This is a genomic window from Zobellella iuensis (assembly GCF_016746085.1).
GTDB classification, from domain to species: domain Bacteria; phylum Pseudomonadota; class Gammaproteobacteria; order Enterobacterales; family Aeromonadaceae; genus Oceanimonas; species Oceanimonas iuensis.
Genome location: NZ_JAERTZ010000025.1, coordinates 56,779 through 112,055, shown reverse-complemented (window position 1 = coordinate 112,055; position 55,277 = coordinate 56,779). Strand labels below are relative to the sequence as shown.

At 63.3% G+C, this 55,277-nt stretch carries 54 protein-coding genes, 3 tRNA genes and 3 riboswitches (2 of these 60 only partly in view); of the genes, 36 read left to right on the top strand and 21 right to left on the bottom strand.

Annotation, left to right across the window (positions count from 1 at the left end):
* Positions 1–484, bottom strand: the 5' portion of a protein-coding gene (locus tag JKV55_RS11375; protein ID WP_202085354.1) for an HPP family protein. The gene continues 92 nt to the left of window position 1, outside the view; the window shows 484 of its 576 coding nt (coding positions 1–484); its start codon is at positions 482–484; its stop codon lies beyond the left edge, outside the window.
* A 137-nt stretch (positions 485–621) separates the two neighbouring features.
* On the opposite strand from JKV55_RS11375, the gene JKV55_RS11370 reads away from it, so the two are divergent.
* Positions 622–831 carry a hypothetical protein gene (locus JKV55_RS11370; RefSeq protein WP_202085352.1) on the top strand — a complete coding sequence of 70 codons (210 nt, stop codon included), beginning with the start codon at positions 622–624 and terminating at the stop codon, positions 829–831.
* Positions 832–882: 51 nt separating this feature from the next.
* Positions 883–973 (top strand) — tRNA-Ser (locus tag JKV55_RS11365).
* A gap of 159 nt (positions 974–1,132) precedes the next feature.
* Here the strand turns inward: JKV55_RS11365 and JKV55_RS11360 are convergent.
* The 5 genes from JKV55_RS11360 to JKV55_RS11340 form a co-directional block, all read right to left on the bottom strand.
* A complete protein-coding gene (locus tag JKV55_RS11360) occupies positions 1,133–3,721 on the bottom strand; it encodes a TRAP transporter permease (RefSeq protein WP_202085350.1) in 2,589 nt (862 codons plus the stop codon).
* Positions 3,722–3,855: 134 nt separating this feature from the next.
* A complete protein-coding gene (locus JKV55_RS11355) occupies positions 3,856–4,839 on the bottom strand; it encodes a TAXI family TRAP transporter solute-binding subunit (RefSeq protein WP_202085348.1) in 984 nt (327 codons plus the stop codon).
* 201 nt (positions 4,840–5,040) lie between these two features.
* Positions 5,041–6,177 (bottom strand): MalY/PatB family protein, encoded by a 1,137-nt coding sequence (locus tag JKV55_RS11350; protein ID WP_202085346.1) that lies wholly within the window; start codon positions 6,175–6,177, stop codon positions 5,041–5,043.
* A 60-nt stretch (positions 6,178–6,237) separates the two neighbouring features.
* Complete coding sequence (locus JKV55_RS11345) at positions 6,238–7,137, bottom strand: LysR family transcriptional regulator (protein ID WP_202085341.1); 900 nt, start codon at positions 7,135–7,137, stop codon at positions 6,238–6,240.
* Between the two features lie 99 nt (positions 7,138–7,236).
* Positions 7,237–8,004: a YciK family oxidoreductase gene (locus JKV55_RS11340; protein WP_202085339.1), complete on the bottom strand. Its 768-nt coding sequence runs from the start codon at positions 8,002–8,004 to the stop codon at positions 7,237–7,239.
* Between the two features lie 150 nt (positions 8,005–8,154).
* Here JKV55_RS11340 and sohB point away from each other — a divergent pair, with 150 nt between their 5' ends.
* Complete coding sequence (gene sohB, locus JKV55_RS11335; protein WP_202086842.1) at positions 8,155–9,174, top strand: protease SohB; 1,020 nt, start codon at positions 8,155–8,157, stop codon at positions 9,172–9,174.
* 62 nt (positions 9,175–9,236) lie between these two features.
* On the opposite strand, the gene astB is transcribed toward sohB, so the two are convergent.
* The gene (astB, locus tag JKV55_RS11330) at positions 9,237–10,574 is read right to left on the bottom strand and encodes an N-succinylarginine dihydrolase (protein ID WP_202085337.1); all 1,338 of its coding nucleotides are present in this window, start codon (positions 10,572–10,574) and stop codon (positions 9,237–9,239) included.
* Positions 10,575–10,909: 335 nt separating this feature from the next.
* Between astB and topA the strand changes: the two genes are divergently transcribed.
* Complete coding sequence (gene topA, locus JKV55_RS11325; protein ID WP_202085335.1) at positions 10,910–13,534, top strand: type I DNA topoisomerase; 2,625 nt, start codon at positions 10,910–10,912, stop codon at positions 13,532–13,534.
* 132 nt (positions 13,535–13,666) lie between these two features.
* Positions 13,667–13,831, top strand: coding sequence for a hypothetical protein (locus JKV55_RS11320; protein WP_202085333.1), 165 nt, complete (start codon positions 13,667–13,669; stop codon positions 13,829–13,831).
* Positions 13,832–13,843: 12 nt separating this feature from the next.
* Here JKV55_RS11320 and JKV55_RS11315 read toward each other — a convergent pair whose 3' ends face one another.
* The 3 genes from JKV55_RS11315 to ggt all read right to left on the bottom strand — a co-directional run bounded on the left by JKV55_RS11315 (position 13,844) and on the right by ggt (position 17,617).
* Complete coding sequence (locus JKV55_RS11315; protein ID WP_202085332.1) at positions 13,844–14,179, bottom strand: MGMT family protein; 336 nt, start codon at positions 14,177–14,179, stop codon at positions 13,844–13,846.
* Between the two features lie 3 nt (positions 14,180–14,182).
* A complete protein-coding gene (locus JKV55_RS11310; RefSeq protein WP_202085330.1) occupies positions 14,183–15,736 on the bottom strand; it encodes a methyl-accepting chemotaxis protein in 1,554 nt (517 codons plus the stop codon).
* A gap of 159 nt (positions 15,737–15,895) precedes the next feature.
* Positions 15,896–17,617 carry a gamma-glutamyltransferase gene (ggt, locus tag JKV55_RS11305; RefSeq protein ID WP_202085328.1) on the bottom strand — a complete coding sequence of 574 codons (1,722 nt, stop codon included), beginning with the start codon at positions 17,615–17,617 and terminating at the stop codon, positions 15,896–15,898.
* Positions 17,618–17,809: 192 nt separating this feature from the next.
* On the opposite strand from ggt, the gene JKV55_RS11300 reads away from it, so the two are divergent.
* Positions 17,810–17,885: transfer RNA gene (locus tag JKV55_RS11300), tRNA-Gly, on the top strand.
* A gap of 11 nt (positions 17,886–17,896) precedes the next feature.
* Positions 17,897–17,970 (top strand) — tRNA-Cys (locus JKV55_RS11295).
* Between the two features lie 4 nt (positions 17,971–17,974).
* On the opposite strand, the gene JKV55_RS11290 is transcribed toward JKV55_RS11295, so the two are convergent.
* A complete protein-coding gene (locus tag JKV55_RS11290; protein WP_202085327.1) occupies positions 17,975–18,787 on the bottom strand; it encodes a DUF1853 family protein in 813 nt (270 codons plus the stop codon).
* 51 nt (positions 18,788–18,838) lie between these two features.
* On the opposite strand from JKV55_RS11290, the gene JKV55_RS11285 reads away from it, so the two are divergent.
* From JKV55_RS11285 to JKV55_RS11275, 3 genes are all read left to right on the top strand, one after another.
* Positions 18,839–19,597, top strand: a complete 759-nt coding sequence (locus JKV55_RS11285; RefSeq protein ID WP_202085325.1) for a Nif3-like dinuclear metal center hexameric protein — start codon at positions 18,839–18,841, stop codon at positions 19,595–19,597.
* 225 nt (positions 19,598–19,822) lie between these two features.
* Entirely contained in the window at positions 19,823–21,199 is a 1,377-nt protein-coding gene (locus JKV55_RS11280) for a sigma-54-dependent transcriptional regulator (protein ID WP_202085317.1), read from the top strand.
* Complete coding sequence (locus tag JKV55_RS11275; protein ID WP_202085315.1) at positions 21,196–21,570, top strand: Hpt domain-containing protein; 375 nt, start codon at positions 21,196–21,198, stop codon at positions 21,568–21,570. The genes JKV55_RS11280 and JKV55_RS11275 overlap by 4 nt, the downstream gene beginning before the upstream one ends.
* 192 nt (positions 21,571–21,762) lie before the next feature.
* On the opposite strand, the gene JKV55_RS11270 is transcribed toward JKV55_RS11275, so the two are convergent.
* Complete coding sequence (locus tag JKV55_RS11270; RefSeq protein WP_202085313.1) at positions 21,763–22,416, bottom strand: response regulator; 654 nt, start codon at positions 22,414–22,416, stop codon at positions 21,763–21,765.
* Positions 22,417–22,589: 173 nt separating this feature from the next.
* A riboswitch (molybdenum cofactor riboswitch) is annotated at positions 22,590–22,728 on the top strand.
* Here JKV55_RS11270 and moaA point away from each other — a divergent pair.
* From moaA to JKV55_RS11205, 13 genes are all read left to right on the top strand, one after another.
* Positions 22,716–23,696, top strand: a complete 981-nt coding sequence (gene moaA / locus JKV55_RS11265; RefSeq protein WP_202085312.1) for a GTP 3',8-cyclase MoaA — start codon at positions 22,716–22,718, stop codon at positions 23,694–23,696. (Overlaps the previous riboswitch by 13 nt.)
* 220 nt (positions 23,697–23,916) lie before the next feature.
* Positions 23,917–24,417, top strand: coding sequence for a ferredoxin-type protein NapF (gene napF, locus JKV55_RS11260; protein WP_202085311.1), 501 nt, complete (start codon positions 23,917–23,919; stop codon positions 24,415–24,417).
* Entirely contained in the window at positions 24,414–24,686 is a 273-nt protein-coding gene (locus JKV55_RS11255) for a chaperone NapD (RefSeq protein WP_202085310.1), read from the top strand. Before napF ends, JKV55_RS11255 begins: the two co-directional genes overlap by 4 nt.
* Complete coding sequence (gene napA / locus JKV55_RS11250) at positions 24,683–27,172, top strand: nitrate reductase catalytic subunit NapA (protein WP_202085309.1); 2,490 nt, start codon at positions 24,683–24,685, stop codon at positions 27,170–27,172. Before JKV55_RS11255 ends, napA begins: the two co-directional genes overlap by 4 nt.
* A 3-nt stretch (positions 27,173–27,175) precedes the next feature.
* The gene (napG, locus tag JKV55_RS11245; protein WP_439654906.1) at positions 27,176–27,919 is read left to right on the top strand and encodes a ferredoxin-type protein NapG; all 744 of its coding nucleotides are present in this window, start codon (positions 27,176–27,178) and stop codon (positions 27,917–27,919) included.
* Positions 27,919–28,782, top strand: a complete 864-nt coding sequence (gene napH, locus JKV55_RS11240; RefSeq protein WP_202085299.1) for a quinol dehydrogenase ferredoxin subunit NapH — start codon at positions 27,919–27,921, stop codon at positions 28,780–28,782. Before napG ends, napH begins: the two co-directional genes overlap by 1 nt.
* Positions 28,782–29,246: a nitrate reductase cytochrome c-type subunit gene (locus tag JKV55_RS11235; RefSeq protein ID WP_439654911.1), complete on the top strand. Its 465-nt coding sequence runs from the start codon at positions 28,782–28,784 to the stop codon at positions 29,244–29,246. The genes napH and JKV55_RS11235 overlap by 1 nt, the downstream gene beginning before the upstream one ends.
* A 9-nt stretch (positions 29,247–29,255) precedes the next feature.
* Entirely contained in the window at positions 29,256–29,849 is a 594-nt protein-coding gene (locus JKV55_RS11230) for a cytochrome c3 family protein (protein WP_202085290.1), read from the top strand.
* Positions 29,850–29,984: 135 nt separating this feature from the next.
* Positions 29,985–30,494 carry a molybdenum cofactor biosynthesis protein B gene (gene moaB / locus JKV55_RS11225; protein WP_202085288.1) on the top strand — a complete coding sequence of 170 codons (510 nt, stop codon included), beginning with the start codon at positions 29,985–29,987 and terminating at the stop codon, positions 30,492–30,494.
* A gap of 4 nt (positions 30,495–30,498) precedes the next feature.
* Complete coding sequence (moaC, locus tag JKV55_RS11220) at positions 30,499–30,975, top strand: cyclic pyranopterin monophosphate synthase MoaC (protein WP_202085286.1); 477 nt, start codon at positions 30,499–30,501, stop codon at positions 30,973–30,975.
* A complete protein-coding gene (gene moaD / locus JKV55_RS11215; protein WP_202085284.1) occupies positions 30,972–31,217 on the top strand; it encodes a molybdopterin synthase sulfur carrier subunit in 246 nt (81 codons plus the stop codon). Before moaC ends, moaD begins: the two co-directional genes overlap by 4 nt.
* A gap of 1 nt (position 31,218) precedes the next feature.
* Complete coding sequence (moaE, locus tag JKV55_RS11210; protein ID WP_202085282.1) at positions 31,219–31,662, top strand: molybdopterin synthase catalytic subunit MoaE; 444 nt, start codon at positions 31,219–31,221, stop codon at positions 31,660–31,662.
* 150 nt (positions 31,663–31,812) lie between these two features.
* A complete protein-coding gene (locus JKV55_RS11205) occupies positions 31,813–32,658 on the top strand; it encodes an alpha/beta fold hydrolase (protein ID WP_202085280.1) in 846 nt (281 codons plus the stop codon).
* Here the strand turns inward: JKV55_RS11205 and JKV55_RS11200 are convergent.
* The 3 genes from JKV55_RS11200 to JKV55_RS11190 are packed head-to-tail and all read right to left on the bottom strand — an operon-like array spanning position 32,655 to position 35,617.
* A complete protein-coding gene (locus JKV55_RS11200; RefSeq protein WP_202085279.1) occupies positions 32,655–32,915 on the bottom strand; it encodes a DUF1289 domain-containing protein in 261 nt (86 codons plus the stop codon). The genes JKV55_RS11205 and JKV55_RS11200 overlap by 4 nt on opposite strands.
* Before the next feature lie 53 nt (positions 32,916–32,968).
* Positions 32,969–34,243 carry an NAD(P)/FAD-dependent oxidoreductase gene (locus JKV55_RS11195; protein ID WP_202085278.1) on the bottom strand — a complete coding sequence of 425 codons (1,275 nt, stop codon included), beginning with the start codon at positions 34,241–34,243 and terminating at the stop codon, positions 32,969–32,971.
* A gap of 15 nt (positions 34,244–34,258) precedes the next feature.
* On the bottom strand, positions 34,259–35,617 hold the full coding sequence (locus JKV55_RS11190) for a glutamine synthetase family protein (protein WP_202085277.1): 1,359 nt from the start codon (positions 35,615–35,617) through the stop codon (positions 34,259–34,261).
* A 217-nt stretch (positions 35,618–35,834) separates the two neighbouring features.
* Here JKV55_RS11190 and JKV55_RS11185 point away from each other — a divergent pair, with 217 nt between their 5' ends.
* From JKV55_RS11185 to JKV55_RS11155, 7 genes are read left to right on the top strand one after another with little or no spacing between them, the layout of a single operon-like run.
* Complete coding sequence (locus JKV55_RS11185; RefSeq protein ID WP_439654905.1) at positions 35,835–37,193, top strand: glutamine synthetase family protein; 1,359 nt, start codon at positions 35,835–35,837, stop codon at positions 37,191–37,193.
* An 18-nt stretch (positions 37,194–37,211) separates the two neighbouring features.
* Positions 37,212–38,579: an aspartate aminotransferase family protein gene (locus JKV55_RS11180; protein WP_202085276.1), complete on the top strand. Its 1,368-nt coding sequence runs from the start codon at positions 37,212–37,214 to the stop codon at positions 38,577–38,579.
* A 14-nt stretch (positions 38,580–38,593) separates the two neighbouring features.
* Complete coding sequence (locus tag JKV55_RS11175; protein ID WP_202085275.1) at positions 38,594–39,706, top strand: extracellular solute-binding protein; 1,113 nt, start codon at positions 38,594–38,596, stop codon at positions 39,704–39,706.
* Between the two features lie 49 nt (positions 39,707–39,755).
* Positions 39,756–40,877: a putrescine ABC transporter ATP-binding subunit PotG gene (potG, locus tag JKV55_RS11170; RefSeq protein ID WP_202085274.1), complete on the top strand. Its 1,122-nt coding sequence runs from the start codon at positions 39,756–39,758 to the stop codon at positions 40,875–40,877.
* 7 nt (positions 40,878–40,884) lie between these two features.
* Positions 40,885–41,781: a putrescine ABC transporter permease PotH gene (gene potH / locus JKV55_RS11165; RefSeq protein ID WP_202085273.1), complete on the top strand. Its 897-nt coding sequence runs from the start codon at positions 40,885–40,887 to the stop codon at positions 41,779–41,781.
* A 2-nt stretch (positions 41,782–41,783) separates the two neighbouring features.
* Complete coding sequence (gene potI, locus JKV55_RS11160; RefSeq protein WP_202085271.1) at positions 41,784–42,632, top strand: putrescine ABC transporter permease PotI; 849 nt, start codon at positions 41,784–41,786, stop codon at positions 42,630–42,632.
* Between the two features lie 10 nt (positions 42,633–42,642).
* Positions 42,643–43,182: a cupin domain-containing protein gene (locus JKV55_RS11155; protein WP_202085269.1), complete on the top strand. Its 540-nt coding sequence runs from the start codon at positions 42,643–42,645 to the stop codon at positions 43,180–43,182.
* 340 nt (positions 43,183–43,522) lie between these two features.
* Here JKV55_RS11155 and JKV55_RS11150 read toward each other — a convergent pair whose 3' ends face one another.
* Complete coding sequence (locus tag JKV55_RS11150; RefSeq protein ID WP_202085267.1) at positions 43,523–44,065, bottom strand: cupin domain-containing protein; 543 nt, start codon at positions 44,063–44,065, stop codon at positions 43,523–43,525.
* A 144-nt stretch (positions 44,066–44,209) separates the two neighbouring features.
* Between JKV55_RS11150 and ald the strand changes: the two genes are divergently transcribed.
* From ald to JKV55_RS11130, 4 genes are read left to right on the top strand one after another with little or no spacing between them, the layout of a single operon-like run.
* Complete coding sequence (ald, locus tag JKV55_RS11145; protein ID WP_202085265.1) at positions 44,210–45,331, top strand: alanine dehydrogenase; 1,122 nt, start codon at positions 44,210–44,212, stop codon at positions 45,329–45,331.
* An 11-nt stretch (positions 45,332–45,342) separates the two neighbouring features.
* Positions 45,343–46,068: a glutamine amidotransferase-related protein gene (locus JKV55_RS11140; protein ID WP_202085263.1), complete on the top strand. Its 726-nt coding sequence runs from the start codon at positions 45,343–45,345 to the stop codon at positions 46,066–46,068.
* 10 nt (positions 46,069–46,078) lie between these two features.
* Positions 46,079–46,765, top strand: coding sequence for a glutathione S-transferase family protein (locus JKV55_RS20245; RefSeq protein WP_369409643.1), 687 nt, complete (start codon positions 46,079–46,081; stop codon positions 46,763–46,765).
* A 22-nt stretch (positions 46,766–46,787) separates the two neighbouring features.
* Complete coding sequence (locus JKV55_RS11130) at positions 46,788–48,071, top strand: MgtC/SapB family protein (protein ID WP_202085261.1); 1,284 nt, start codon at positions 46,788–46,790, stop codon at positions 48,069–48,071.
* A 153-nt stretch (positions 48,072–48,224) separates the two neighbouring features.
* On the opposite strand, the gene lysC is transcribed toward JKV55_RS11130, so the two are convergent.
* Positions 48,225–49,562: a lysine-sensitive aspartokinase 3 gene (lysC, locus tag JKV55_RS11125; RefSeq protein ID WP_202085259.1), complete on the bottom strand. Its 1,338-nt coding sequence runs from the start codon at positions 49,560–49,562 to the stop codon at positions 48,225–48,227.
* A 66-nt stretch (positions 49,563–49,628) separates the two neighbouring features.
* A riboswitch (Lysine riboswitch) is annotated at positions 49,629–49,800 on the bottom strand.
* A gap of 66 nt (positions 49,801–49,866) precedes the next feature.
* Positions 49,867–51,195, bottom strand: a complete 1,329-nt coding sequence (argA, locus tag JKV55_RS11120; protein WP_202085256.1) for an amino-acid N-acetyltransferase — start codon at positions 51,193–51,195, stop codon at positions 49,867–49,869.
* Between the two features lie 10 nt (positions 51,196–51,205).
* On the opposite strand from argA, the gene JKV55_RS11115 reads away from it, so the two are divergent.
* Complete coding sequence (locus tag JKV55_RS11115) at positions 51,206–51,406, top strand: hypothetical protein (protein ID WP_202085253.1); 201 nt, start codon at positions 51,206–51,208, stop codon at positions 51,404–51,406.
* A 151-nt stretch (positions 51,407–51,557) separates the two neighbouring features.
* Positions 51,558–53,003 (top strand): sodium:proton antiporter NhaD, encoded by a 1,446-nt coding sequence (gene nhaD / locus JKV55_RS11110; protein ID WP_202085250.1) that lies wholly within the window; start codon positions 51,558–51,560, stop codon positions 53,001–53,003.
* A 41-nt stretch (positions 53,004–53,044) separates the two neighbouring features.
* Here nhaD and JKV55_RS11105 read toward each other — a convergent pair whose 3' ends face one another.
* The 3 genes from JKV55_RS11105 to JKV55_RS11095 all read right to left on the bottom strand — a co-directional run.
* Positions 53,045–53,602: a TMEM165/GDT1 family protein gene (locus tag JKV55_RS11105; protein WP_202085246.1), complete on the bottom strand. Its 558-nt coding sequence runs from the start codon at positions 53,600–53,602 to the stop codon at positions 53,045–53,047.
* Between the two features lie 22 nt (positions 53,603–53,624).
* Positions 53,625–53,789: riboswitch (yybP-ykoY riboswitch) on the bottom strand.
* A gap of 37 nt (positions 53,790–53,826) precedes the next feature.
* Positions 53,827–54,144: a translation initiation factor gene (locus JKV55_RS11100; RefSeq protein WP_202085243.1), complete on the bottom strand. Its 318-nt coding sequence runs from the start codon at positions 54,142–54,144 to the stop codon at positions 53,827–53,829.
* On the bottom strand, positions 54,141–55,277 hold the 3' portion of the coding sequence (locus JKV55_RS11095) for an ROK family transcriptional regulator (protein WP_202085240.1). 78 nt of this gene lie beyond the right edge of the window; only the last 1,137 of its 1,215 coding nucleotides appear in the window; its start codon lies off the right edge, out of view — the gene reads right to left on this strand; it ends in the stop codon at positions 54,141–54,143. The genes JKV55_RS11100 and JKV55_RS11095 overlap by 4 nt, the downstream gene beginning before the upstream one ends.

Here is a 55,277-nt window from a genome sequence, read left to right as displayed (position 1 = left end):
CGGAGGCTGTCTTGGGGGCAAAGGGATAGCGGCGGTGGGTAAAGGCCTTATGATAGAGGCTGGCAAAGGCCACCATGAACAGGGTGCCGGCCAGGGTGGGCAGGATGAAGTCCATCGGCGGCAGGTGGGCCCCGGAGAGATAGATCAGTATGGGGTTGGCGCCGGCGGGGGGGTGCAGGGTGTCGGTCAGCACCATCAGGGTAATGCCGAGGCCAAAGCAGGTCGCCAGCCCCAGTATGGGATCCGGCAGAAATTCGAGGCCGAGCACAGCCAGGCTGGTGGTCAGCAGATGCCCGAGGATCACATGCCTGGGCCGGGACAGGGGAGCCGAAGGCAGCAATAACAGCAAGACCAGGGTGGCACCGAGTGGTGCGCTCAGCACCATAAAATGAGCCCAGCTCTTCAGGTAGCTCAGGCAGATCACCGCAACAAAGGCGGCCAGGCCGGCGAGGGTGGCGTCGCGCAGCCGGTGTTTAAAATGCATGCAGACCTCGGTGGCCGTAAACGACTGGAATGGCATCGTCCGGATAGGACAGAGGGTTAAATTGTATTTAAAATGTATAAAAAATAAAGGGCAATCTGGTCGTGCAGCCTTCGATAACTCAACAGCAGGGAGGGGTTATGAACGAGCATGAATCCTTACGTAAAGCGCTGGCCTGGCTGCTGGAGCATCCCGAGCTGGATCAGCATCTGATCGCTGAAGCGAGCCGTCATTTCGATTTATCGCCGCTGGACGAGGAATTTCTGATCCAGTATTTTCTCAGTGGCAGCCATGGCATGGCCCGGACGTCATCAAAAAACACCCGGGATGATGATTTAGACAGCAATTGAATCCATGACTATTTACAGCCGCCGTGGGGGCAAGTATGATGCGCGCTGTCCGGAGGGGTGGCAGAGTGGTTGAATGCACCGGTCTTGAAAACCGGCGTAGGTTAATAGCCTACCGTGGGTTCAAATCCCACCTCCTCCGCCAGATTGAAAACGCCGCTAGAGCATCGCTTTAGCGGCGTTTTTGCTTTTCCGCAACCATGGTCAGGCACAGGGGCAAGCGTACCCGCAGGCTGGGGGCATAGGCCCGAGCGGACGCCCGGTGGACGTACAGGGTGGACCTATGATGGCGGTGCCTTCTGCGCTAGCTGGCCGGCTGGCTCCCGTCCAGGGTACGTCTCCTACGCTGCAGCCAGGCGACCAGGCCGGCCAGGGCCAGGGCGGGAATGAACATCCATTCCTGGGATGGCCGCTCCGCCGGGCGCTGCAGCGCCACTATCTCCAGCTCGAAATCCACGCCCAGCCGCTCGGCCTGGCTGCCGAAGTCCACCCGCTCTATGATGGCCTTGTCGCCCTCCACCCGGACTGCCGCGATACCGGTGCTGGCCAGACGTTCCTCGGCGCCTGCACGGCGGGCATCGAAGCCGAGCTCGACCGTCCGGCTGACCGGCTCGCCAAACAGGTTGGTGCCGCCCAGCTGCAGTATGATGGACTCGGTAGGCCTGAGGTCCGCCACCACCTCCCGCCATTCGCTGCCATCATATTCCGCCATCGGCGGAAACATCCGATCCCAGAAAAAGCCGGGACGGAACAGGGTGAAGGCCACCAGCAGCAGTGCCAGGGTCTCCCACCAGCGGCTCCTGACCAGCCAGAAGCCCTGGGTGGCGGCGGCGAACAGCAGCATGGCCGTCAGCGCGCTGAAGATGGTCAGCAGCAGTCGCCACCAGCTGTCAATCCCTAACAGCAGCAGCTGGGTATTGAAGATAAACATGAAGGGCAGTATGGCGGTACGTATATCGTAGGCGAAGCCCTGCAGGCCGGTCTTGATCGGGTCCGATTTGGCGATGGCGGCGGCGGCGAAGGCGGCCAGCCCCACCGGCGGGGTGTCGTCCGCCAGGATGCCGAAGTAAAACACGAACAGGTGTACCGCAATCAGGGGCACTATCAGTCCGTGCTGGGCACCCAGGTTGACGATAACCGGCGCCATCAGGGTAGACACTACTATGTAGTTGGCGGTGGTGGGCAGGCCCATGCCGAGCAGCAGGCTGATAATGGCGGTGAAGATCAGCATCAGCAGCAGGTTGCCGCCGGAAATGAATTCGACAAACTCGGTCATCACCAGGCCGATACCGGTGAGGGTGACGGTGCCCACCACTATACCGGCGGCAGCCGTAGCCACACCGATGCCGATCATGTTGCGCGAACCGGTGACCATGCCGTGGAAGAGGTCCTCAAGTCCTTCCCGGCCCAGCTTGTTCCAGGCCGGCTGCCGGCGGAAAAACGCCTTGAGCGGCTTGTGGGTCACCACTATCGCCATCATGAACAGGGTGGCCCAGAAGGCGGACAGCCCCGGCGAGAGCCGTTCGACCGTCAGGCACCAGACCAGTACCACTATCGGCAGCAGATAATACATGCCGGCCCTGAAGGTCGGGCCCGGCTCCGGCATATGGATATCGGGGTTCTCCGGATCGTCGATGGCCAGATCCGGCAAACGGGCGGCAATGGCGACCAGGCCGATGTAGGCGAACAGCGCCAGTCCGCTCAGTACCCAGCTGGCGACGTCACCGAACAGGGTCTTGGTCCAGCCGATGCCGTAGTAGACGATGGCCGACAGCAGCATGAAACCGATGAGCACGGTGAAGAAGCCGGCCAACCGTTGCAGCAGGGTCGCCTTGCGGCGCTGTTGCAGCGGTGTCATGCCGGCCTTTACCGCTTCCAGATGGACGATGTAGATCAGGGCGGCATAGGAAATCAGTGCCGGCAGTATGGCCGCCTTGATCACCTCGATGTAGGAAATGCCGACGTACTCCACCATCAGGAAAGCGGCGGCCCCCATGATCGGCGGCGTGAGCTGGCCGTTGGTGGAGGCGGCCACCTCCACCGCGCCGGCCTTGCTGGCGGGAAAGCCGACCCGTTTCATCAGGGGAATGGTAAAGGTGCCGGTGGTCACCACGTTGGCGATGGAAGAGCCCGACACCAGCCCGGACAGGCCGGAAGACACCACCGCCGCCTTGGCCGGGCCGCCACGCATATGGCCGAGCAGGGAGAAAGCGACCTTGATGAAGTAGTTGCCGGCCCCGGCCCGCTCCAGCAGGGAGCCGAACAGCACGAACATAAACACAAAGGAGGTGGAGACCCCGATGGCCACCCCGAACACCCCTTCGGTGGTCAGCCACTGATGGGTGATGATGCGGTTGAGGCTGGCGCCGCGATGGGCGATGACGTCCGGCATATGGGGGCCGGCAAAGGTATAAAAGAGGAAGACCGCCGCCACCACCATCAAGGGCGGGCCCAGGGCGCGGCGGGTGGCTTCCAGCAGCAGCAGCATGCCAACACAACCGACCACCAGATCCTGGGTGGTGGGCAGCCCGGGGCGGGTCGACAGCTCCCGGTAGAACAGGAACAGATAGGCGGCGGCAAAGGCACCCAGCAGGGCCAGCAGCCAGTCCTGCAGCGGAATACGATCCCGGGGCGAGCGTTTCAGCGCCGGGTAGGCGGTAAAGGCCAGGAAGACGGCGAAGGCCAGGTGGATGGCCCTGGCTTCGGTATCGTTGAGAATGGCGAAGTTCAGCATGAACGGCAGCGGCGACACGTACCACAGCTGGAACAGGGTCCAGGCGAAGGGCACCAGCAGCAGCACCCAGTGACCGAACCCCGACGGATGGCGGGCGCCGGTATCGGCGGCCAGCATGTCTTCGAGTTCTTGCCGGGTCTTATCTTGAGGTTGGGACATGAACGGCTTCTCCGATACCTGCCATGCTACCCCGTCCCGCACGGGAAAAAGGCGGCTCCCCATACCGGGTAGCCGCCCTGGTAGCATGGCTTAACGGCAGGGAGAGGCTCCCTGCCCGATGAGCACGGGCGGCGTTATTCCACCAGGCCCGCTTCCTTGAAGTACTTGCTGGCGCCATCGTGCAGGGGCGCGGTCAGGCCGTCCTTCACCATCTGCTCTTTCTGCAGGTTGCCGAAAGCGGGATGCAGTCGTATGAACTGATCGAAGTTTTCGAATACCGCCTTGGTCAGCTCATAGACCACGTTCTCCGGCACCTTGGCGCTGCTCACCAGGTTGGCGCCGACCCCGAAGGTCTGCACGTCTTCGTCGGCGCCGGTGTATTCGCCGCCGGGTATGGTGATATAGCGGTAGTAGGCGTTGTCGGCCACCAGCTGGTCGATCACCTCGCCGGTTACGCTGACCAGGTTGGCCTCGCAGGCGGTGGTGGCTTCCTTGATGGAGCCGTTGGGGTGGCCCACCACATAGACGAAGGCGTCGATACGGTTGTCGCACAGGGCCTGGCCGTGCTCGGCCGGGCGCAGCTCGGACACCAGGCGGAAGTCACCGTGGCTCCAGCCATAGGCCTTGAGCAGGATTTCCATGGTGTCGCGCTGGCCGGAGCCGGGGTTGCCGATATTGACCCGCTTGCCCTTGAGATCCTCGAAGGTGTTAATGTTGGCGTCCTTGCGTGCCACTATGGTCAGGGCCTCGCCATGCAGGGCGAAGACGGCACGCAGATCCTCGAACTTGCCCTGATCGGCGAAGGAGCCTTCGCCGTGGTAGGCCTGGTACTCCAGATCCGACTGGGCTATCCCCACCTCCAGCTCGCCGGAACGCAGGGAGTTGAGGTTATAGGGGGAACCGCCGGTGCTCTCCACCGAACAGCGCACCCCGTGTTCGGCCCGGCCCTGGTTGACCAGCCGGCAGATGGCACCACCGGTGGGATAATAGACACCGGTCACACCGCCCGTCCCAATGGTGATAAAGGTTTGTTCGGTTGCCACGGCGCCGGACAGGCCGGCGCTCAGGCTGAAACCAACGACGGCAGCGGCGCTACCCATGGTTTTTTTTATCGACATAGTTCCTTTTCCTTGTCTTGGGGTAAACAGTCGGCCAAATCATACTTGACCCGTAAGCTGTTCAAAGATAGCAAAAAAATCATGGAGATGGGGGCGAATAGCGTCTGTTGGCGCACAAAAATGGATTCAAGTGGATTATTTTTTCAATGGCGGGGAGGCCAGCCCGCTGCTTGCGGACCGGCCCGGGGGACGCGAGCCTGTTCAGCGACTGGTGATGGCGGCGATCATTCGGTGCAGGGCTTCATCCAGCATGGCGTGGGGGCAGCCGAAGTTGAGGCGGACGAAATCGCTGCCGCCGAACTGGCCGCCGGGAGAGAGGCCGACACCGGCCTGTTCGAAAAAGCCGATGGGATCTTCCAGCGCCAGGGCGCCGATATCGATCCAGGCCAGGTAGGTCGCCTCCGGCGCCAGCACCTTGACACCCGGCACCCGGCCGAGCCGCTCCACCAGCAGGTCCCGGTTCCGGCGCAGGTAGGCCAACTGGGCCTGCAGCCAGTCATCGCCATCCCGGTAGGCGGCTTCGGCGGCGACAAAACCGAGCAGGTTGACGTCGGCCATGATGCCGCGGGCGGCCCGCACCAGGCGGGTACGCAGCTCGGGGTTGGGCACTATGGCGAAGGAGCAGCACAGGCCGGCGATATTGAAGGTCTTGCTCGGCGCCATCAGGATGATGCTGCGGTTGGCGGCGTCGTCGTCCAGGGCGGCATAGGGAATATGGGGTTTGCCTTCGTCCAGCAGCAGATCGCAGTGGATCTCGTCGGAGCACACCACCAGATCGTGCCGTTTGGCGATGTCGTTGATGGCCAGCAGCTCGTCCCGGGTATAGATGGTCCCGCCCGGATTATGCGGGTTGCAGAACAGCAGCAGCTCGCTGTGCTGGGCCTGCTGCTCGAGCTCGTCCAGATCCAACAGCCAGCGGCCGTCTTGTTCCACCATGCCGACATGGGCGGCCTTGCGGCCATGGAAACCGGGCGCATGCAGGAAGGGGTAGTAAATCGGTTTGGGCGTCAGGATGGCACTGCCGGGCTCGCTGAAGGTCTGGCAGGCCAGGTTCAGCGCCGGTACCACGCCCGGCATGTACACCAGCCAGTCGGCTTCGATGCGCCAGTTGTAGCGCTCCTGCATGCGTTGAATGATCAGCTCGGTCAACTGTGGACTCGGGCGGCTATAGCCGAAGATGCCATGTTCCACCCGCTCACTCAGCGCTTCGATCACCGCCGGCGGTGCCTTGAATTCGGTATCGGCCACCCACATCGGCAGAATATCGGTGCCTTCATACTTCAGCCATTTCAGCGCACGGGTGGGGCGTCGGTCTATCCACTGATCAAAATCAAACATGGGGGTTCCTTATCGGGTGTGGGCGGTCAGCATAAGGAAGCAACAGCGGGCTGGCAAGACTCATGGCATGATGGCGGTGGTTTCATGATCGCCATAATGGTGCCGGGTCAGGGTCAGCAACAGGCTGGCCGCCGGGCCCGGGGGCGTGGCGCGGGGCAGCACCAGGTGGGTAAAGCGCTTGCGCAGTGCCTGGTTGGCCATGGGCAGCCGTTGCAGCGAACCGTTGTCGACCAGGGGAGCCACCACATCCAGCGGCAGCCAGGCAAAGCCGACGCCCCGGCGCAGCAGTGACAGGGCGTCGTGCAGGTGGTTGATGATCCAGCGTTGCTCTGCCCGCGCCCAGCCTTCCTCCTGCTCGCTGCCATCGGCCAGCACCAGTTCCAGCTCGGGCTCGAGCTCATGGGGGCTGATCTCCGAGAGTCGGGCCAGTGAATGAGTGGGGGCACATACCGGGACATAGGTGGTGGTGGCCAGGGGCAGGCTGGTGACGCCCGGGAAAGCGCGGCAGGCAAACACCAGATCGGCGGCCTGCTTGGCCACCACGGCCCGGCAGCCGGCGGGTTGTGCCTCGACCAGATGGATCTGGCAGCCGCGTGCCCGCGGCGCGAAGTCGGACAGGGCCTGATACAGCGGTTGGCGGGGCAGGGAGGCTTCCACCACGATACGCAGTATCGGCTCCCAGCCGCTGGCCAGCACGTCGGCCAGCAGCTCCAGGTCTTCCATGTCCTGGGTCAGCTTGCGCGAACGGCGCAGGAACACTTCGCCTTCCGGTGTCAGGAAGGCTTTGCGGCCTTTGACTTCCAGCAGTGACAGGCCCAGCCCCTGTTGCAGCTTGGCCACGGCATGATTGAGGGAGGACTGGCTCTTGTTGAGTTTTTCCGCGGCCTGGGCATAGCCGCCACAGTCGACCACCGCCTGAAAAATCCGCCACTGCTCTACCGTGCTTTTGGGACGAAACATGGCTGCTTGGTACATCCTTGTAGCAAGGGCCGGCAAGGGACGGCCCTCTGATTGATAGTAACAAGATTAGTTGTAGCCGATGTTGCACGGGCTGTCAGTTTATTGCTTCGCCCTGGTACGAGCCTTGTCCGGCTGGGCATCGAGCGACTGACCATTGATGTTCAGGCTGTCGTTGCCCATCAGGTACAGGTACAGCGGCATGATGTCCGCCGGTGTGCGCAGGGTCGCCGGATCTTCGCCAGGGTAGGCCCGGGCGCGCATGCCGGTGCGGGTCGCCCCCGGGTTGATACAGTTGGCCCGTACCCCGGTGTTCTCGAGCTCGTCGGCCAGCACTTCCATCATGCCTTCGGTGGCAAACTTGGATACCGCGTAGCCGCCCCAGTAAGCCCGGCCCTGCTTGCCCACGCCGGAGCTGGTGTAGATCAGCGAGGCCGGAGCGCTTTGCTTGAGCAAGGGCAGCAACGCCTGGGTCATCAGGAACTGGGATTTGACGTTGACCTGCATCAGTTTGTCCCATTCATCCTCGCCGATCATTTCGAAGGGGCCCAGCACCCCCAGCAGACCCGCATTGAACAGCACGCCGTCGAGACGACCGAACTGCTGCTTGATGGTTTCGGCCATGTCCAGGTAGTGCTGCCTGGTGGCACCCTGCAGGTCCAGAGGGATGATGGCCGGCTCGGGACTGCCCTGGGCCAGCAGTTCGTCGTATACCGCCTCCAGCTTCTTCACTGTTTTACCCAGCAGTATCACGGTAGCGCCGTGGCCGCCGTAGCAGAGCGCCGCCTGGCGGCCAATACCGTCACCGGCGCCGGTGACCAGGATCACCTTGCCATTGAGTAATTCGGGGGATGCATGATAGTCGAGCATGTGCCTCTTTCTCTAAGCGGAGTTCAAAGTGGCCAGATCAAACCAGACTCTGGTCGAGGATACCAGTGTTTGAAAGCAAAAAAGGCGATTGGTGTTCTCGCATCCGGCTTTTACAATAAGTGTCAAACTACGCCCTAAGGAGATGGCATGCTGGAGTTTTTATACGAATACGGCTTGTTTGCCGCCAAGAGCCTGACCTGGGTTCTGGCCATCGGATTGCTGGTGGCGCTGGTGGCCGGGCTGGCCACCAGGCAGAAACAAAGCGGCGACCAGCTGGAGGTCGAGGATCTCAGTGCCGGCCTGCGCCGGCAGCAGCAACGCTTGCAGCTGGCCACGGCGGCGAATGACGCCGAACGCAAGGCATTGAAACAGCAGTTCAAACAGACCGACAAGGCGGATAAAAAAGCCGGTGACCAGCGCAACCGGCTCTATGTACTGGAGTTCAAGGGCAGCATGGATGCGCACGAGGTCGGTGGCCTCAGCAAGGAGGTGTCCGCCCTGCTGCAACTGGCCCGAGCCGGCGATGAAGTCCTGTTGTGCCTGGAGTCGGGCGGTGGCCTGGTGCATGGCTACGGTCTGGCGGCGGCGGAGCTGGGCCGGCTCAAGGCCCATGGGTTGTCGTTGACGGTGGCGGTGGACAAGGTGGCGGCCAGCGGCGGTTACATGATGGCCTGTGTGGCCGAGCGCATCATCGCCGCGCCCTTTGCCATCGTCGGCTCCATCGGGGTGGTGGCCCAGTTGCCCAACTTCAACAAATTCTTGAAAAAGAAAGACATCGACATCGAGCTGCATACCGCGGGGGAGTACAAGCGGACCCTGACCCTGTTCGGGGAAAACGACGACCACGGCCGCGCCAAGTTCCGGGAGGAGCTGGAAGTCATTCACCAGCGCTTCAAGGCTTTTATCGCCCAGAACCGGCCGGCGCTGGTCCTGGACAAGGTCGCTACCGGCGAGCACTGGCTGGCTATCGATGCCCAAGAACTGGGCCTGGTGGATGAGCTGATGACCAGCAGCGAGTACCTGCTGGGGCAGAGCGCGGAAAAGCGCATCATCCGCTTGCGCCACAAGCCAAAGCTCAGCCTGAAGGACAAACTGGGCAAGGCGGCGGAAGCCGGCGTGAGCCGGGCCTTGATGAAACTCTATGAGGCGGGCCAGCGGCCCTTTGGCTGATTAAAAACGGGGATTGGGGATCCGGGATTATTATTACTTCAGTCCCCAGTCCCCGTTTTTAACTACCGCTGGAAGGGATAGACGGAGCCCAGTTGCAGTATCTGGGTCAGTTCGTCCAGGGCACTGCGGGACTCCTGCAGCAGGGCCGGATCGCGCAGGTCGTTCAGGCTCAGGGTATCGCGATAGTGTCGGTCCACCCATTGGTTGAGGCGACCAAACAGGGTGTCGTTCATCAGGCAGGCCTGGTTGGCCGCGGCCTGTTCCGTTGCCGTCATCGCCACCCGCAGCCGCAGGCAGGCCGGACCGCCGCCGTTGCGCATGCTCTGCTTCACATCCATGTAGTGCACTTCCCGGATCGGGGTGTTCAGGGTGAGCAACCGGTCCAGATAGGCCTTGACGCTGGGCGTTTCGGCACACTCGGAAGGCGCGATAATCGCCATGTGCCCGGGCTTGAGGGTCACTATCTGGGTATTGAACAGGTAGCTCTTCACCGCATCCAGCACCGGTACCTCATGGGTGGGCACTTCGATGAAGTGCAGCTCGGTAGCGGGCAGCTTGCGGCGGATCTCCTCCAGCGCCGCGGCGGTGTTGAGGAAGGCTTCCTGATGATAGAACAGCACGTTCTGGTTGCCGACGGCGATCACGTCGTTGTGGAATACGCCCTGATCGATCACTTCCGGGTTTTGCTGAATAAAGATGGCGCTATCGTTGTCCAGCTCGTGCAGCCGGGCGACGGCGCGGGAGGCTTCCAGGGTCTGCCGCGCCGGGTAGCGGCGCGGTGCCGGGGCACTCAGATCGAAGGCACTGCGACCGTAGACGAACAGCTCCACCCCGGCCTGGCCGTAGTCGGCACAGAGCCGGGTATGGTTGGCGGCGCCCTCATCACCGAAATAGTCGTTGGTGGGCAGCGCCTGGTGGTGACGGAAATAACGCTCGTCGGCAAACACCCGGCCGAGGATGCGTCCGGTCACTTCATGCTCGATGGAGCGGTGAAACTTGTTGGTCAGGTTGGCGGGAGTGAAGTGGATACGGCCGTCCGCGGTGTCGGCGCTGGGGGACACGGTGGCGGCATTGGCGGTCCACATGCTGGAGGCGGAGCAGCAGGCGGCCAGCAGCACCGGGTCTTCGCGGAACGCCTTTTCCAGCACCTGGGCATCGGTGCCGGTAAAGCCCAGCCGGCGCAGGGTATGGATATCGGGACGCTCCTGGGGGGCCAGTACCCCCTGAACCAGACCCAGATCGGTCAGCGCCTTCATTTTTTTCAGACCTTGCTTGGCTGCCTCTTTGGGGCTGGAAACATCCTGGGCGTTGCTTTGAGAGGCCACATTGCCGTAAGACAGGCCGGCGTAGTTGTGAGTGGGGCCGACCAGACCGTCAAAATTAGCTTCAAACTGTACCATTATATTGTCCTTTTAAATGGTGAAAAGGGCCAAGAAAATCCTGTGGGTTGCTATTATATGTGGATTTATTTGGAAGATGTAACCCATTTTTAACAACAGATTTCACCGAAACAATAACAATGCATAAAAAGCGGTCGAACAGGCAGCGGGCTAAAAAAAGCAGTTGATTCCGGCAGGCATGAGGGTGTTAATAAATAAATATAAATTCACCGAACTTTTTTCCGGCCCAGGCCCGGCAAGTTTGCTTTTTACGGCTTTTTCACTTATACAGCCGTCATCACCTTGCCGCCGGATTCCCCGAACGGGGCCAGACTTTAAGGATCTATACGCGCTTTATGAGCAAATCGCTGGTTATCGTCGAATCGCCCGCCAAGGCAAAGACCATCAACAAATATCTGGGTAAGGACTTTATCGTCAAATCCAGTGTCGGCCATGTGCGTGACCTGCCTACCGCCGGCTCCTCTACCGCGAAAAAAGCCGGTGGCCGCAAGGCCGACACCAAGCAGCTGAGCCCGGAAGAAAAAGCCCGGCTCAAGCAGCAAAAAGAACACCAGGCGCTGATTGCGCGCATGGGGGTGGATCCGGAGCAGGGCTGGAAGGCGGATTACCAGGTGTTGCCCGGCAAGGAAAAGGTGGTGTCCGAGCTGCAAAGCCTCGCCGAAAAGGCCGAGACCGTCTACCTGGCAACGGATTTGGACAGGGAAGGGGAGGCCATCGCCTGGCATCTTAAGGAGCTGATCGGCGGTGATGACGACCGTTTCAAGCGGGTGGTGTTCAACGAAATCACCAAGACCGCCATTCAGGAGGCGTTCAGCCGTCCGGCCGAGCTCAACCTGAACCGGGTCAATGCCCAGCAGGCCCGCCGCTTCCTGGATCGGGTGGTGGGCTACATGGTATCGCCGCTGCTGTGGAAAAAAGTGGCCCGGGGCCTGTCCGCCGGCCGGGTGCAGTCGGTGGCGGTGCGGCTCATCGTGGAAAAAGAACGTGAAATCAAGGCGTTCGTGCCGGAAGAATACTGGGATATCCAGGCCGCCTTGAGCAACGAGCAGCAGCTGGCGCTGGTCATGATGGTGGCAAAATACCGGGGCAAGGAGTTCCGGCCGGTCAACGAAGGGCAAGCCATGGCGGCGGTGGACGCGCTCCGGGCCAGCCGCTTCGAGGTGGTGTCGCGGGAAGACAAACCGACCCAGAGCAAGCCGCCGGCGCCCTTCATTACCTCCACCCTGCAGCAGGCGGCCAGTACCCGGCTGAGCTTCGGGGTCAAGCGCACCATGATGCTGGCCCAGCGGCTGTACGAAGCGGGCTACATCACCTATATGCGGACCGACTCCACCAACCTGAGCCAGGAGGCGGTCAACGGGGTCCGCGACTTTATCCAGGAGCAGTACGGCCCGTCCTACCTGCCCGAGACCCCCAATGTTTACGGCGCCAAGGCCAACGCCCAGGAGGCCCACGAGGCGATCCGGCCCTCGGACGTGGCCCTGGCGGCGGACCGGCTCGACGGTATGGAAGCCGATGCCAAGCGGCTCTATGACCTTATCTGGCGCCAGTTTGTGGCCTGCCAGATGGTCCCGGCCCAGTACGACAGCAGCACCATCACGGTGCAGGCCGGCGATTATGAACTCAAGGCGCGGGGCCGTATCCTGCGTTTCGCCGGCTGGACCAAGGTGCTGGCGCCCCAGAGCCGCAAGGGTGAAGACACCGAACTGCCGGCGGTACAGGCGGGCGAAGTGCTCAACCTCGACCGGCTTGAGCCCAAACAGCATTTCACCAAGCCACCGGCCCGCTTCACCGAAGCGGCGCTGGTACGGGAGCTGGAAAAACGCGGTATCGGCCGGCCGTCCACCTACGCGTCCATCATCTCCACCATTCAGGACCGGGGGTACGTCAAGGTGGAAAGCCGGCGTTTCTTTGCGGAGAAAATGGGCGAAATCGTCGCCGACCGGTTGCAGGAAAGTTTCGCCGAGCTGATGAACTACGATTTCACCGCCCAGATGGAAAGCAAGCTGGATGAAATCGCCGGCGGCAGCCTGAACTGGACCCAGGTGCTGGATGCCTTCTATGCCGAGTTCAGCGACGAGCTGGAAAAGGCCGAACGGCCCTCGGAAGAGGGCGGCATGCGCGCCAACCAGATGGTGCTGACCGATATCGATTGCCCGGCCTGTGGCCGCAAGATGGGCATCCGTACCGCCACCACCGGGGTCTTCCTCGGCTGTTCCGGTTACGCCCTGCCTCCCAAGGAGCGCTGCAAGCAGACCATCAACCTGATCCCGGGTGATGACTTCGTACTGGCCAACGATGACGAGGCGGAAACCGACGCCCTGCGCGCCAAGCACCGTTGTGCCAAGTGCGGCACCGCCATGGATGCCTATCTTATCGATGACAAGCGCAAGCTGCACGTGTGCGGCCAGAACCCGGACTGTGACGGCTATGAACTGGAAGAAGGCCAGTTCAAGCTCAAGGGCTATGAAGGCCCGGTGATCGACTGCGACCGTTGCGGTGCCGAGATGCAGCTGAAGAATGGCCGCTTCGGCAAGTACATGGCCTGCACCAACGAAGCCTGCGGCAACACCCGCAAGATCCTGAAAAGCGGTGAAGTGGCGCCGCCGAAGGAAGATCCGGTGCACCTGCCGGAGCTGCCGTGCAGCCAGTCCGATGCCTATTTCGTGCTGCGCGACGGTGCCGCCGGGGTATTCCTGGCCGCCAGCAACTTCCCCAAATCCCGGGAAACCCGGGCCCCCTTGGTGGAAGAGCTGGTGCGCTTCAAGGATCGGCTGCCGGCCAAGTTCCTGTATCTGGCTGAGGCCCCGACCCAGGATCCGGAAGGCAACAAGGCTGTCGTGCGCTTCAGCCGCAAAAACAAGGAACAATATGTGATGACCGAGGTCAATAAAAAAGCCACCGGCTGGACCGCTCATTATACTGATGGTAAATGGCGGCAAAGCCAGAAGGGAAAATAACAACGGCCAAACCGCAATAACGCGACCGGGCAGGCATGTCCGGTCAGCCATTCAAAATAACAGCACGAGTACGGCGCAATGAATCAGGGACGTTAAACGACCACAGGCCGGGCCTGTTTAAGGGGAGTGAATATGGATATTCATGAGATAAGACCGGGCATGATTTGCCACACCGCAGACGGCTCGGGTTATGTGCTGGAAGTCGACGTCAATAACCAGCTGGTCCTGTTGCAGCGGGAGGATGAAACCATCCCCTTTCAGGTGCATATCAGCGAGCTACTGGAGGAAACCGACTGAGTCGTACCACCGTCAGCGCTCCATCCATATCAGCATGGCAGCCAGATCCGGCTGCCACTGGTGCTGCTTCATCGATACCCTGTCCCCCTTCACCAGTATCCCCTCCTGCTGCAGGCGGTGACGCTGTTCATGCCAGCCTTCACTGCCTTTGGGCAGGCTGATCCGGCCCGAGGCCGCCACCACCCGGTGCCAGGGCAGGGCCCCGGTATCCTGGGTCCGCAGGATACGGCCCACCAGCCGCGCCCGGCCCGGCAACCCGGCCAGGTCCGCCAGCTGACCGTAACTGACCACCTTTCCCCGCGGAACCAGGGCCAGCAGGGTCAGTACGGCGTTAGCGTGGGGCGACACGGCTCAGGAGAAGGTACGGGTCATGTCATTGAGCCCCTGGGAGCGCTCCAGCAGCTGTTTGCTCGACGCCTCTACATGGGCAATCTTGCCCAGGTTGGCGGACGAAGCTTCGGAAATCTGATGGACATTGCGGCTGATCTCTTCGGCTACCAGCTGCTGCTGTCCGGCGGCGGCCGATATCTGCACCGTGATCCCCACGATATCGTCGATTTCGCCGACCACCCGGCCCAGGCTTAAGCTGCCGGCTTCGGCCGCATCCACACACTCCTGGCTGTGCTCCATGTTGGCGTCCATCATGGAGCGCCACTTGGCGAGGGTTTGCTGGATCTGATTGATGCTGGTCTGGATCTGCTCGGTGGCACCATGGGTGCGGGTCGACAGGGCCCGGACTTCCTCCGCCACCACCGCAAAGCCCCGGCCATGCTCGCCGGCACGGGCGGCTTCAATGGCGGCATTCAAGGCCAGCAGGTTGGTCTGATCGGCAATACCCTGGATCTCGTTCATCAGGGTACCGATGCGATCCGACTCCTGGGTGAGGGCAAAAGTGGCTTCGGCGGCGTGTTCGGCTTCTCGCGCCAGCGCGATGATCTTCTGCTTGGTCTGCTCCAGCTGACTCTGGGTCTGCTGGCACTGGTGCTGGGCTTCCGCCGCGTTGGCGGCGGCCCGCTGGGTATTCTGGGTGATTTCGGTGGCGGTGGCCGACATTTCATCGATGGCGGCGGCGATCTGGTGGGTATCGCTGTCTTGCCGGCTCAGATCGTCCCGGGCCCCGGTCATGGCCTGCATCAGCGAGCCGGCCAGGGATTTGAGCGAACCGGTGGCATCATCGACCCGGCCCAGTATGGTCCGGGTGCGGGCCTGCCACATTTTAAGGTGATAATCGGCGATGGAATGGGGTTCATCACCGGAATACACCAGCCGTGAAAGACTGTCGTAGTCCCTGCCCAGGCTGCGGAGATAGTGACGGGTTCCGAACAGCGGTTTGCGATAGCAGACGGCGAGCCAGGCTATCGGCAGCAGGCTCCACAGCAACTGCCCGGCGCCACCATTGAAAAAGGCCCCGGCCAGCAGCGCCAGCAAACCGGCCATCGATAGCCAGGGCATGGCCAGCTTCAGCACGGAAAACGAACCGCTCTTGCTTTGCTCTTGTTTCAGCAACTGGCGATAGGCCTTGCTGGCCCGGTCACGGGTCCGGTCATCGAGCCGGGTGCGTACCGACTGGTATCCTACTATCTTGCCCTGCTGATAGATGGGAGTGACATAGGCATCTACCCAGTAATAACGGCCGTCTTTACAGCGATTCTTGACAGCTCCACGCCAGGCCTGGCCGGCTTTGACACGATCCCACAGATCCTGAAACGCCGCCTTGGGCATGTCCGGGTGACGCACGATATTGTGGTTTTTGCCGACCAGCTCTTCGGGCTGGTAGCCGGCAACACGACAGAAGACCTCGTTGGCATAGGTAATGACGCCGCGCAGATCGGTAGTGGAAACCAGTTGCTCCTGGTCGCTGTAGGTGATTTCCTCATCAATAACGTTCTGGTTTCTTCTGTTCATCTGGTTTTTAGTTTCTGTTATCTGGTTATTGTTTATCGACCCCGGCCAGTCAAACTTGAGCAGGGCCCGGCCCAGGGCGTCAATATACGCGACTGAGCGAATAATTCACACGTCGGTATCCACTTATGTGACTGATATTTAACATTCGGGACAACACCGTCAGTCGGCGGCCAGGGCGATCCCTTCCCGCCTGGGGTCGGCACTGGCGCTCACCCGTCCCTGCTGCAACATGATGCCATGCAGGCCGGAATTGAGCTCGGTCAGGCGGGTCTCGAAGCCCAGTTGTTCCAACTCCGCCTGCAGGGCCTGGTTGCGCCCGCCCGGCTCCAGTTCCAGTACATTGCCCCGGTGCAGGAGATGCGGCTGGTGCAGCGCCTCCTGAATGTCCATGCCCCAGTCGAGCACATTGACCAGTGCGTGCAGGACATAGCCGATGATGCTGCTGCCCCCCGGTGAGCCGATGACCAGCAGGGGCTTGTCCCGATAGAGAACTATGGTCGGGGCCATGGAAGAGCGGGGGCGTTTGCCCGGCTCCAGCCGGTTGGCCACCGGTGCCCCCTGATGTTCGGGGCTGAAGGCAAAGTCGGTCAGCTCGTTGTTGAGCAGAAAGCCCTGCACCATCAGCCGGGAGCCGAAACCGTGCTCTATGGTGGAGGTCATTGCCAGGGCGTTTCCTTCCCGGTCGACGATGCTGATATGGGTGGTGGCGGCAAATTCGGGGGAGCTGTCCGGGGCCAGGTGGCCGAGCCGGGGCGCAGGTATGCCGGGCGTGACCTGTTCCAGGGCTTGGGAGCGCTCGCCAATCAGGCGGGCTCTCCCGGCCAGGTATGCCGGTTCGAGCAGCTCGGTGACCGGCACCGGCACAAAATCGCTGTCGGCGATATAGTGGTTTCGGTCGGCGAAGGCCAGGCGCGAGGCGTCGGCTATCCAGCGCCAGCCCAGAGGGGAGTTGGGGCCTAACGAGGCCAACTCCAGGTGGGAGAGGATACCCAGTATCTGCCCCAGGGCCAGGGTGCCGGAGCTGGGCGGGCCCATGCCGCAGACCTGATACTGCCGGTAGGGGGCGCACAGTGCCGGCCGTTCCTTCACCCGGTAACCGGTTAGATCCGCGAGGCTGAGATAGCCCGGCGGGCTGGCATGTTGCACCTTGTCCACCATGGCGGCGGCGATTTTCCCCTGGTAGAAGGCCGAGGGGCCCTCGAGGCTGAGCCGGGTCAGCAGGGCCGCCAGCAGGGGGTTGGTCTTGGCGCTGCCGGGCTGCAGCGGGCGGCCGGTATCGTCGAAAAAATAGGCGCGGGCGTCGGGATCCCGTGACAGTTGCGCCTTGTCCTCCGCCACCAGCCGGGCCAGGCGCGGCGATACGGTGAAACCGTTGAGGGCCAGGTTGATGGCCGGGGCGAACAGCTCCCGCCAGGGCAGGCGGCCAAAACGCTGATGGGCCTGCCACATCAGCATCACAGTGCCGGGCGTGGCCACCGAGCGGCCGCCGACCACCGCATCGAGGAACTCGAGCGGTCGGCCCTGTTCGTCCAGGAAGAGATCGGGCGGGGCGGCGAAGGGGGCGGTTTCCCGTCCGTCCAGGGTGAGCAGGCGGCCCGGCTCCTGCTGCCAGTACACCAGGAAGGCGCCCCCGCCGAGGCCCGAGGACTGGGGCTCGACCAGGGCCAGTACCGTCTGTGCCGCTATCATGGCATCCACCGCGGTGCCGCCCCGGCGCAGCATGTCCCGGGCGGCCTGGCTGGCATAGGGATTGGCGGTGACCACCATGGCCTTGTCTGCCGTCGCCAGGGGATTGCTCCGCCAGCCGGTGGCTGCTTCCGGTGCCGGGGTATCGGCAAAAGTGGGGGGGAGCCAGAACAGTACAAGCAACAGCAGGGGCATGGGCGGCCTCCGTGGAAGGGGATGCCAGCAAGCTTAGCCGGGGTTGGCGCCGGTCGCCAAAGGCATGGCTGCCAAAAAATGTTCAACTCGCTGAAAATTAAAGCAAATGGGCCGCAATAGGGAAAAATGGCTTGTATTGTCCGCCGGCCTGCCTATAATGCGCATCCATCGGCCGCAGCGCGGCTCGATAAAGCGGGAATAGCTCAGTTGGTAGAGCACAACCTTGCCAAGGTTGGGGTCGCGAGTTCGAGTCTCGTTTCCCGCTCCACATTCTGCAAAGGCGCGTTAGCAAAGCGGTTATGCAGCGGATTGCAAATCCGTTTAGTCCGGTTCGACTCCGGAACGCGCCTCCATGTTTCAAGCGTCTCTGCCTTGGCTGTCCAGCCACTCCTTGTCTACCCTGATGTACCAGGCACCATCCTTGCTTTTGTAATTCTGTTTGGCCCCCAGCTGCTCGCAATAGCGACCTCCCGTCAGCCAGCCCAACTTTTGCTGTGGCTCGAACGAGGCGTCCGGCCACTCGGTTCCCCATCGTCCGCGCTCTCCCTGTTCGCATAAAAAATGTTTGCAGGCGGAGGGATAATAGAGGCGTCCTTTCAGGATCAGGCGCCTTGTCTCGGGCAACAGTCCCTGGCGGGAGAGTCGCTCCCGAATTTGCGGATGCTGGCTGAGCCGAAGCTGGTGGTGGAGCATATGCTCAAGTTTGTGTCGCAGCTTGTCGCGAGGATTCACGCCCCTGGCATTGTCGAATGCCGAGCGCGGATCCGTGACCAGATAAAACTTTACCGCCAACTCCCAGTGTTCGATACGCTGTAACTGCTTGTCCCGCACAATAAAATCGAAGGCGCCCAGGGTGGTGCCGGCAACCACCTGCTGCCAGTTATACGCCAGCAGCTGAAAGCGGGAATGATCCAGCAGGAAAAAGTGCCAGAGTGCCTCGAAATACTGCCCCAGGCGGCGGTAAGGCCGGCAGTGGGCATGCAGCACCGCCGGTGCCGCATCAAGCTCGAACAAGCGTTCTTGGTATTCCCCGAGCAGAGCCCGGTACCAGCAGTTATCGGGAGACTGGGGGATGGCATGCAGCAGATTGGGGCTGGCCAGGGCCCAGGCCAGATCCCGTACCACGGGATCGGTCAGACGGCTCAACAGGTGACCGAGGGAATAGCTCATAAGTGACACCTTTTGTTTTACAATGAGCCAAACGTACGCGATGGAGCCAGCATGAACAACCTGGAACTCGAACGGCTGCTAAACCGGCAGCTCAATGTGGAAGCTATCAAGGATTATTGTCCGAACGGCCTGCAAGTGGAAGGCAAAAGCGAGGTTTGCCATATTGTTACCGGTGTGACCGCCAGCCAGGCGCTGGTCGACCATGCCGTTGCCCTGGGGGCGGATGCGCTCCTGGTACATCACGGCTACTTCTGGAAAGGAGAAAACGAGCGGATAAGGGGCATGAAACGGCGACGGCTCAAGACCTTGCTCTGTCATGATATCAATCTCTACGCCTATCATTTGCCCCTCGATATTGCCCCCGGAGTGGGTAATAACGCTCAGTTGGCGTCGCTGCTGGGTATTCGCACCACGGGGCCGCTGGAGCCGGGCAATGCGCTGTCCGTCGCGATGCAGGGAGTGTTGGATGATCCCTTAAGCGGGGTACAGCTCGCCGAACGGTTGCAACAGCGATTGGAACGGCCTGTGTTGCATGTGGGGGAGGCCGGTCCTGCCCTGATCCATCGGGTCGGTTTCTGTACCGGCGGTGGCCAGGGGTTTATCGAGCTGGCGGCCGAGCAGGGCGTGGATGCCTTTATCAGCGGTGAGGTCTCGGAACAAACCGTGCACGTGGCCCGGGAGTTGGGACTGCATTTCTTTGCGGCCGGCCATCATGCCACCGAGCGTTACGGCATCAAGGCGCTGGGGGAATGGCTGGCGGCGGAGCACGGGCTCAGGGTCAGCTTTGCAGACATCGACAATCCGGCCTGAACGGGCAAAAAAAAGACCAGGGTACATGAATACCCTGGTTTCGCAGCAGCCACACAGGCATAAACTGTCGTCGTTCCTAACAACAAAATGAGCAGTGGTAAGGGTGACAAATGAGTCACACTGGATGTTGAGTTCATGTTAACATGAAGTTAATTTGCTGCAAGTATTTTTTCATGGTCAGCATTAAAAAGACCAGCCGGACGGTTTAAAAGTGAGAGATAGAAGATGGTAGATGAAAGACTGAATGTCTTGTTGGTAGAGGATACGCCTTCCCTGGCGGCGCTTTATCAGGCCTATCTGCAGGATGAACCCCTGTCGCTGACGGTAGTCAGTAACGGCCGGCAGGCGCTGGAACACATTCGCCAGCAGCCACCGGACATTCTGTTGCTTGACCTGATTTTACCGGACATGCCCGGTATGGAAATCCTGCAATGGCTGCACCGGGAGCACCCGGAGGTGACCACCATAGTGATGACCGCCCACGGTTCGGTCGATGTGGCGGTGGACGCCATGCGCCTGGGCGCCCACGATTTCATCAACAAGCCGGTGGAGGCGGAGCGGCTCAAAGTGACGCTGCACAACACCATGAAGTTCCGCCATCTCAATCAGCTGGTGGACAGGTTCCGGCATGAGATAGAGCAGAAGCGCTTCCAGGGTTTTATCGGCGAGAGCCTGCCGATGCAGAAGGTATACCGGCTGATCGAGAACGCGGCTCCCAGCAGCGCCACCGTCTTTATCACCGGCGAAAGCGGCACCGGCAAGGAGGTCTGCGCCGAAGCCATCCATCAGTTGAGCGGCCGGGCCGAGGGACCTTTTATCGCCCTCAACTGCGCCGCCATTCCCAAGGATTTGATGGAGAGCGAGCTGTTCGGCCATATCAAGGGCGCCTTTACCGGCGCCCTGCAGGACAGGGACGGCGCCGTGATCCGGGCCGATGGCGGCACCCTGTTTATGGATGAAATCTGCGAAATGGATCTGGAGCTGCAGAGCAAGTTGCTGCGCTTTCTGCAGACCGGGCTGATTCAGCCGGTAGGCAGCTCCAGGCAGATCAAGGTGGATGTGCGCATCGTCTGCGCCACCAACCGGGATCCCCTGGTCGAGGTGGAGCAGGGGCGGTTCCGGGAAGATCTCTACTATCGCCTGCACGTGATCCCGGTGCACCTGCCGCCGCTGCGGGAGCGGGGAACGGACGTGCTCAGCATCGCCACCGCCTTGGTACGGCAGGCTTCCCGCGAAGAAGGCAAGTCCTTCGTCGGTTTGTCCGAGGCCACCAAGGATCGGCTGCAGGCCTACCACTGGCCGGGCAATGTTCGCCAGTTGCAGAACGTGATCCGCAACGCCGTGGTGCTGCACCACGGCGAGTGGATAGAGCTGGACATGTTGCCGGCACCGCTGGACAAGCCGCTTTCCCACAGTGCCGCCCAGCATGTGCTTGCCGATGCCGCTTCGCCACGGGTCATTCCGCTGGCGATGCTGGAGCGGCAGGCGATCGAAAGCGCCATCAACCATTGCCAGGGCAATGTTTCCCGCGCCGCCGCCCTGCTGGAGGTGAGCCCTTCCACCATCTATCGCAAGCTGCAAAGTTGGGGGAGGGAAGCATGACCGACTGGCTGAAGCTGCAGGCACGGTTGCCACTGCTTGACTCGCATCAGCTGCGGCGGCTTGAGCAGGATCTGGGCGCCGACGTGCTGGCCCGGCTGCTGGCGCTGTTTGTGGAAGATGGCCGCCAACAGGGTGCTATCCTCAGTCGGGCCTTTGCCGAACGGGATTATGGGCGGATGGCGGACTGTTGTCATAGCCTGAAGTCGGCTTGTGGCAGCTATGGCGCCCTGCGTTGTCATTTCCTGAGCGAAAAACTGGAGCAGTCCTGTCGCGCGCGGGACACGGACAAGGTGGCCGAGCAGATGCTGGCGTGGCAGCAGAGCCTGGATGCCACCTTGAGTGAGCTCGAGGCCCGGCTCGGTCGTGGTTGACAGGCAAAAAAATGGTCAACCCAATGGGTTGACCGAACTTCAGCGGGAGCTGAAGAGAGCACGGGATAAAAACGACTGTAATAGTATATGAAATTATCGTGCCAACTTTTCAACTCCGCGTATTGTCAGGCTTTTCGGCCCTGGCGGGTGTTTTTTGAACGATGCAGGGTGCGATTTTTTGCAATTTGAGAGTCAATTTTTTTGCGGTTTGCTACTCTGGGGCTCTCTGCCGTTAAGATAGATCAGGGCAGCCTCCAGCCTGGACTGTACGTCCAGCTTGCGCATCAGCGCCTTCATATGCACTTTTACCGTCCCCTCGGCGATGTTGAGGTTGTCGGCGATCTGCTTGTTGCTGAAGCCTTCCGCCAGCAGGGCCAGGATCTGGCGCTCCCGGTAGGTCAGGCCGGCCAGGTGCTCGGCCGACGCATGGCGCGGGGCTTCCTGCAGTTTTTCACTGACCGGCTTGTCACCGAGCAGGGCCTGCTTCAGGGCCGGGATCAGCGATTCGGGCTCGATGTCTTTCAGCAGGTAGCCATCGGCGCCCAGATCGAGCAGGCGCTGGGCATCGTCCTGGCTGTCGGAGACCGTCAGGATCACCACCTTGCCCTGGTAACCCTGTTGCCTCAGCGCCAGCAGCACGTCCGAACCCTGCTCCTCACCCAGGTTCAGATCGAGCAGGATCAGATCCGGGTTGATTTGTGCGGCCAGGCGCTGGGCCTCGGCACCGTTGTCGGCTTCGGCCACCACGTTGAAAGGACCGGCAGCGGTGATCCAGGTTTTGATCCCTTTGCGCATCAGCGGGTGGTCATCGACCAGTAACAGGGTGGCGGGTTGGGCTTGTGTCATGGCGTCGTTGCTTCTGTGAAATGAGAGAGTCGGTATGGTAATCGATCACCAGCATATGCAAAGCATACCGACAGGGCAATAGTGGCATTCGGTAAGCAATTTTACCCTTGTCACAAATTTTTCTTGATCTGAAGCTATGTTTTTACCTAAGGTGGTGGGTAGAAAACAGGATGAACTTAACGAACTCCGAGTCGGGTACACCTAAGTTGGCCCAAGGCCAATAGGGTTGCCAGACCGTTCAGCCGCGGCTGTAAGGGTAGTGATAGAAATGTCCCTGCCTCCCTCTTGGAAAGGTGTTTATGTTTGAATTACAGGATGCGTTCGCGCGCAAGTTCCACTATCTGCGGTTGTCGGTCACCGACGTCTGCAACTTCAAGTGCCAGTACTGCCTGCCCGACGGCTATAGGCCCGATGGCCGCAAGTCCTTTCTGACGTTGGACGAAATCCGCCGCCTGACCCGCGTCTTTGCCGCCATGGGCACCAACAAGGTGCGCATTACCGGGGGCGAGCCTTCCCTGCGCAAGGACTTTACCGCCATCATCGAAACCGTGGCCGCCACTCCCGGCATACGCAAGGTGGCCATGACCACCAACGGTTATCGCATGGCCCGCCAGGTGGCCGACTGGCGCCGTGCCGGGCTGTCCGCCATCAACGTCAGCGTCGACAGCCTGGACCCGCGCATGTTCCACCAGATCACCGGGGAGAACCGCTTCCAGGAAGTGATGGCGGGCATCGACGCCGCCTTCGCCGCCGGCTTCGAACAGGTCAAGGTCAATACGGTGCTGATGCGCGGCCTGAACGATGGCGAGCTGGGGCGTTTCCTGGGCTGGATCAAGGACAACCCCATCCAGTTGCGTTTTATCGAGCTGATGCAGACCGGCGAGATGGACGAGCTGTTCAGCCGCCACCATGTGCGCGGCGCCCTTATCAAGGAGCAGTTGCTGCGTGCCGGTTGGCAGCAGAAGGTGCGGGCCCACAACGACGGCCCGGCCGAGGTGTTCTGGCACCCGGACTATGTGGGCGAAATCGGCCTTATCATGCCCTACGCCAAGGATTTCTGTGCCAGCTGCAACCGGCTGCGGGTGTCCTCGCTCGGCAAGCTGCACCTGTGCCTGTTCGGTGATTACGGGGTTGAGCTTCGGGATCTGCTGGCCGAAGACGGCCAGCACGCGGCCCTGCAGCTGCGTTTACGCGAAGCCCTGGCCGATAAAAAAGCCACCCACTTTCTCCATCAGGGGCAGACCGGCATGACCCCTCATCTGGCCTCCATCGGCGGCTGAACTTCTTTCCCAGACCCCTTCCCGCAGGAGAAAGCCCCGTTTTCTCCTGCGGCGGTAGTATCCGGTTGATCCAGATCAATACTCCCTCCTTTGTACCCACTAGGTGGTATTCCTCCGCTTGCTCCCCCGCTAATACCATATAACCAATAGGTGATAAGCATCAGGCACACATCATCTTAACGTCTATGCTACACAGAAAGTTATGGCACAACGGGGGCTTATGACATCGGGACCGGACTTATCACGGCGGCGTTGGCTCAAGGGCGGATTGACCCCGGCCAGGCCGGAGAATCCGCTGCCTTGGTCGCGAGACTGGCTGAGCTTTACCGACGGCTGCGGCCGTTGCGGCGATTGTCTGCGGGCTTGCCCGGAACGGATCATCATCGCGGGCGATGGCGGCTTTCCGGTGCTGGACTTCGGCCGGGGCGAATGCACCTTCTGCGGCCGCTGTGCCGATGTTTGCCCCGAACCGCTCTTCGCTCCCCGTCAGGAGGCGCCCTGGCACCAGTTGGCCGAGTTCGGCCCGGCCTGCCTGGCCATCCGGGGCGTGCACTGCCGCAGTTGTGAAGACAGTTGCGAGCCGCAGGCCATTCGTTTCCGGCCGCAATTGGGCGCCGTGGCCCGTCCCGAGCTGGACGCGGAGCGTTGCTCCGGCTGTGGTGCCTGTGTCGCCGGCTGTCCGGCGGCCGCCATCAAGATTTTGAGTCAGGAGCAAGCATGAGCAAAGCGAATGAATGGCACATCGCCAGCCTGGTGGTCTATTGCCGTCCCGAACTGATGGGGACGGCGCTGGAAGCCATCAGCGCCATGGACGGGGTGGAGGTGCCGGTGTCGGGAGAGCAGGGAAAACTGGTGGTGGCGATCGAAGGCCCCACCCAGAAATCGGTGGTCAGCCGTATCGACCAGATAGCGCTGTTGGAGGGCATCTTGTCGACCACCCTTATTTATCATGAATTTGCTGAACTGGAAGCAGGTGAGGAGCAACAATGAAGCTGAGTCGTCGCGCCTTTATGAAGGCCAATGCGGTCGCCGCCGCCGCCACCGCCGCCGGACTGGCCGTGCCGGCCGGTGCCACCAATCTGATCACCAGCCGGGAGCAGACCGCCATCAAGTGGGACAAGGCCCCCTGCCGTTTCTGCGGCACCGGTTGCTCGGTGCTGGTGGGTTCCCAGGACGGGCGGGTGGTGGCCACCCAGGGGGATCCGGATGCGCCGGTCAACAAGGGCCTGAACTGCATCAAGGGTTATTTTTTGTCGAAAATCATGTACGGCAAGGACCGGCTGACCACGCCGCTGCTGCGCATGAAAAACGGCAAGTACGACAAGAACGGGGACTTCACCCCGATCAGTTGGGATCAGGCGTTCGACATCATGGCCGAGAAGTGGAAGGCCACCCTCAAGGAGAAGGGCCCCGACGGCATCGGCATGTTCGGCTCCGGCCAGTGGACCATTATGGAGGGCTACGCCGCCGCCAAGCTGTACAAGGCCGGTTTCCGCTCCAACAACCTGGATCCCAACGCCCGCCATTGCATGGCCTCCGCCGTGGTCGGCTTTATGCGCACCTTCGGCATGGACGAGCCCATGGGCTGCTATGACGACATCGAAGCCACCGACGCCTTCGTGCTGTGGGGCTCCAACATGGCGGAGATGCACCCCATCCTCTGGTCACGGCTGACCGACCGCCGCCTGAGCGCGCCCCATGTGCAGGTGCATGTGTTGTCCACCTTCGAGCACCGCAGCTTCGAACTGGCGGACAACGGCATGGTGTTCCATCCCCAGACCGATCTGGCCATCCTCAACTACATCGCCCACTACATCATTGAGAACGGCTATGTAAACCGGGACTTTATCGAGAAGCACGTCAATTTCGTCAAGGGCGAAACCGACATCGGCTACGGCCTGCGCCCGACCCATCCGCTGCAGCAGGCGGCGGCGAACCCGGACTCCGGCGCTTCCACCCCCATCAGCTTCGAGGAATTCGCCAGCTTCGTGGCCGATTACGACGTGGAGACCGTCTCCAAGCTCTCCGGCGTGCCCGCCGACAAGCTGGAAGCGCTGGCCCAGGCCTATGCCGACCCTTACGTCAAGGTGGTGTCCTTCTGGACCATGGGCTTCAACCAGCATACCCGGGGCACCTGGGCCAACAACATGGTCTACAACATCCACCTGCTGACCGGCAAGATCTCCGAGCCGGGCAACAGCCCCTTCTCGCTCACCGGCCAGCCCTCGGCCTGCGGCACCGCCCGGGAAGTGGGCACCTTCGCCCACCGGCTGCCGGCGGACATGGTGGTCACCAACGCCGATCACCGCGCCTACTCCGAGAAGATCTGGAAGCTGCCGGACGGCACCATCAACCCCCAGGTGGGCTACCACGCCGTGCTGCAGAACCGCATGCTGAAAGACGGCAAGCTCAACGCCTACTGGGTGATGTGCAACAACAACATGCAGGCCGCCCCCAACATGAACGAGGAGGGACTGCCCGGCTACCGCAACCCGGCCAACTTCATCGTGGTGTCCGACCCTTACCCCACCGTCACCGCCCAGGCGGCGGATCTGGTGCTGCCCACCGCCATGTGGGTGGAGAAGGAAGGCGGCTACGGCAATGCCGAGCGCCGTACCCAGGTGTGGTACCAGCAGGTGAAATCCCCCGAGGGGGCCAAATCGGATCTGTGGCAGCTGATGGAGTTCTCCAAGCGCTTCACCATGGAAGAAGTCTGGCCCGAGGAGCTGCTGGCCAAGGCACCCGAATACCGGGGCAAGACCCTCTACGAGGTGCTTTTCCGCAACGGCCAGGTGGATCAATATCCGGCCGAGGACTGCAAGAACGAGCTCAACGACGAGCGGGATCACTTCGGCTTCTATGTGCAGAAAGGCCTGTTCGAGGAGTATGCCAAGTTCGGCCGCGGCAAGGCCCACGATCTGGCGCCCTATGATGTCTACCACCAGGCCCGCGGCCTGCGCTGGCCGGTGGTGGACGGCCAGGAAACCCTGTGGCGCTACCGGGAAGGCTACGACCCCTATGTGGAGAAGGGCACCGGGGTGCAGTTCTACGGCCACAAGGACAACAGGGCCATCATCTTCGCCCTGCCGTTCGAGCCGGCGGCCGAGGTGCCGGATGCGGAATACAACCTCTGGCTGTCGACCGGGCGGGTGCTGGAGCACTGGCATTCCGGCTCCATGACCCGGCGGGTGCCGGAGCTGCACCGCTCCTATCCCGACGCCCAGGTGTTCATGCACCCGGACGATGCCCGGGAGCGGGGCCTGCGCCGGGGTGACGAGGTGGTGATCGCCTCCCGCCGGGGCGAGATGAAAAGCCGGGTGGAAACCCGTGGCCGCAACCGGCCGCCCAAGGGGCTGGTGTTCGTGCCCTGGTTCGACGAGAACCAGCTGATCAACCGCCTGACCCTGGACGCCACCTGCCCGCTCTCGAAAGAGACCGACTTCAAGAAGTGCGCGGTCAAGGTGATGAAGGCATAAGGGATGGCGATGAGCGGGGCTTCACGGCGGCAGTTTCTGCTGCAACTGGCGGGTGGCGGTGGCGCCATGGGCCTGGTCGGGCTGGGACTGGGGGCATACAGCCGCCAGGCCGCCAGCCTGCCGGCCCAGGCGCTGCGGCCACCGGGCGCGGGGGCCGAGCCGGATTTTCTCGGCGCCTGCGTGCGTTGCGGCCTGTGCGTGGAGGCCTGCCCCTACGACACCCTCAAGCTGGCCCGGCTGCTGACACCGGTGACCACGGGCACCCCTTACTTCGAGGCCAGGGCCGTGCCCTGCGAGATGTGCGACGACATTCCCTGTGTGGCGGCCTGTCCGACCGGGGCGCTGGATCCGGCGTTGACCGATATCGACGAGGCGCGCATGGGCCTGGCGGTGCTGATCGATCACGAGACCTGCCTCAACTGGCAGGGGCTGCGCTGCGACGTCTGCTACCGGGTCTGTCCGCTGATCGACCAGGCCATCACCCTGGAGGCGAGTCATAACGGCAGGACCGGGCACCATGCCCTCTTTATTCCGACGGTGCACTCGGATGCCTGTACCGGCTGCGGCAAGTGCGAGCATGCCTGCGTGCTGGAAGAGGCGGCGATCAAGGTACTGCCACGCGAGCTGGCCAAGGGCGAGCTGGGCGCCCACTACCGCTGGGGCTGGGTCGAGAAGGAGAAGGCCGGCGGGTCCCTTATCGGGGACCCGCTGACCCTGCCGAGCCGCCGTCCCGAAGGAGGGCTGTGATGAAGCGGCATCCCGGTAGCGAAGCGGTGGAACGCAAGGGCTGGTGGCGGGCACACCGTTTCCTGCTGCTGCGTCGCCTCTGCCAGCTGTCGGTACTGGGCTTGTTCCTGCTCGGCCCCTGGGCCGGGATCCGGCTTATCGAGGGCAATCTGTCCAGCTCGCGGCTCATGGACACTGTGCCGATGACGGACCCCTTCGCCCTGGTGCAACTGCTGGCGGCGGGCCACTGGCCGGTGCTGACCGCCTGGCTGGGGGCGCTGATCGTCCTGGCCGGCTATGCCCTGGTGGGGGGGCGGGTATTCTGCTCCTGGATCTGTCCGCTGAACCCGGTCACCGATGCCGCCGGCTGGTTACGCCGTCGGCTGGGGCTGCGCCAGGGGGCGGGTCTTTCCAACCGGCTGCGCTACTGGCTGCTGGCCACCATTCTGCTGGTGCCGTTCATCGGCGGCTTGGTGGTGTGGGAGTCGGTCAACCCGGTATCCCTGCTGCACCGGGGCCTGCTGTTCGGCATGGGGTGGGGCTGGTTGCTGATAGTAGCGGTGTTTTTGTTCGACAGCTTCGTGGTGGACAGGGGCTGGTGCGGTCATCTGTGTCCCCAGGGCGCCTTCTGGGGGCTGGTGAACAAGCTGAGACCCTTGCAGGTGACGGCAGCCCGCCGGGAGCACTGCACCAGTTGCATGGATTGTTACGCGGTCTGCCCCGAGCCCCAGGTGTTGAAGGGGCCGGTGCATGGCGCCAAAAGGGGGCATGGCCCCGAAATCAAGATGACGGATTGTAGCCATTGTGGGCGTTGTATCGACGTGTGTGCGGAAGACGTCTTCAGTTTCACCACCCGTTTTGCAAATAAGGCGGAGAAAAAATGATGAGAAAGACTGGAAAAGTGATGGGAGCGCTGCTGCTGGCGGCCTGGGTGGGCATGGTGCAGGCTCAGGTCGAGGAGATTGATGCCCATACCGGTAAGCTGCACTCGTTGCAGGGGGACACCGCCTTGCAATACAACAAGGATGCCGAACGGCTCAGGGATCCGGTCAAGGATCAGGGGATTCAGGACAGGCAATATATGCACCAGCCGCCCCTGGTGCCGCACCAGGTGCGGGGCTACGAGGTGGATCTCAAGGTCAACCGCTGCCTGGCCTGCCACGGCTGGAAGAACGCGGCCGCCCGTGGCGCGCCGCGGGTCAGTCCGACCCACTATGAAACCCGGGACGGCATGACCCTGGGCGACATCAGCCCGCGGCGTTACTTCTGCCTGCAGTGCCATGTGCCGCAGACCGATGCCAAGCCGCTGGTGGACAACACCTTTACTCCCGTTGAATCCCTGCGGTAAGGAGCCCCCATGGCGGAGAAGAAAAGCCTGTTCAAACGGCTGTGGCAAACCTTCCGTTCACCCAGCAAGGTGGCGGTGGGCGTGGTGCTGGTATTCGGCTTCTTCGGTGGCGTCATCTTCTGGGGCGGCTTCAACACCGCGCTGGAGGTGACCAACACCGAGCAATTCTGTATCGGCTGCCATGAAATGCACGACAACGTCTATCTGGAGTACCGGGATACCATCCACTACGCCAACCGCTCGGGGGTCAGGGCCAGCTGCCCCGACTGTCATGTGCCCCATGAGTGGACCCACAAGATAGTGCGCAAGATAGCGGCGTCCAAGGAAGTCTGGGGCAAGATGACGGGCATTATCGATACTCCCGAGAAGTTCGAGGCCCATCGCCGCTACATGGCGGACCGGGAGTGGCAGCGGATGAAGGAAACCGACTCGCGGGAGTGCCGCAACTGTCATAACTTCGACTACATGGACTTCAGCGTGCAGGGCAGCCGTGCCGCCCAGGCCCACTCCACCTCGCTGGCCAGTGGCGAGAAAACCTGTATCGACTGCCACAAGGGCATAGCGCATCAGTTGCCCAATATGCGTGGTGTCGAAGGATTCTGAGCCGCATCCATGAATGACGTCAAAGCCTGTGGCATTATTGCCCCAGGCTTTGTTGTTTTGCGGATTGACCTTCCGCCGCGCTGTGCGAGAATGTTTCAATTATTATCTTTATGTGAAAATTAATGAGAGGACGCCATGAGTCATGCAAGCCAGGCCTTTGTGCCCCTGAAGATAGCGGTGCTGACCGTCTCCGATACCCGTAACGAAGACACCGACACCTCGGGCCGCTTCCTGGCCGAGGCGCTTACCGCCGCCGGCCACCAACTGGCGGAAAAGATCATCCTCAAGGACGACAAGTACGACATCCGCGCCCTGGTGTCCCGCTGGATAGCCAGCCCCGAGGTGCAGGTGGTCTTGATCACCGGCGGCACCGGCTTTACCGGCCGCGACACCACCCCCGAGGCGGTGGGCCCGCTGCTGGACACCGTGATCGACGGCTTCGGCGAGCTGTTCCGCCATATCACCTACCAGGAGCTGGGCACCTCCACGGTGCAGAGCCGGGCCCTGGGGGGGCTGGCCAACCACACCGCCATCTTCTGCATGCCCGGCTCCACTGGCGCCTGTCGCACCGGTTGGAACGGCATCCTGGCCGAGCAGCTCGATGCCCGCCACAAGCCCTGCAACTTCGTGCAGCACCTGGTGTAGGCCCATGAGCGAACTGACCCACATCAACGCCTCGGGCGAGGCCAACATGGTGGACGTGAGCGCCAAGGCGGTGACGGTGCGCGAGGCCCGGGCCGAGGCCTGGGTGCTGATGGCACCGGAAACCCTGCAACTGATCCTCGGCGGACAGCACCACAAGGGGGACGTGTTCGCCACCGCCCGTATCGCCGGTATCATGGCGGCCAAGAAAACCGCCGATCTGATCCCGCTGTGCCATCCGCTGGCGCTGTCCAAGGTCGAGGTTCAATTAAAGGCCGATACCGGGCGGGGCGGGGTCCATATCGAAAGCTACTGCAAGCTGGCGGGGCAGACCGGGGTGGAGATGGAAGCGCTCACCGCCGCCTCGGTGGCGGCCCTGACCATCTATGATATGTGTAAGGCGGTGCAAAAGGACATGCGCATCGAAGGCGTCCGCCTGCTGGAAAAGCGGGGCGGCAAATCAGGAGACTTTAAAGCGATATGATCAAGGTGGTATTTTTCGCACAGGTGCGCGAGCTGGTGGGCCAGGATGAACTGGAACTCATCGAGGACTATGGTAACGTCGAGGCCCTGCGCCAGGCCCTGGCCGGGCGCGGCGACAAGTGGGCGCTGGCGCTGTCCGACGACAAGCTGCTGGCGGCGGTCAACCACACCATAGTGCCGCTTGACACCCCGCTCAAGGCCGGGGACGAGGTCGCCTTTTTCCCGCCGGTCACGGGAGGCTGAGATGATCCGGGTACAGAGCCAAGACTTCGAACTGGGCGAGGAGTACGCCGCCCTCAGCCGTTCGCACCAGACCGGCGCCGTGGTCACCTTCGTCGGCAAGGTGCGGGAGATGAACCAGGGGGAGGCGGTCAGCGGCATGACCCTGGAGCACTACCCGGGCATGACCGAGCATGCCCTTGCGCAGATTGTGGAGGAAGCGCACCGGCGCTGGCCGCTGCTGGAGTGCCGGGTGATCCACCGGGTGGGCCGGCTCGAGCTCGGCGACCAGATCGTGTTCGTGGGGGTGGCGAGCGCCCACCGGGAGGCGGCCTTCGAAGCCTGCCATTTCATCATGGACTACCTCAAGACCCGGGCCCCCTTCTGGAAGAAGGAAACCACGGCGGGTGGCGAGGAACGCTGGGTGGAAGCCAAGGACAGCGACAACCGCGCCGCGGAAAAGTGGTGACCGGACTGCGTTTTGTCTTGACGCCGGGTTGAACCAGCCCGGCGTTGTTATATTTGGTGCCAAACGGGCGCTCTGCTAGCATGGCCATCCGAAAGGCCAACCCTGTAGCCGTTCACCATCCTGCCATTTCCGCACTAGCAAGGAGTCCCCATGCACCGTTCGTGGCGTTTCGAGCACCATGGCCGCCGGCTGGCGGTGATGGAGTGGGGCGATCCGCGGGGCGTGCCGGTGGTGGCCCTGCACGGCTGGCTCGACAACGCCGCCGGCTTCACCCTGCTGGCCAAGTTGTTGCCGCAAGTGCGGCTGATCGCCCTGGATCTGGCCGGCCATGGGTGCTCGGATCACAGGCCCGCCGGCCAGCCTTACTATATTTGGGACAACCTGGCCGATGTACTGGCGCTGGTGGACGAGTTGAGGCTGGAACGGGTGGCCCTGCTCGGCCATTCCATGGGCGCCGGGGTAGCCAGCCTGTTCGCCGGGGCCTTTCCCGAACGGGTCAGCCAGTTGTTCCTGCTGGATGGCCTGGCGCCCCTCGATTATCCCGCCGATGAGCTGCCGGCACAGATGGCCGAGGCGCTGGCGAGAAAGGCGCGCCTGGGGCGCCGTTCGCTCCGGCCCTACGCCAGTTTCGAGCAGGCGGTGCGGGCACGCATGGGCGGGCGCTGGCCGGTGAGCCGGGAGGCGGCCGGCTGGCTGCTGGCGCGGGGATTGCGCGAGGAGGCCGACGGCTGGTACTGGCGCAGCGATCTGGCGCTGACCCAGCCGTCGGTGGTGCGCCTGTGCGAGGCCCAGATAGCGGCCTTTCTGCGCCGGCTGACCATGCCGGTGCTGCTGGTGATGGCGGAAGCGGGCATCGGCATGGCGCGGGTCGAACAGCAACTGGCGCTGGTGCCGCAACTTGAGCTCAAACAACTGGCTGGCGGCCACCATCTGCACCTGGAAGCAGTGCCGGCGGCGCGCATTGCCCAGTGGATAAGCGAGCGGCTGCAGGCCTAAAGCGGCAGTGAGTCCTGGGGTGGGCTGTCCTGTTGGGCGAGCTCCAGCTCCAGTTGTTTCTTGCGGGCGGCGGCCAGCACCCGGCGCCTGCGGTCCTGGCACAGGCGGATGACGTCGCGGCGCTGCTGTGCGCTCATCTGCAGCCAGTCGAAGCGTTCTTCCCGGCTGCGAAAACAGCCCTTGCAGTAGCCCCTGTTGTTGACCTGGCAGACGCCGATGCAGGGGCTGGGGACGTCGAAAAACTCCAGTTGCTCCATCTGTTTCCTCCCTTTGCTTAAATGGAGCACAGTTCGCCGCCCGCGGCAAGGGGTTACAGCAGATCCCGCAGCCGGTACCAGGCCATGGCCAGCACCAGGGCGGGGGTGCGCAACAGCCGGCCGCCGGGAAAATCCTGGTGGGGGATGCGCCCGAACAGATCGAAGCGCTCGGCGCTGCCGGCGATGGCGTCGGCCATCAGGGTGCCCGCCATGCCGGTGAGGGCGATGCCGTGGCCGGAAAAGCCCTGGGCGAAATAGACATTGCCGTCGAGGCGGCCGAAGTGGGGCGCCCGGTTCATGGTGATGCCCACATAGCCGCCCCAGGTGTATTGCTGCTTCACGCCCTGCAATTGGGGGAACACATGGCGCAGCCGCTTGCCCATGGTGTCCGCCAGGTTGAGGGGATCCAGCCGCGAGTAGCTGACCCGGCCGCCGAACAGCAGCCGGTGGTCGGCGCTCAGGCGGAAATAGTCGAGCACGAAGTTGATGTCGGCCACCGCCATGTTGTTGCGGATAAGTTCACGGGCGCGCTCCTCGCCCAGCGGCTCGGTGGCGGTAATATAGGTGCCCACCGGCATGATCTTGCGTTCTATCTCGGGGGCGACGCCCTCGAGGTAGGCGTTGCCGCACAGCAGCAGGTGGCGGCAGCGCACCCGGCCGCGGGCGGTATGGGCCACCGGGGTGGCACCCCGCTCGATACGGCTGACCGGGCTGTGCTCGAAGAAACGGGCGCCGGCCGCCACCGCCGCCTTGACCAATCCCAGGGTGTAGTTGAGCGGATGCACATGGCCGCCGGCGGGATCGTAAAGGCCGCCCAGGTAGGCTTCGGTGTTCATCTGCTGCCGCACCTGCTCTCGGCTCCACAGCTCGAGCCCGTCATAGCCGAAGTGGCGGCGCAGATCCCCGGCCCAGGCTTCCAGCTCGCTCAGATGGCGGGGTTTCACCGCCGCATGCAGGTGGCCGTCGGCCAGATCGCAGTCGATGCCGTGTTCCCGGATGCGCCTGCGCATCAGTGCCATGGCCTCGAGGGAGATGTCCCACAGGGCCTTGCTTGCCTCCATGCCCACCAGCCGGGTGAGCTTGGCCTGATCGCAGGCGTAGCCGAAGATCATCTGGCCGCCGCTGCGCCCCGAGGCGCCCCAGCCCGCCAGCTTGCCTTCCAGCACCGCCACCTTGTAGCCGCGCTCCGCCAGGGCCAGGGCCGCCGAGGCGCCGGTGATGCCGGCGCCGACGATGCATACGTCCACATCCAGATCCTCCTCCAGCGGCGGGAAGCTCAGGGGATAGGTGATGGAGGCGGCGTAGTAGGAATCGGCGTGCTGTTGCATAAGGGCTCCGGATGGCTAAACCAGATGTTGATACCACTGGTATTCCAGCGGGGTGACGTGCTGGTCGAACTCGGCCAGCTCATGGCGTTTGTTGATAAGGTAGGCGCGGTGAAAATCCTTGCCCAGGTACTGGGACAGCCGGTGCGACTGGGCGAAGCGGTCGAGCGCGTCCTGCCAGCGGTAGGGCAGCAGCTGCAGGTCCAACTTGTTGGCGTCGCCCTGGATGGGGGCGGGGGGACGCAGCTGCTCGCCGATGCCGTGATCCACCGCTGCCAGTATGGCCGCCACCACCAGGTAGGGGTTGGCGTCGGCGCCGGCCACCCGGTGCTCCAGCCGGGTGCTGGCCCTGTCGCCGGAGGGGATGCGCAGCGCCGCGGTTCTGTTGTCGAAACCCCAGCTGGCGTGCAGCGGCACGAACATATGGGGCTGCAGCCGGCGGTAGGAATTGGCATTGGGGGCGAACAGCGCCATGCATTCGGGCAGCATGCTGAGGTTGCCGGCGATGGCCTGGCGCAGCAGCTCGTGATCCTCGGCGAACACATTGTGGCCGGCCTCGTCGAGCAGGCTGACGTGGATATGCATGCCCGAGCCGGCCTGGCCGTTGTAGGGCTTGGCCATGAAGGTGGCGTACATACCCTCCTTGATGGCGATGGCCTTGATCGCCCGCTTGAGCAGTATCGCCTGGTCGCAGGCGGCGACGGCATCGTTCTGGTGCATCAGGTTGATCTCGAACTGGCCCGGGGCGTATTCGGCCACGGCGTTGTCCGCCGGTATCTTCTGCAGCTGGCACACCTCCGCCACCCGCACCAGAAAGTCTTCCCAGCTGTCGAGATCGTCGAGGGAATAGACCTGGGTGTCGTGCATGCGCTCGTCGGTGCCCGGCAAGATGGGCGGCTGGGGCAGGCCGTCGGGGCCTACCTTCTGATCCACCAGGTAAAATTCCAGCTCCACCGCCACGCAGGGGCGCAGGCCCTTGTCCAGCAGCCGCTGCACCACCTTCTGCAGCACATGGCGCGGATCGGCGAAGAAGGGGCTGCCGTCGCTCTCTTCCATGGTCATCAGGATCTGGCCGGAGGGGGTCTTGTGCCAGGGCACCGGCACCAGGGTATGGGGCAGCAGCCGGCAGATGCGATCGCTGTCGCCCTGGGCGAAGCCGAGGCCGGTTTCCTCCACCGTTTGGCCGGTGATGTCGAGGGCGAACACCGAGGCGGGCAGGCTGATGCCGTCGCGCAGGGCATTTTCCAGGGCGCTGGTCTGGATGCGTTTGCCCCTGAGCACGCCGTTGATGTCGCACAGCATCAGGTCGACGGACTGGTAGTCGGCCCAGGGGCTGCCGGGGGCATGATGGTGTCTGGTGCTGTGGGCCTTGTTCATAGGTTCATCCTTAAACTTGCGATTCGGTACCACCGGTTCAGCTAATCATGAAAATCGGTGTTTAATATATAGATATTTTTGTTAATTTTGGTACTGATCCCGTTTATCTCCCCGGTGCTGGATTTTTCCTGCGAATACTGCTAATTCCTATATCTAGCATATTTTTAGCGAATATGGACTATGCTTGCCTTTGTTTCCTAAACCATGAGCCTGGGTTATGAGTGTTCAAGATCCCGAAAAGCGTGATATGGAGTGGCTGCGGCTGTGGATGCAGCGGCACGCCATTACCGAGGTGGAGTGCCTGCTGCCGGACTTCACCGGCAATGCTCGCGGCAAGATACTGCCCGCCAGTAAGTTCCTGAAGGAAGGGGGCATGCGGCTGCCGGAGAACATCTTCCTGCAGACCGTCAACGGCGATTGGCCGGAAGACAGCAACATCGACTGGACCGAGCGGGACATGGAACTGCACGCCGACATCAACACGCCGCGGCTGGTGCCCTGGGCGACCGAGCCCACCGCCCAGGTGATCCACGACTGTTTCGACGCCGACGGCAACCCGGTGGACATGGCGCCGCGCAGCGTGCTGCGCCGGGTACTCAAGCTCTATGACGACCAGGGCTGGCGGCCGGTGGTGGCGCCGGAGCTGGAGTTCTTCCTGGTGAAGAAGAACGAAGACTGGGACTACCCGCTGGAGCCGCCCATCGGTCGCAACGGCCGGCCCGAGACCGCCCGGCAGTCGTTCAGCATCGACGCGGTCAACGAGTTCGATCCCATCTTCGAAGAGATGTACGACTTCTGCGAGGCCCAGGAGCTGGAGGTGGATACCCTGATCCACGAATCCGGCGCGGCCCAGATGGAAGTGAACTTCATCCACGGCGACGCCCTGGATCTGGCGGACCAGGTGTTCCTGTTCAAGCGCACCATGCGCGAGGCCGCCATGCGCCACCATGTCTACGCCACCTTTATGGCCAAGCCGATGAAGAACGAGCCGGGCAGCGCCATGCACATCCACCAGAGCCTGGTGGACAAGGGCGGCACCAACCTGTTCGCCAACGCCGACGGTAGCCACAGCGAGCTGTTCCTCCATTACATCGGCGGCATGCAGCGCTATATTCCGAGCGCCGTGGCCCTGTTCGCGCCCAACGTCAATTCCTACCGGCGGCTGGCGTTCGGGGATTCGGCGCCGCGCAACATGGCCTGGGGCGAGGACAACCGCACCGTGGGCCTGCGGGTGCCGCGTTCGGGGCCGGCGGACCGGCGTATCGAGAACCGCTTCGCCGGGGCCGACGCCAACCCCTACCTGGCCCTGGCCGCCAGCCTGGCCTGCGGCTACCTGGGCATGATGCAGCAGCTCAAGCCCACCGATCAGGTGCAGGGCAGTGCCTACAACATGCCCTTCGGCCTGGCGCGCAGCCTGGAAGAGGCCCTGCTGGAGCTGGAGCAGTGCGAGGATCTGCGCCAGATCCTGGGGCCCCGCTTCGTCAACGCCTTTATTTCGGTCAAGCGCAAGGAATACGAGGCCTTCTTCACCGTGATCAGCGCCTGGGAACGGGAGTTCCTGCTGCTGAACGTCTAACCGAGCACGGAGCCGACCATGGCAGAGCAACAAGGAAGTCGCCGCCTGCAGGAGCTGGATGCCGCCCACCATCTGCATCCCTTTACCGACAGCCAGGCGCTGCACCAAAAAGGCACCCGGGTCATAGAGCGGGGCGAGGGGGTCTACCTGTGGGACACGGACGGCCACCGCATCCTCGACGGCATGGCCGGCCTGTGGTGCGTCAACCTGGGCTACGGCCGGGAAGAGCTGATCGAAGCCGCCGATCGGCAGCTGCGCCGGCTGCCCTACTACAACCTCTTCTTCCAGACCACCCACCCCAGTGCCACCGAGCTGGCGGCCACCCTGGCGACCCTGCTGCCCGGCGACATGCAGCATCTGTTCTTCACCGGCTCGGGCTCGGAGTGCAACGACACCGTAGTGCGCATGGTGCGCCACTACTGGGCCAGCCAGGGCCAACCCGAGCGCAAGGTGATCATCAGCCGGCACAACGCCTACCACGGCTCCACCCTGGCCGGCGCCGCCCTGGGCGGCATGAAGCCGATGCATGCCCAGGGCGGGCTGCCGCTGCCCGACATAGTGCATATCGACCAGCCCTATCACTTCGGCGAAGGGCAGGGACGAGACCCTGGCGAATTCGGCCTGGAGCGGGCCCGCCAGCTGGAGCAGAAAATCCTGGAGCTGGGCCCGGAGCGGGTGGCGGCCTTTATCGGCGAGCCCATCCAGGGCGCCGGCGGCGTCATCATTCCGCCCGCGAGCTACTGGCCCGAGATCCGGCGCATCTGCAAAGAGTACGACATCCTGCTGGTGGTGGACGAGGTGATCTGCGGCTTCGGCCGCACCGGCCACTGGTTCGCCAGCGAATACTACGGGCTCGAGCCCGATCTGCTGTGCATGGCCAAGGGCATCACCTCCGGCTACATGCCGCTGGGGGCGGTGGCGGTAGGCCGCCGGGTGGCCGAGGGGTTGATCGGGGGCGGGGAATTCTTCCACGGCTTCACCTATTCCGGCCATCCGGTGGCCTGCGCCGTGGCCCTGGCCAATATCGAGGTGATGCGGCGGGAAAACATCGTCGGGCGCGTCCATGACGATATCGGCCCCTACCTGCAGCGGGCCTGGGCCAGCCTGGGGGATCATCCCCTGGTGGGCGAGACCCGGGGCCTGGGGCTGGTGGCGGCCCTGGAGCTGGTGGCCGACCAGCGCGACCTCCGCCGCTTCGACAGCACGGTCGGGGCCGGCCTCATCTGCCGGGAACACTGCTTCGAGCAGGGCCTGGTGATGCGGGCGGTGGGGGACACCATGATCATCTCGCCGCCCCTGGTGATCAGCCACGCCGAGGTGGACGAACTGATCACCAAGGCGCGCCGGGCGCTGGATTTGACTCATCAGACACTGATACACAACTAAGGACGGAGAACACCATGACCAACAAAACAGGATACGGTTTTCGACTGGGGCTGCTGGCGGCCGGGGCCGGGCTGGCGCTGAGTGCCCAGGCCCAGGAGCCGGCCCAGGTCAACTTTTATAACTGGTCCGACTATATCGCGGAAGACACCCTGGCCAACTTTACCGCCGAGACCGGCATCCAGGTGACCTACGATGTATTCGACTCCAACGAGGTGCTGGAGGCCAAGCTGCTGGCGGGCAATACCGGCTTCGACCTGGTGGTGCCCACCGGTGACTTTATGGGCCGGCAGATCCTGGCCGGCGCCTTTATGGAGCTGGACAAGTCCAAGCTGACCAACTACGGCAACCTGGATCCCCGCATCATGGCCTTGCTGGAAGAAAAGGATCCGGACAACAGGTTCGGCGTGCCCTACCTGTGGGGCACCACCGGCATCGGCTACAACGTGGAGAAGGTGAGGGCCGCCCTGGGCGAGGAGGCCCCGGTGGACTCCTGGGATCTGGTGATGAAGCCGGAAAACCTGGCCAAGCTGAGCCAGTGCGGGGTGGCCTTCCTCGACGCCCCCACCGAGGTGTTCGCCGCCGCCCTCAACTACCAGGGGCTGGATCCCAACAGCACCAACGCCGACGATTACACCGGCCCGGCCACCGAGCTGATGCTGAGCCTGCGGCCCCATATCACCTACTTCCACTCCTCCAAGTACATCAACGATCTGGCCAACGGCGACGTCTGCGTGGCGGTGGGCTGGTCCGGCGACATCCTGCAGGCCAGGGACAGGGCGGAAGAAGCCAGCCAGGGGGTCGAGGTGGCCTACAGCATTCCCAAGGAAGGGGCGCTGATGTGGTTCGACATGCTGACCATCCCCAGGGATGCCCGCCATCCGGACAACGCCCACAAGCTTATCGACTACCTGCTGAAGCCGGAGGTGATCGCCGGGGTGTCCAACTATGTGGCCTACGCCAACGCCAACAGCGCCTCCAAGGCGTTCGTGGACGAGGACATCCTCAACGACACCGGTATCTATCCCACCGAGGAAGCGGCGGCCAAGCTCTATACCGCCAAGATACTGCCCCAGAGCGTGAACCGGGTCATCACCCGAGCCTGGACCCGGGTCAAGACCGGTCGCTAGGGTGTTGGGGTGCCCCGGGGCACTCCGTTCTTTTCGCAAGGAGGTGAACATGCCGGAACAGGGCAAGGAAGAGCGGGCCGAGGCCCGGCCTTTTCTGGAGATCCGCAACGTCAGCAAGCTGTTCGACGGCCAGCCGGCGGTGGACGACGTCAGCCTCAGTATCCGCCGGGGGGAGATCTTCGCCCTGCTCGGCGCCTCCGGCTGCGGCAAGTCCACCCTGCTGCGCGTGCTGGCCGGTTTTGAACAGCCGAGCAAGGGCGAGATCCTGCTCGACGGGGTCGACATCGCCGAGGTGCCCCCCTATGACAGGCCCATCAACATGATGTTCCAGTCCTATGCCCTCTTCCCCCATATGACGGTGGAGGCCAATATCGCCTTCGGCCTCAAGCAGGACCGCCTGCCCAGGGCGGAGATCGCCGAGCGGGTGGCCCATATGCTCAAACTGGTGCACATGGAAGAGTTCGCCCGGCGCAAGCCCCACCAGCTCTCCGGCGGCCAGCGCCAGCGGGTGGCCCTGGCGCGCAGCCTGGCCAAGCGGCCCAAGCTGCTGCTGCTGGACGAGCCCATGGGCGCGCTCGACAAGAAGCTCAGGGAGGAGATGCAGCTGGAGCTGGTCAACATCATCGAGCAGGTGGGGGTCACCTGCGTCATGGTGACCCACGATCAGGAGGAAGCCATGACCATGGCCGGCCGCATCGCCATCATGAACAAGGGGCGGCTGGTGCAGGTGGGGGATCCGCTGGATGTCTACGAATATCCCAACTGCCGTTACAGCGCCGAGTTTATTGGCTCGGTCAATGTGTTCGAGGGGGTGCTGGAGCACAACGAGACCGACAGCGCCCAGATCCGCAGTCCGCAGCTGGAGCAGCCGCTGCGGGTCAACCACGGCCTGTCCATCGCCGAGGGGCTGCCGCTGATGATAGCGGTGCGCCCGGAGAAGATGCACCTCTGTGCCGAGGCCCCGGCCGAGGACGCCAACTGGCTGACCGGGCTGGTGGACGAAATCGCCTACCTGGGCGGACTGTCCATCTACCATGTGCGCCTGGCCTCGGGCAAGCGCATCCTGGCCACCCTGCCCAATGTGGACCGGCACCGCAAGGGCAACCCCACCTGGGGCGACCGGGTGTATCTGCGCTGGGAGGCGGACAGCTGCGCCGTCTTGTTGATCTAGGGAGGTGATGATGAACACCCGTTCCCGTTCGAGGCTGGGCCGCAGCCTGGTGATAGCGCTGCCCTATACCTGGCTGTTGCTGTTTTTCCTGATCCCTTTTCTTATCGTGTTCAAGATCAGCCTGTCCGAGGCGGCCCTGGCCATTCCGCCCTACGGCGAGGTGGTGAAGTTCGCCAACGAGCAGCTGCAAATCGTGCTCAACTTCGGCAACTACCTGTTCCTGCTGACCGACAGCCTCTATCTCCAGTCCTACCTGCAGTCGCTGCGGGTGGCGGCCATCTCCACCCTGCTGTGCCTGCTGATCGGCTTTCCCCTGGCCTGGGCCATAGTGCATTCCCGGCCCTCCACCCGCAACGTGCTGCTGATGCTGGTGATACTGCCATCCTGGACCTCCTTCCTGATCCGGGTTTACGCCTGGATGGGCATCCTCAGCAACAACGGCTTCCTCAACAACCTGCTGCTCTGGCTGGGGGCGATAGAGGCGCCGTTGCAGATCCTCAACACCAACACCGCCGTCTATATCGGCATCGTCTACGCCTACCTGCCCTTTATGGTGCTGCCGCTCTACACCGCCCTGATGCGGCTCGACTATTCCCTGGTGGAGGCGGCGGCGGATCTGGGGGCGCGGCCCTGGAAGACCCTGGCCACGGTGATAGTGCCGCTCACCAAGGGCGGCATCATCGCCGGCTCCATGCTGGTGTTCATCCCGGCGGTGGGGGAGTTCGTCATCCCCGAACTGCTCGGCGGCCCCGATACCCTGCTGATCGGCCGGGTGCTGTGGCAGGAGTTCTTCAACAACAGGGACTGGCCGATAGCGGCGGCGGTGGCCAGCGTCATGCTGCTGTTGCTGATGGTGCCCATCATGTGGTTCCACCGTATTCAACGCAAAGAGCTGGAGGGCTGACCATGAACGGCATCCCCGTCAGCCGCTCCCGGCTGCGCCCCCTGATCCTGCTGCTGGGCTTCGGTTTCCTCTACCTGCCCATGCTGCTGCTGATCATCTACTCCTTCAACAGCTCGCGCCTGGTCACGGTGTGGGCCGGCTGGTCCACCCGCTGGTACGGCGAGCTGCTGCGGGATCAGATGCTGATGCAGGCGGTGGGGCTGAGCCTGACCATCGCCTTCTTCGCCGCCACCGCCGCCGTGGTACTGGGCACGGTGGCGGGCTTCGTGCTCACCCGTATCGGCCGCTTCAAGGGCGAGAGCGGCTTCGCCTTTATGATCACGGCGCCCCTGGTGATGCCCGAGGTGATCACCGGCCTGTCGCTGCTGTTGCTGTTCGTGGCCATGGGCGACTGGCTGGGCTGGCCCGCCCAGCGGGGCATGAGCACCATCTGGATTGCCCACGTCACCTTCTGCACCGCCTATGTGGCGGTAGTGGTCAGCTCCCGGCTGCGGGAGCTGGACAAGTCGGTGGAGGAGGCGGCCATGGATCTGGGGGCCCGGCCGCTCAAGGTGTTCTTCGTGATCACCCTGCCCATCATAGCGCCGGCCATCATCGCCGGCTGGCTGCTGGCCTTTACCCTGTCTCTCGACGATCTGGTGATCGCCAGCTTCGTGTCCGGGCCCAACGCCACCACCCTGCCCATGGTGGTGTTCTCCAGCGTGCGCCTGGGGGTCAGCCCCAAGATCAACGCCCTGGCGACCATCATCATACTGATAGTGTCCCTGGTCACCTTTATCGGCTGGTGGCTGATGGCCCGGGCCGAGCGGCGCCGGGCCCAGGAAGCGGCCGCCGCCCGGGCCGGCGGCTAGGGGAGGGGCCATGGAGCTGGCGGAACGACTGAAGTGGCTGCGCACCCGCCACGGCCTGTCCCAGCGGGAGCTGGCCCGGCGCGCCGGGGTCAACAACAGCCTGATCTCGCAGATCGAGCAGGCGGCGGTGAACCCCTCGGTGGCCACCCTGAAACGGGTGCTGGACGGCTTTCCCATCTCCATGGGGGAGTTCTTCAGCCTGGAGCAGGCGCCGCGCCGGCAGGTGTTCTTCCGCGACCACGAGCTGGTGCCCATGAACAGCGGCCAGGTGCGGATGTGGCTGGTGGGCCCCCTGCATGGGCGCCGACTGGCACTGCAGCGGGAGCTCTACCCGCCCGGGGCCGACACCGGCCCCGGCATGCTGAGCAACGAGGCGGAAGAGGCGGGGCTGGTGCTGCGGGGCGAAATCGAAGTGACGGTGGGCGAGCATTGCTGCCTGCTGCGGGCGGGGGACGGCTACTACTTCGATACCCGGGAGCCCCACCGTTTTCGCAATACCGGCACCGAGGTGTGCGAGCTGGTGTCGGCGGCCACGCCGCCGACCTTCTAGAGCCTGTTCAAGGTCTTTGAAAGGTTGCCTGTTACCACCCAACGAAAAGGCAACAGGGGCACCTCCACCGACACGCTTCAAGCACATCCCTGTGGCGCTCGGCACATGCCATCCCTGGCATGTGACGGTCGGTGGAGGTAATCCCTGTTACCTCTTCCAAGCCCCGCTGTTGGCTGATGGTCTAACCAACAGGCGACACCGAGCTTTGGAGAGGACAAAGAGTGCTGCTCCGCCGACCGTTGGCGCCAGGGATGGCGCCGTCGAGCCCCCAAGGATGGGTTTACGGCGAGTCGGCGGAGTAGTGCTCTTTGGCCGCGTACACCAGATCGTAAACAGGTTCTTAGAAAGAAGGCGGAGTATTGGCGGAGACCAGCTCCAGCGGCTGGTCGCCGATGCTGACGAAGCGGTGGGGCTGGGTGCTGTCGAAATAGTAGCCGTCGCCCGGGCCCAGCTCGAACTCCTGCCCGCTCACGGTGAGCCGCAACCGGCCCCGGAGCACCACCCCGCATTCCTGGCCGGCGTGGCTGAGCAGCTCGGGGCCGGTGTCGGCTCCCGGCGGCATGGTTTCGCACAGCAGGCCTATGGCGCGGCCGGGAAAGCCGCCGCCGATCAGGCGGTAGCTGATGTCGCCGGAGCCCAGTTCGGGCTGCTCTTCGGCCCGGTACACCACGGGGTTGCTGTTGTCCTCGGCCTCGGCGAAAAATTCCGCCAGCGACATGGGCAGGCCGTCGAGCAGCCGCTTCAGGGAGCCGATGGAGGGGCTGACCTGGTTCTTTTCCACCTGGGAAATAAAGCCGTTGGTCACCCCGGAGCGCTTGGCGAGCTCACGCTGGGACAATTGGGCCTGTTGCCGTACGGTTTTCAGACGATTGCCAATGTCCATCTGCGGGAATTCTCCTTGAGTCCAATTGAATGTTAAAACGGATGCGAGCAAGATATTGCCATCGATTCTATAACAGGATCAGGGCGATGCCTTTGATCCGGCGTGCATTCTAACGCACAAAACTGCCGACACACAGAGGTGGGTATGGATATCGGAGTACCGACGGAAATCAAGAACCACGAGTACCGGGTGGGCATGACCCCCGGCGGCGTCAAGGAGCTGGTGCGGGACGGCCACAGGGTCATGGTGCAGAGCGGAGCGGGCGCCGCCATCGGCCTGCTGGACGAGCACTATGCCGACGCCGGGGCCGAACTGGTAACGGACGCGGCCGAGCTGTTCTCCCGCGCCGAGATGATAGTCAAGGTCAAGGAACCCCAGGCCGAGGAATACCGGCGCCTCGGGTCCGGCCAGGTGCTGTTCACCTACCTGCACCTGGCGCCGGACCTGCCCCAGACCCGGGGCCTGCTCAAGTCCGGTTGTACCGCCATCGCCTATGAAACCGTCACCGACCGCCAGGGCGGCCTGCCGTTGCTGGCGCCGATGAGCGAGGTGGCCGGGCGCATGGCGGTCCAGGCCGGGGCCCACTGCCTGGAAAAGGCCCAGGGCGGACGCGGGGTGCTGCTGGGCGGGGTGCCCGGCGTGGCACCGGCGCGGGTGCTGGTGCTGGGCGGCGGCGTGGTGGGCATTCATGCCGCCCGCATGGCCCTGGGCCTGGGTGCCGACGTGACCCTGTTCGACAAATCCCTGCCGCGGCTGAAGGAGCTGGACAACCTCTACGGCCCCGGCCTGAAGACCCTGTACTCCACCACTGATGCCATCGAGGCCGAGTTGCCCCGGGCCGATCTGGTGGTGGGAGCGGTGCTGATCCCCGGGGCGGCGGCGCCCAAGCTGGTGACCCGCGACATGCTGAAATTGCTGCCCAAGGGCGCCGTGCTGGTGGACGTGGCCATCGATCAGGGCGGCTGTTTCGAGACCAGCCGGGCCACCACCCACCGGCAGCCCACCTTTGAGGTGGACGGCATAGTCCACTACTGCGTGGCCAACATGCCGGGCGGGGTGGCGCGCACCTCCACCTTCGCCCTGACCAACGCCACCCTTCCCTTTATCCAGGCCCTGGCCAACAAGGGCTGGCGACGGGCACTGCAGGACGACGAACACCTGGCCCGGGGCCTGAACGTGCATGCCGGCAAGCTTTGCTACCAGGCGGTGGCCGAGGCTCATGACTTACCCTATACCCCGCTGGAAGACGTACTGGCGGGAGCTTGAAGAGGAGCCCTATGCAGCTCGGATTATTGCTTTGTGATCATATCGACCCGGAATTTCGCCGCGCCGGCGGCGACTATCCCGATCTGTTTTTCGACCGTATCCGCGAGGTGATGCCCAATGCCCGGCTGCGGGTGTTCGATGCCGAGGCCGGTGAACTGCCGGAGCCGGAGACCCGGCTGGACGGCTGGATTATCAGCGGAGCCCGCCACGATGCCTTCGGCGATTATCCCTGGCTGGCCCGGCTCAAGTGCCGGGTGCATGAATTGCTGGCGGCGGGCCAGCGGGTGGCGGGCGTCTGTTTCGGCCACCAGTTACTGGCGCTGATGCACGGTGGCGAGGTGAACCGGGCGCCGGTGGGCTGGGGCATCGGCAACCACGGCTATCGCTGGCAGGCCGGGGGCGGCCCCGATTACCGGCTGCTGGTGAGCCACCAGGACCAGGTGCTGCGCCTGCCCGAACGGGCCCGGTTGCTGGCCGGCTCCGCCTTTTGCCCCCATGCGGCCTTTACCCTGGGCGAGCGGGTGATGGGGGTGCAGGGACACCCGGAGTTCACCCCCGACTACGCCCGCTTCCTGATGGAACGGCGCCGGCACCGGTTCGACGATGAGCGCTATCGTAGCGCCATGGACTCCATCGAACAGCCCCACCATGGCGCCGAGGTGATGGGCATGATACTGGCCTTTTTGCGGGGGGAGAGCCCCCATGTTCCGGACGACACCGGCAATCCTGTAGCTTGAGGAGCAGGCAGTGGAACTCTATATCGCCAACAAGAACTATTCGTCCTGGTCGCTGCGGCCCTGGATATTGATGCGGATGCTGGACATTCCCTTCACCGAGCGGCTGGTGCCTTTCGGAGAAGGCTCCAACTGGAGCGAGTTCCGCCGTTTCTCGCCCACCGGCAAGGTACCCTGCCTGGTGGATGGGGAGCTCACCATATGGGACTCTCTGGCGATAGTGGAATACCTGGCCGAGTCCTGCCCGGCCATCTGGCCCAAGGCCAAAGAGGCCCGGGCCTGGGCCAGGTCGGCCGCGGCCGAGATGCACTCGGGCTTCGGTGCCCTGCGCAGCCAATGCCCGATGAACTGCGGCCTGCATATCGCCCTTGGAGCCATGGATGATGCCCTGCGCCAGGATCTCGACCGCCTGAACGAGCTGTGGCAGGACGGGCTTTCCCGCTTCGGCGGTCCCTGGCTGGCGGGCGAGGCCTTCGGTGCGGTGGATGCCTTCTTCGCCCCCGCGGTGTTCCGGGCCATCAACTACCGCCTGCCGCTGGCACCGGCTGCCGCCGACTACGCCCAGCGCATACTGGAACTGCCGGCGATGCAGGAATGGCTGGCGGCGGCCCTGGCGGAGCCCTGGCGGGAGCCGGGCCACGAGCAGGAAGCCCTGCAGGCCGGCACCCTGCTCGAGGACAGGCGCCGGAGCCCGGGCTGAGGCCCGGTTTCGGGAGTCGCCCATGGACGAACTGGCGGAAACCCTGCTGGCCGGGCACCAGAGCCTGGCGCGGCTGGGGGTGGCGCTGCTGCTGGGCACCCTTATCGGTATCCAACGCGGCTGGCAGAGCCGGGATACCCAGGCCGGGTTGCGGGTGGCCGGCATCCGTACCCACGCCCTGGTCGGCCTGCTCGGCGGCCTCACGGCCCTGCTCGGCAGCCATGTCGGCCAGTGGCTGACGGTGGCCGGCCTGCTCGGCGTCTTCGCCCTGACCCTGGTGGCCTACCGGGCCCGCAGCCGGGAGCTGTCCGATTACAGTATTACCGGCAGCGTCGGCCTGGTGCTGACCTTCTGCTTCGGCGCCCTGGCGATGCTCGACAACCCGGCCATTGCCGCCACCGCCGCGGTGATCACCGCCTTTATCCTCGACAACAAGCGGGAAATCCACGGCCTGCTGCAGAAACTGCAGGAGCACGAGCTGGACGCCGGGCTCAAGCTGCTGCTGATCACCGTGGTGATGCTGCCGCTGTTGCCCAACAGGGACATGGGGCCGGGCGGCGCCATCAATCCTTACGAAATCTGGTGGATGGTGGTGCTGATCGCCTCCATTTCCTTTGTCGGTTATTTCGCCATCCGGGTCGGCGGCACCGAGAAGGGCATCCTCTTCACCAGCCTGTTCGCGGGGCTGAGCTCCTCCACCGCCCTGACCCTGCATTATTCCCGCCTGTCCCGGGAATCAGCGGTGCTGTCCCCCCTGCTGGCGGCCGGCGTGCTGCTGGCCTGCGGCACCATGTTCCCGCGCATCCTGGTGTACTGTGCCCTGATCAACCCGGCGCTGTTGACCGACCTCTGGCTGCCGGTGCTGGTGATGACCTTGCTGCTCTATGTGCCCGCGGTCTGGATCTGGCGCCGCCACCGCACCGAGGCGAACGTGGACCAGCCCAGCCTGCATCTGAACCCGCTGGATCTGAAGGCCGCCTTCCTGTTCGGTGGCCTTATCCTGGTGATCATGCTGCTGGGGGAGTGGCTGAAGGCGGTGCTGGGCCGGGCCGGCATACTGTTGCTGTCGCTCGCCTCCGGGGTGGCCGACGTGGACGCCATTACCCTGTCGCTGACACGGATGTCGCTGTCCGGTATCGATCACGGCACCGCCGTGCTCGGCATAGTGCTGGCGGCGTCGGTCAACAACCTGGTGAAGGCGGCCATGGCCCTGGCGCTGGGAGATAGCGCCCTGGGCCGGCGAGTGGCCCTGGCGATGGCTGCCTCGCTGTTGGCCGGCCTGGGCGTGGCCTGGGGGATGAACTGAAGCGCTAAGCCGGGAGCTTGGAGCTGGAAGCGGTACCATGTGGCCAGGGAGAGTGGCGTATTCCATCTCGACTCGAGCCGGCCTTCGGCAATAAAAAACGGCGCCGTACATCGCAGCGCCGTTTGCTATTTTTTCTTCCAGCTTCCAGCCGGTTTACGCCGGCAGCAGTTCCCGGTGCAGGTCGGCCACCACCTGGCCGGCTACGTCTTCCTCGACCAGGAAGCACAGGTTGTGGGGGCTGGCGCCGTAGCAGATCATGCGGATATTGACGTCGCTCAGGGCCTGGAACACCCGGCTGCCGGTGCCGTTGACTTCGCTCATGCGGTTGCCGATCAGCGCCACCAGCGCCAGGCCGTGCTCCACCTTGAGGTGGCAGTGCTTGCTGAGCTCGGCTTGCACTTCCTCGGTGAGCAGCTCGGCGCCGGCATCCAGGGTCAGGGACACGCTGATCTCCGAGGTGGTGATGAGGTCTACCGAAATCTTGTGCTTGGCCAGGATGCCGAACACCTCGGCCAAAAAGCCGTGGGCCTGGAACATGCTCTGGCTGGTCAGGGTCAGCAACACCTGGTTGCGGCGCAGGGCCAGGGCGCGGAACAGGGGCTGGCTGGGGGTGCTGTTGCGGATCCAGGTGCCGCCGGCTTCCGGCGCCTTGCTCGAGCCTACGAACACCGGGATCTGGCGGCGCACCGCCGGTTGCAGGGTGGCGGGATGCAGCACCTTGGCGCCGAAAGTGGCCATTTCAGAGGCTTCGCTGAAGCTGATTTCGGGAATGGCGCGGGCCTCGCTCACCAGGCGCGGATCCGTGGTGTAGATACCGGGCACGTCGGTCCAGATTTCGACGGCGGCGGCTGCCAGCGCTTCCCCCAGCAGGGCGGCGGAAAAATCGCTGCCGCCCCGGCCCAGGGTGGTGGTGCGGCCGTCGTTGGCGGCGCCGATAAAGCCCTGGGTCACCACCAGCTGGTGATCGCACAGGGGCCTGAGTTCTTCTTCCGCCGCCGCGGCCAGGGCGGTGAGATCCGGGGTGGCGCGGCTGAAGCGATCGTCGGTGCGCATCACCCGGCGCACGTCGAACCAGATGGCCTGGGTGCCGCGTTGGCGCAGCAGCTCCACGAACAGTCGGGTGGACATCAGCTCGCCCTGGGCCACGATTTCATCGTGCAGCGCCTTGGTGGGGCTGATGGCGGCGCTGTCGGACAGCTCCTTGATATGGTGCAGTATCTCTTCGATATGCCGGGTCAGCATTTCGGGCCGTTCCAGACTGTCGAGAATGCCTTGCTGGATCTCGGTCAACTGCTGCAGCAGGCTGGCACGGCTGTCGGGCTGGTGCTCCCCCGAGGCCAGGGCCACCAGCAGGTTGGTAACGCCGGAACTGGCGCTCAACACCGCCAGGCGGGTGCTGGGGTTTTGCTCGAGAATGGCGGCGCAACGGCCCATGGCATCGGCGTCGGCAACGCTGGTTCCGCCGAATTTGGCAACGGTTAACTGGCTCAAGTGCAGCTCCTTGATGTGTGCATGCGAAAACAAATAACGGGGGAACGACTGCAGAGACGGGAAAGGTCACGTAGAAGCACTCCACCCACAAGGTGACAACCCGAAGGATTCAGCCTTCGTAGCCGACGGTGATACGCTGCCCCGCATCACCACCTCGGCGTTATCTCCCCTGACCGGCGATCTCGGGAGTGGGAGCTCCTCCTGCCGGCTGCCTGAATAACGCGCCTCTTCTTTGCCCGAAGCGGGCTGCCATATAACTACTGACTCCGCCGGGCGCTGTCAATGGTTAAATGGCAAAATCCATTCATGCCAGGCTTTTTATCATGATTTTCGAACGGCGCTGGTAGTTGTACAGCTGTTGCTTGCCCATGGGCAAGGCGCTGACGTCGACCGGCTCGAAGCCGCGCTCCTGGAACCAGTGGATGGAGCGGGTGGTAAGAATAAACAGCCGGGTCAACCCGCGCTTCTTGGCCTGCTCTTCCACCTTGTGCAGCAGCATGTCACCCCGGCTGCCCCGGCGGTAATCCGGATGGATGGCGACGCAGGCCATCTCCGCCATGCTTTCCTCCGGAAAGGGATAGAGGGCGGCACAGCCGATGATGGCGCCGTCCTTTTCGATGATGGTGAACTGATCCACTTCCATCTCCAGCTGTTCCCGGGAACGGCGCACCAGTATGCCTTCTTCTTCCAGCGGACGGATCAGGTCGAGGATGCCGCCGATGTCGTCGATGCGGGCCTGGCGGGCCTGCTCGGCGCTCTGGCTGACGATCTGGGTGCCCAGGCCGTCGCGGGTGAACAGCTCCTGGATCAGGGCTCCATCTTCCCGGTAGCTGACCAGGTGGCTGCGCGGCACCCCGGCGCGGCAGCTGGAGATGGCGGCGCGCAGGTAGCGGGCGGTGCCGGACAGGGTGTCGCCTTCCGCCAGCAGCCGCTGCAGATGCTCCTCCGCCTGCTCGGGAAAGAGCTCGGCAATGGCGACCCCGTCCTCGTTCATGACCCCGCGCTGGGAGCAGAAGCCGATCAGCTTGTCGGCCTTGAGCTCGATGGCCAGTCGCCGGGCCAGCTCTTCCGAAGACAGGTTGAAGCTTTCGCCGGTGACCGAGAAGCCGATGGGGGAGATCAGCACTGTGCCACCGTTGGCCAGCTGGTGGTGGATGGTGTCGGTGTGGATGCGGCGCACCCGGCCCGAGTGCTGGTAGTCCACGCCGTCATCCACTCCCAGGGGCTGGGCGATGACGAAGTTGCCGGTCACCACGTTGATGCGGGCATTCTGCATGGGGGTGTTGACCAGCCCCATCGACAGCCGGGCCATGATGTCCATCTGCAGGCCGCCGCAGACGTCCTTGATCACCCGAAAGCTGCTTTCATCGGTGACCCGGGTGTGCTTGTGGAAGAGGCCTTCCAGGCCGGCTTCCTCCAGCCCCCGGTCGATTTGCGGGCGAGCGCCGAACACGATGACCAGCCGGATCCCGAGGCTGGTAAGCAGCGCTATATCACTGATGATATTGGGAAAATTATCCTGATCTATGGCTTCCCCTCCGAGCATGACCACGAAGGTGGAGCCCCGGTGCAGATTCACATAGGGGCTGGATTGACGAAATGCCTTGACCAGGGCGGCATCATTATCGCGCACGGACTGTCCTTTGAAACGGAAGAAAAAACAGAGAGCAATGATCGTGAAAAATAATGCAAAAAACAAGATTAAATATTTACTCTTTGACGGCTTTTCCTGGCTGCCGCCGCCGGTTGCGGGCCGACGGGAGCTTGATTTTTATCAACGCCGGCGAAGGCGAGAACGTGGATACTGGGTGCAACTGCAACGCCGTCGGGAGCAGGCCACATGACCGTCATCTCGATATAAAAAATGCGAGCCGACGCCAAGAATCAAAACTGTCTTGGTAACTGCTTTATGTTAATCTTTTTGGGCGTTTTGCCCTTTATACCGGGCAAAGCGGCCAGTAACTATAGCCAAAACAACAAAAGCGAGAAAAAACAATGCAAAGGAAACTGTGCTTGTCCATTCTGGGGGGGCTGGCAGCGCTTGCCAGCACGCCCGTGTTTGCTGCTGGGGGTCAACTGGATTTGACCAGTTCCACCGTCGGCATTTTTGCCGTCGTTATCTTCGTCATCGCCTACCTGCTGGTGATGGGGGAAGAATACCTGCATCTGCGCAAGTCCAAACCGGTACTGGTGGCCGCCGGCATCATCTGGGTGGCCATCGGCTGGACCTACATCAACCACGGCATCCCCGGGGTCACGGAAGCGGCGTTTCGCCATAACCTGCTGGAATACGCCGAGCTGCTGCTGTTCCTGCTGGTGGCCATGACCTATATCAACGCCATGGAAGAACGCCGGCTGTTCGATGCGCTGCGTGCCTGGATGGTGCGCAAGGGCTTCAGTTACAAGGCCCTGTTCTGGCTGACCGGTTTCCTGGCCTTTTTCATTTCGCCTATCGCCGACAACCTGACCACGGCCCTGCTGATGTGTGCCGTGGTGACCAAGGTGGCGGAAGGGGACAAACGCTTTATCAACCTGTGCTGCGTGAACATCGTCATCGCCGCCAACGCCGGCGGCGCCTTCAGTCCCTTCGGCGATATCACCACCCTGATGGTGTGGCAGGCCGGCATCGTCAAGTTCAACGAGTTCTTTATCCTGTTCATTCCCTCCCTGCTCAACTACCTGGTGCCGGCGCTGGTGATGAATTTCTTCGTGGAAAACCGCAAGCCGGCCGCCCTCTACGAGGAGGTAGAACTCAAGCGTGGCGCCATCCGCATCGTCTGCCTGTTCCTGCTGACCATCGCCTCCGCCGTGGCCTGCCACAGCCTGCTGCACCTGCCGCCGGTGCTGGGCATGATGACCGGCCTGGGTTACCTGCAGTTCTTCGGCTATTTCCTGCGCCAGACCCTGCCCGGGTCACTGGCGCGCAAGCGGGCCCTGGCCCAGAAGCGGGGCGACGAGGAAGCGCTCAAACGCCTCGGCAGCGTGGTGCCCTTCGACGTGTTCAGCCGGGTTTCCCGCGCCGAGTGGGACACCCTGCTGTTCTTCTACGGGGTGGTGATGTGCGTGGGCGGGCTGGGCTACATGGGCTACCTGGCATTGGTGTCCGATCTGCTCTACACCCAGTGGAACGTGGTCTATGCCAACGTGGCGCTGGGCATATTGTCGGCCGTCGTCGACAACATTCCGGTGATGTTCGCGGTGCTGACCATGCAGCCGGAAATGTCCCACGGCAACTGGCTGCTGATCACCCTCACCGCCGGCGTGGGCGGCAGCCTGCTGTCCATCGGCTCCGCCGCCGGGGTGGCACTGATGGGCCAGGCTCGCGGCATGTACACCTTCTTCGGCCACCTCAAGTGGGCGCCGGTGATCTTCCTCGGCTACGTGGTGAGCATCCTCGCCCACCTCTGGCTCAACGCCGACAGTTTCAATATCTACGGCTAAGCCGGCACGCCGCCCCGTCAACGGGGCGGCGTCCTTTCAGGCTACCACCACAGGGTGGTGACGCCCAATACCACGAAGATGACCGCGCTGGCGCCGTGTATCCACTTCATGGGGATGCGATCGGCGCCTTTCCTGCCGAGCAAGACCACGGGCACATTGGCGGCCATCATGCCCAGGGTGGTGCCGGCCACCACCAGCCAGAAATCCTCCACGAAACGGGCCGCCAGCAGCACGGTGGCGAGCTGGGTCTTGTCGCCCATCTCCGCCAGGAAGAACAGCACGAAGGTGGTGACGAAGGGGCCGAAGCGGCGGAAACGGCCCTCTTCGTCGTCCAGCTTGTCGGGGATCAGCATCCAGGCGGCCATGGCGAAGAAAGAGGCGGCCAGCAGCCAGCGCAGCCAGTTGGGATCCAGCCAGTGCTGTATCCAGACGCCGACCCAGCCCGCCAGGGCGTGGTTGAGCAGGGTGGCGGCCAGGATGCCGAGGATGATGGTCAGGGGCGTTCTGAAACGACAGCTCAGCACCAGGGCGAGCAACTGGGTTTTATCGCCGATTTCGGCGATGGCGACGGCAAGGGTCGAGGTGGTCAAGGCTTCCAAGGTGTATACCAGAGGGGACAGGATTGTTATCAACCAATGAGCAAGCCGTGCCGCCCGTCCCCGGTATCGGCATCAGCCTGTCAAAGGTCTCGTCAAACCCCTAAAGGTCACGGCCGCCATGGTGATTTTGCACCAATGATGTTGACGACCGTCTCGCGTAGAGCGACTACTCCCCCTTGTGCAGGAGCCGCCATTCTAGCGGTCGGCGGTAAAAAAGCAAGGGCTTAGCCGCCCACCTTCTTGACCTGGAAGCCGGCCTTGGTCAGCAGGGCGGTCACCTGCTCCAGCCGGTCGCCCTGGATCTCGATAACACCGTCCTTGATGGCGCCGCCGGTGCCGAGCTGGGACTTCAGGCGCTTGGCCTGCTCCTTGACCTGCTCCGCCGGTACGCCGTAGATGCAGATGACACCGGCGCCCTTGCGGCCCTTGGTTTCGCGGCGCAGCCGCACCAGGCCGTCGGCGGGGAAGGGGCTGTTGCCGCCGGCCGCCTGCTCGTCATCGGCCCGCCAGCCGGGATCCGTGCTGTAGACTAACTTGTTCATGATTTCGGCTCTATGATGAGTTGCAGCAGTTCGCCCTCCAGCAGGGCACGTTTGACCAGGGCCAGGCCGCCGATGGTCTGGTCGTCCTGGAAGTGGGCCCGCACCAGGGGCAGGCCCTGGTGGAAGCTGGGCAGGGACTGGTACTCGATGGCCTTGCCGATCAACGGAAACACGATGCTCTCGGCCTCGCACAGGGCACCGGTGAGCAACAGCTTCTGCGGGTTGAACAGGTTGACCATGATGGCCAGGGCCTGACCCAGGTGTTCGGCGGCGCGCTCCAGTATGTTGCGTGCCAGTTGATCGCCGGCCAGGGCCGCCTGGCACAGGGCGGTCATGGTCAGCTGCTCGGGCCTCAGCTGGCTGTGATAGCCCTGCTCCAGCATCTTGGCAGCCTGACGCAGCAGGGCGGCGTCGGCCACCATGGTTTCCAGGCAGCCGAAGTTGCCGCAGTGGCAGCGATCGCCCAGGGGATCGACCCGGATATGGCCGATTTCCGCCACGTCCCGGCCCAGGCTCTTGAAGATGCGCCCTTCGGTGATGATGCCGGCACCGACACCGTGGTGCACGCTGACCAGTACCGAGTCCAGGCAGTCCCGTGCCGCGCCGAAATAATGTTCGGCCAGGGCCAGGGCACGAATATCGTTGCCGATGAATACCGGCAGCCCGAGTGCCCGGCGCAGTATGGCGGCCAGCTCTACCTGGGCCAAGGGGTAACTGGGGTGGTAGATCACCTGGCCACGCAGGGCGTCGGTGAGGCCCGGCATGATCACCGACAGGGCAATCAGGTTGAGCTTGCCCGCCCGGCGGGCGATAAAGTCGCCGATATAGGCACAGAGCGCCGTCAGCAGGGCATCTTGCGGCTGGGAGGGAAAGACATGGATCTCCCGGCCGTGGGGATGGCCTTCCAGATCGTACAGCGACAGGCTGAGCTCGCCCCGGCCCAGTTTCACCGAGATCAGGTGGAAGTCTTTGGTGACCGTGGTCAGCGAAATGGCGCGACGGCCGCCGGTGGAAGCCTGGTGCTCCATTTCCCGGATCAGGCCGTGCTCGAGCAGGGTCCGGGTGATTTTGGTCACGCTGGCCGGAGCCAGGTTGCTCAGCTCGGCAATCTTGACCCGGGAGATCGGGCCCTG

Excerpts from the sequence above, each read along its gene's own strand:
- JKV55_RS11175 (WP_202085275.1), top strand. The coding sequence starts at position 38,594 with ATGACCAACAAAACAGGATACGGTTTTCGACTGGGGCTGCTGGCGGCC.
- JKV55_RS11200 (WP_202085279.1), bottom strand. The coding sequence starts at position 32,915 with ATGGAGCAACTGGAGTTTTTCGACGTCCCCAGCCCCTGCATCGGCGTC.
- JKV55_RS11360 (WP_202085350.1), bottom strand. The coding sequence starts at position 3,721 with ATGTCCCAACCTCAAGATAAGACCCGGCAAGAACTCGAAGACATGCTG.
- topA (WP_202085335.1), top strand. The coding sequence starts at position 10,910 with ATGAGCAAATCGCTGGTTATCGTCGAATCGCCCGCCAAGGCAAAGACC.
- JKV55_RS11310 (WP_202085330.1), bottom strand. The coding sequence starts at position 15,736 with ATGAACAGAAGAAACCAGAACGTTATTGATGAGGAAATCACCTACAGC.
- JKV55_RS11190 (WP_202085277.1), bottom strand. The coding sequence starts at position 35,617 with ATGAACAAGGCCCACAGCACCAGACACCATCATGCCCCCGGCAGCCCC.
- napA (WP_202085309.1), top strand. The coding sequence starts at position 24,683 with ATGAAGCTGAGTCGTCGCGCCTTTATGAAGGCCAATGCGGTCGCCGCC.
- JKV55_RS11150 (WP_202085267.1), bottom strand. The coding sequence starts at position 44,065 with ATGGACATTGGCAATCGTCTGAAAACCGTACGGCAACAGGCCCAATTG.
- JKV55_RS11370 (WP_202085352.1), top strand. The coding sequence starts at position 622 with ATGAACGAGCATGAATCCTTACGTAAAGCGCTGGCCTGGCTGCTGGAG.
- JKV55_RS11275 (WP_202085315.1), top strand. The coding sequence starts at position 21,196 with ATGACCGACTGGCTGAAGCTGCAGGCACGGTTGCCACTGCTTGACTCG.
- JKV55_RS11280 (WP_202085317.1), top strand. The coding sequence starts at position 19,823 with ATGGTAGATGAAAGACTGAATGTCTTGTTGGTAGAGGATACGCCTTCC.
- napG (WP_439654906.1), top strand. The coding sequence starts at position 27,176 with ATGGCGATGAGCGGGGCTTCACGGCGGCAGTTTCTGCTGCAACTGGCG.
- JKV55_RS11235 (WP_439654911.1), top strand. The coding sequence starts at position 28,782 with ATGAGAAAGACTGGAAAAGTGATGGGAGCGCTGCTGCTGGCGGCCTGG.
- JKV55_RS11130 (WP_202085261.1), top strand. The coding sequence starts at position 46,788 with ATGGACGAACTGGCGGAAACCCTGCTGGCCGGGCACCAGAGCCTGGCG.
- JKV55_RS11230 (WP_202085290.1), top strand. The coding sequence starts at position 29,256 with ATGGCGGAGAAGAAAAGCCTGTTCAAACGGCTGTGGCAAACCTTCCGT.
- moaE (WP_202085282.1), top strand. The coding sequence starts at position 31,219 with ATGATCCGGGTACAGAGCCAAGACTTCGAACTGGGCGAGGAGTACGCC.
- JKV55_RS11350 (WP_202085346.1), bottom strand. The coding sequence starts at position 6,177 with ATGTTTGATTTTGATCAGTGGATAGACCGACGCCCCACCCGTGCGCTG.
- potG (WP_202085274.1), top strand. The coding sequence starts at position 39,756 with ATGCCGGAACAGGGCAAGGAAGAGCGGGCCGAGGCCCGGCCTTTTCTG.
- potH (WP_202085273.1), top strand. The coding sequence starts at position 40,885 with ATGATGAACACCCGTTCCCGTTCGAGGCTGGGCCGCAGCCTGGTGATA.
- ggt (WP_202085328.1), bottom strand. The coding sequence starts at position 17,617 with ATGCCCCTGCTGTTGCTTGTACTGTTCTGGCTCCCCCCCACTTTTGCC.
- JKV55_RS11290 (WP_202085327.1), bottom strand. The coding sequence starts at position 18,787 with ATGAGCTATTCCCTCGGTCACCTGTTGAGCCGTCTGACCGATCCCGTG.
- JKV55_RS11205 (WP_202085280.1), top strand. The coding sequence starts at position 31,813 with ATGCACCGTTCGTGGCGTTTCGAGCACCATGGCCGCCGGCTGGCGGTG.
- JKV55_RS11155 (WP_202085269.1), top strand. The coding sequence starts at position 42,643 with ATGGAGCTGGCGGAACGACTGAAGTGGCTGCGCACCCGCCACGGCCTG.
- potI (WP_202085271.1), top strand. The coding sequence starts at position 41,784 with ATGAACGGCATCCCCGTCAGCCGCTCCCGGCTGCGCCCCCTGATCCTG.
- JKV55_RS11185 (WP_439654905.1), top strand. The coding sequence starts at position 35,835 with ATGAGTGTTCAAGATCCCGAAAAGCGTGATATGGAGTGGCTGCGGCTG.
- moaD (WP_202085284.1), top strand. The coding sequence starts at position 30,972 with ATGATCAAGGTGGTATTTTTCGCACAGGTGCGCGAGCTGGTGGGCCAG.
- JKV55_RS11320 (WP_202085333.1), top strand. The coding sequence starts at position 13,667 with ATGGATATTCATGAGATAAGACCGGGCATGATTTGCCACACCGCAGAC.
- moaC (WP_202085286.1), top strand. The coding sequence starts at position 30,499 with ATGAGCGAACTGACCCACATCAACGCCTCGGGCGAGGCCAACATGGTG.
- JKV55_RS11270 (WP_202085313.1), bottom strand. The coding sequence starts at position 22,416 with ATGACACAAGCCCAACCCGCCACCCTGTTACTGGTCGATGACCACCCG.
- JKV55_RS11140 (WP_202085263.1), top strand. The coding sequence starts at position 45,343 with ATGCAGCTCGGATTATTGCTTTGTGATCATATCGACCCGGAATTTCGC.
- JKV55_RS11255 (WP_202085310.1), top strand. The coding sequence starts at position 24,414 with ATGAGCAAAGCGAATGAATGGCACATCGCCAGCCTGGTGGTCTATTGC.
- JKV55_RS11180 (WP_202085276.1), top strand. The coding sequence starts at position 37,212 with ATGGCAGAGCAACAAGGAAGTCGCCGCCTGCAGGAGCTGGATGCCGCC.
- moaB (WP_202085288.1), top strand. The coding sequence starts at position 29,985 with ATGAGTCATGCAAGCCAGGCCTTTGTGCCCCTGAAGATAGCGGTGCTG.
- ald (WP_202085265.1), top strand. The coding sequence starts at position 44,210 with ATGGATATCGGAGTACCGACGGAAATCAAGAACCACGAGTACCGGGTG.
- JKV55_RS11285 (WP_202085325.1), top strand. The coding sequence starts at position 18,839 with ATGAACAACCTGGAACTCGAACGGCTGCTAAACCGGCAGCTCAATGTG.
- napH (WP_202085299.1), top strand. The coding sequence starts at position 27,919 with ATGAAGCGGCATCCCGGTAGCGAAGCGGTGGAACGCAAGGGCTGGTGG.
- JKV55_RS11340 (WP_202085339.1), bottom strand. The coding sequence starts at position 8,004 with ATGCTCGACTATCATGCATCCCCCGAATTACTCAATGGCAAGGTGATC.
- JKV55_RS11345 (WP_202085341.1), bottom strand. The coding sequence starts at position 7,137 with ATGTTTCGTCCCAAAAGCACGGTAGAGCAGTGGCGGATTTTTCAGGCG.
- moaA (WP_202085312.1), top strand. The coding sequence starts at position 22,716 with ATGTTTGAATTACAGGATGCGTTCGCGCGCAAGTTCCACTATCTGCGG.
- napF (WP_202085311.1), top strand. The coding sequence starts at position 23,917 with ATGACATCGGGACCGGACTTATCACGGCGGCGTTGGCTCAAGGGCGGA.
- nhaD (WP_202085250.1), top strand. The coding sequence starts at position 51,558 with ATGCAAAGGAAACTGTGCTTGTCCATTCTGGGGGGGCTGGCAGCGCTT.
- astB (WP_202085337.1), bottom strand. The coding sequence starts at position 10,574 with ATGGTACAGTTTGAAGCTAATTTTGACGGTCTGGTCGGCCCCACTCAC.
- JKV55_RS11355 (WP_202085348.1), bottom strand. The coding sequence starts at position 4,839 with ATGTCGATAAAAAAAACCATGGGTAGCGCCGCTGCCGTCGTTGGTTTC.
- JKV55_RS11100 (WP_202085243.1), bottom strand. The coding sequence starts at position 54,144 with ATGAACAAGTTAGTCTACAGCACGGATCCCGGCTGGCGGGCCGATGAC.
- JKV55_RS11195 (WP_202085278.1), bottom strand. The coding sequence starts at position 34,243 with ATGCAACAGCACGCCGATTCCTACTACGCCGCCTCCATCACCTATCCC.